The following is a 55,622-nucleotide window of genomic DNA, read 5'->3' as shown; positions in this document are numbered from 1 at the left end:
AGAAAAATTAATATATTTTTAAAAAATTTTTCAAAAAAGACTTGACAAAAATTGCAAACGGTTGCATAATAGGATTGTAAATAAAAATTCCGGGAGGAAATAGGAATGAAAACATGGAAAAAAGTAGTATTGGGCAGTGTCAGCTTGCTGGCTGCAGGAACACTGTTAGCAGCTTGTAGCTCGAACAGTAGCAAGGAGAGTTCTTCTTCTAAAGCTGATAGCAAGACCTTGAAACTTTGGGTACCAACTGGTGCTAAAGATTCTTACTCTGATACAGTTAGCAAGTTTGAGAAAGAATCAGGCTACAAGGTTGATGTAGTCGAAATGGAAGATCCAAACGCTCAGGAAAATCTGACAAAAGATGCTAGTACTGCTGCTGATGTTTTCTCTCTGCCACACGACCAACTTGGTAAATTAGTTGAAGCTGGAGCTATTCAAGAAGTTCCTTCTAAAATGGCAGAAGAAGTCAAGAAAAACGATACTGAACAAGCAGCAATTGGTGCTCAATACAAAGGCAAAACTTATGCTTTCCCATACGGTATCGAATCACAAGTAACCTACTATAACAAATCAAAGCTTTCCGCTGATGATGTTAAGTCTTATGAAACCATCACTTCTAAAGCTAAATTTGGTGGAAACTTGAAAGAGGCTAATGGATACATCACTGCTCCACTCTTCCTTTCTGTTGGCGACACTCTCTTTGGTAAAGATGGTGAGCAAGTAGACGGAACAAACTGGGGTAACGAAGCCGGTGTCAACGTTCTGAAGTTCATCGCAGCTCAAAAGAATAACAGCGGTTTTGTAAACGTAGATGCTTCTAACCTTCTTGCTAAATTTGAAGATGGTTCAGTTGACGCTTTCCAATCAGGTCCATGGGACTACGCAGCTGCTGAAAAAGCTGTCGGCAAAGACAACCTTGGTATCTCTGTTTACCCAACTGTTAACATCGGTGGACAAGACGTTCAACAAAAAGCCTTCCTCGGTGTAAAACTTTACGCAGTTAACCAAACACCTTCAAACGGCGACACTGACCGTATCGCAGCAAGCTACAAACTGGCTCAAGTGCTTACTAGCAAAGAAAGCCAAGAAAACCAATTCAAGTTTGAAGGACGTCACATCATCCCTGCTAACAAAGAAGTGCAAGAGTCTGAAGATGTTAAGAAAGATGCCTTGGCACAAGCTGTTATCACAATGGGATCTTCTGATACCTACACAACAGTTATGCCTAAACTTAGCCAAATGTCTGTCTTCTGGACTGAAAGTGCTGCAATCCTCAGCGATGCTTACAACGGTAAATTTGGTGAAGATCAATACCTCGCAAAATTACAACAGTTTGATAAAGATTTAGCAGCAGCTAAATAATACTCAAGCAAATTTAAATAAGCATTGAAGTGAGGGGGCAGCCTCCTCACTTCTTTCTTTGTAAATATAAGGAGAATACTATGACTCAGTCATCCTATGACAATGCATCCATGGTTCAGATCTTTAAAGAGGGAACATGGGATGTCAAACTCTCTTTTCTGGTAATGGGACTGAGCAACCTTGTAAACAAACAATTTATCAAGGGGCTGCTCTTCCTCTTCTCAGAAATTGCTTTCCTGATTGCTTTTGCAGTCCAAATCATACCAGCTATTGGCGGCATGATTACATTGGGAACTCAAGAGCAAGGAGAAGCTATCAAAAAAGTTAACGGCTTGGAAATCACCGTTCAAGTAGCGGGTGACAACTCTATGCTGATGCTGATTTTTGGACTTGCTTCTCTCATCTTCTGTGCAGTATTCGCCTATATCTACTGGTGTAATCTGAAAAGTGCTCGTCATTTGATGGCTCTCAAGCAGTCAGGCCAGAAGATTCCCAACTTCGTTGAGGACTTTAAGACGTTGGCTGACGGCCGCTTTCACATGGGCCTAATGAGTATTCCTCTTATCGGAGTACTGCTCTTTACCATCTTGCCTCTGATCTATATGATCTGTTTGGCCTTTACTAACTTTGACCATAAGCATCCAGCTCCTAAGTCACTCTTTGACTGGGTTGGCTTCTCCAGCTTTGGTGATGTTTTCTCAGGTCGTATGGCTAGCACCTTCTTCCCACTTTTAGGCTGGACCTTGATTTGGGCGGTTGCTGCAACAGCTACTACTTTCTTCTTCGGTATCGTTTTAGCTCTCTTGCTCAATACCAAAGGTCTCAAGTACAAGAAAGTTTGGCGGACACTCTTCGTTATCACTATTGCTGTACCGCAATTCGTGTCCCTGCTCTTGATGCGTAATTTCCTGAATGACAATGGGCCTTTGAACGGATTATTGCAAAGTCTTCATCTCATTCAGCATCCAATTCCATTCTTGAGTGACCCTGTTTGGGCTAAGTTCTCAATCATCCTTGTCAATATGTGGATTGGTATTCCATTTACCATGCTGGTAGCGACTGGGATTATCATGAACCTACCTAGCGAGCAAATCGAAGCTGCTGAGATTGATGGAGCTAGCAAGCTTCAAATCTTCAAGAGCATCACTTTCCCTCAAATTCTCTTGATTATGGCGCCATCACTCATCCAGCAGTTTATCGGAAACATCAACAACTTCAACGTCATCTACTTCCTGACAGGCGGTGGACCTACTAACTCTTCCTACTATCAGGCAGGCTCAACTGACCTCTTGGTTACCTGGCTCTATAAACTGACTGTTTCTGCCAAGGACTATAATCTAGCATCTGTTATCGGTATCCTGATCTTTGCAATCTCTGCAGCCTTCAGTCTCTTAGCTTATACTAGATCCGCATCATTCAAGGAAGGAACTGCTAAATAATGAAAAATAGAAAAAAACTCAGTTTATTAGGGATTTATGTCTTACTGGCTGTTTTAGCACTCATCTGGCTAACGCCGATTATCTGGATTTTTCTGACCAGCTTCCGTGGTGAAGGTTCTAATGCAGTCCCTTACTTCTTCCCTAAGACTTATACTCTTGACAACTATATCAGACTATTTAATAACAACACTTATCCTTTTGTTCAGTGGTTTATGAATACCCTGATTGTTGCGACAGCGACCTGCATCCTGTCTACTTTGATTACTGTGGGTATGGCTTACTCACTCAGCCGTATCAAATTCAAGCATAAAAACCGTTTCCTCAAGCTGGCTTTGGTTCTTAACATGTTCCCAGGCTTCATGTCTATGATTGCGGTTTACTACATCTTGAAAGCACTCAATTTGACACAAACCCTGACTTCACTGATTCTGGTTTATTCAGCTGGGGCTGCTCTAGGTTTCTATATTGCTAAAGGTTTCTTTGATACTATCCCATATTCTTTGGACGAATCCGCTATGATCGACGGAGCGACTCGCTTCCAAATCTTCCGGACTATTACATTGCCGCTTTCAAAACCGATTATCGTTTATACAGCGCTTATGGCTTTCATGGGACCTTGGGTTGATTTCATCTTTGCCTCTGTCATCCTAGGCGATGTCAAGGAAAAATACACAGTTGCTTTAGGACTTTTCCAAATGCTTAATAAGGACGCCATCAATAAATGGTTCCTACCTTTTACATCTGGAGCGATTATCATCGCTATCCCAATCACTCTTCTCTTCATCTTCATGCAGAAATACTACGTAGAAGGTGTAACAGGCGGAGCAGTCAAATAAAATCTATTATGTATATTGAAAACTTCCGACAATTTAAATCGGAAGTTTTTATCTTTCTTAGAAAATGTGGAACTTAACTCCTCATCCCTTTTTATATGAGATTGCTTATTAGCTTGGACAAAAAAATGAGTCTGGAAATCATTCCAGTCTCATTTTTTATTTCATTAATTATAATCTTCGTCTCTGCGACGGCGCTTGTTGGTTCCCAAAAAGGCAGCTGCACCAAGTGCCATACCAAAAATTGCAAGGCGTTCTGCTTCTGAGCCAGTATTTGGCAGAATAGCAGGAACTGTTGGAGCCTTATCAGCTGTCGTAGCCACGCTAGCAAGCTGAGCTGCAGGATTTACAACAAAATCAGCAATTAATCCTTCACCTGCCGCTTGAACAGCACCTGTAGTTGCTCCTTTGACTTCACGAGTGTTCGCATGAACTTCTGCAGTCTTAGCATCTGAATCTTTCTTAGATTCATCCTCTGCACCTGGACCAGCAGCTCCGCCTTTTACGGCTGTTAGAGTCTGTTTATCTTCACCTGAGCGATAGTTGCTATTCAGAGCATTTCCATATAGGAGTGATGCTTGATTCAAGATATTCAAGAGAGTTTCATAATTCGCTTGAAGACTGTTGTAGGATTCCTCAAGAACAGCTAAAGTTGCAGTCTCTTGATTTAAGATTGCTTGTTTAGCTTCATAATCAAGCTGCGCTTCTGCCAATTCCCGCTCTGCTTCTGCAAGTAACTGAGGAGCATTTTGAAGGTCAATAACTTTCTTTTTAGCCGCTGCTAATGTTTTTTGAGCAGACAGCAAGTCCTCTTGAGCAGTTGTCAAACTAGCTTTCGCAGCTTCTTGAGCTGACTGAAGTTCTGCCAACTTATCCTTAGCTGCCGCTAGAACTGCCTGAGCATTGCTCAAGTTAGTTTGGTATGGAGCCAAACTTGCTGCAATCTTAGCTGTTGCTCTGTCAAGAGCTTCTTGCTTGAGAGCAACATTCTGCTTGGTCAAAGCTAAATTATTTTCAGCAGTCGCTACCTTCTGGCGAGCTGCTTCAACTGCTGCAATTTGAGCTGCCGCAGCCTTTTGAGCATCAGCTAATTGAGCATTAAGGATATTGATAGCTGATTCCTGACCGACTTTTTGAGCCTTAAGTTCAGCTAATTGATTCTTAAGTGCTGTAACATTTGCGTTAGAACCTGCAGAACGACCACCACCAGCACGCAACAACTGCTCCATAGCCGCAACAGTCAATAGAGTACCGTTATTAACACGTTGGTCAAAGTTGCTAATGTGATGGAAACCAACCTCGGATGTACCATGAGGTGTGCCCCATTGGTTTGGATGTTTATCATAAGCTGCTGAGATAGCATTAGCTTTATTGTCCATCATCTGCACATAGTGGCCAATTTTAGCAAATACACCAGCCCCAACTCTCATGTAGATAGCATTAGCATCAATCTGAGTTTCATCAGTAGGCAGTCCATATTGCGCCGCAATCTTTTGATACTCTTCTTTTTCTTTATGCCAGAAATTGACAGCTCCTTGTGGGTCAAAACTAATCGCTACATTTTCATTGCCAATCAGTTTGCCCATGTGCCAGTTATTACGCTCAAAGTAGATAGTCTGAATCTGGCTGGCCACATTCGCATACGGATCAACCAACAACTCTTGTAAGCCAGCGTTACGACGGTAAGCATTAATTGCCTTCACCAACTCCAAAGCTTGAAGGTTATTTTCTAGACTAGCTGGACTGGTTGGATCAGAATTAACTGAGATACCAAATTCATTTTGTCCTCGTTGGTAAACTGCAAGTGCATTGTTGGCAGCATCACGAATTTCTTGATTAGCCGCATTGTTACGAACATTTTCTAAAAATTGAGAATAAGTCGTATTGTGAAGGTCAACAGGAGCTGTTGCTGCTGCTTTCTCAGCAGCTGGAATCTGTCCTTCAAGCGAGCTGATAGCTTGATTGGTTTGGCTCAAAGATGCCTTTGCCTGATTGATTTTATTCTGAATATCAGCCTGCACTTGTGGAGCAGAAGACGCTGCTTGCTCTGCCTTCGTCAGTTCAGACTTTGCATTGTCTAAAGCAGTCTGTGCTTGACTTTGCTGGCTCTTAGCAGTTGCTACAGCTTGCTCTTCTGAGTTAAGTGGTGTTTTAGCTTGTTTCAATTCAGTCTCTGCAACATCTACCAGAGATTGACTCGCCTTAATAGTATTTGCTTGATCTTTAACAGCTTGGTCTGCCTTGACAGCTTTAGCCGCTGCTTCTCGAACAGCAGCATCTTTCGCGCTAACCTCTTGCTCTGCTGTTTTTGCTTCTGTCTCCGCTTTAGCAACATTTTCTTCTGTTGCTTCTGCCTGTATTTCTTTAGCATTCTCAACAGCGGCTTCAGCCACTTTCACGCTAGTTTTTGCATCTTCAGCTTCTGTTTTAGCAGTATCTACTATCGATCTTTGCTCATCGAGTTTAGCTTTAGCAGCTTCAGCATTTTCTTGGGCAACAGCTACATCTGCTGCTGTCACCGGTTTTCCAGTTACTTCAGTCGCTTGTGGAGCTGTTACAGTTGATTCAACCAACTCATCCGCGTGCACTTGATGGGTCAGTCCACCAGAAATAATAGTTGTAGCTGCGATACCAGTCGCTACAACAGACTTGCCTATTTTCTTTTCCATAATCAATCTCCTTTTTATAATCTCACATACTATAATTACCCTGGGTATAGCAGCCCACATAGTAATATACTATCACAAAACGCTAGTATTAACTAGTAGTAAACGTATCCTTTTAATAGTTTTTTTATTACATTTTAGTTACAAAAATGTTTTATTAGAAAAATAAGCTGGTTTTTCCAACAAAAATGAGCATTTCTGTATCGAATAAAGCAAAAACTCCTAGATCCTTTCTAAGAGTTAATTTTGCTTGTCAGTTCGATTGAGCTTGTCGAATTTCTTCTAACATTGCTTCTTCTTCGGCCGTCATTTCATAGTGTTCCAGCAAGTCTGGACGTCTTAGATAGGTCTTTTTCAGACTTTCATAGAGACGCCACTTGCGGATGTTTTCATGATGGCCACTCATAAGGACTTCAGGAACAACCATACCCCGATAGTCATAGGGCCGAGTGTACTGAGGATACTCCAAGAGCCCAGACGAAAAACTATCATCTGTATGACTGGCTTCCTTGCCAATAACCTCTGGAATCAGGCGAACGGTAGCGTCAATCATGGTCATAGCTGCTAATTCTCCCCCAGTAAGAACATAGTCCCCAAGCGAGATTTCGTCTGTCACTAAAGTCTTGATCCGCTCATCATAGCCTTCGTAATGACCACAAATGAAAATGAGCTCTTCTTCTTTAGCTAGCTCCTCAGCATAGGCTTGGTCAAAAGTCCGACCAGCAGGATCCAGCAAAATCACACGCGGTTGCTGCTTTTTAATGGCATCATAGGCATCAAAAATAGGTTGGGCCCGTAGCAGCATACCCTGGCCTCCGCCGTAAGGCTCGTCGTCTACATGCCGCGATTTTTCTGCATTTTCTCGGAAATTGTGGTAGTTGATTTCTAAGAGGCCTTTTTCCCGCGCTTTTCCTACAATAGAGTGCTCCAAGGGCGCAAACATCTCCGGAAAGAGAGTCAAAATATCAATTTTCATCGTCCAGTCCTTCCGGTATCTCTACATCAACCCGACCTTGCTCAATGTCAATCCCCAGCACCACTGGCGGAATGTAAGGCAGAAGCAAGTCGCGCTTGCCTTTGCGTTTGACCACCCAGACATCATTGGCTCCTGGCTGCAGAATTTCCTTAATCGTACCAAGAAGAATGTCATTTTCATAGACTTCAAGGCCGATGATTTCATGATAGTAAAATTCCCCGTCTTCCAAGTCCGTCAAGTCTTCCTCTCGGACCTTCAGAGTAAAATCACGAAATTTCTCAATGTCATTGATGTGGTACATCCCCTTAAACTTGATAATATCAAAGTTCTTAACCTTGCGATGACTAGCAATCTCCACATCCATGACAAACTGATCTTTCTTGTCAAACAGGGCAAGAGTATTGCCTTTTTTAAAACGCTCTTCTGCAAAATCCGTCACTGACAAAACCCGCATCTCACCTTGAAGACCTTGCGTATTGACGATTTTTCCAACATTAAAATAATTCATCTCGACTCCAACATATTATACTCTGCCTAGTATTTTATCATGATATAGGGGAATGTACAAGGGAGATAAGAGGGATTTCCCTTGCCTATATTTATTTGATTAAAATTGCTGTTTAACGTATAATTATACATATAGAGCTTTAACACTATAAACACCCGAGTGTGTTTACGCAAAACTAGAAAGAAGGTGTGATACCTATGGGAAAAAAGTTAAGTAAACTTCTGCTCTCTACTGCTCTTCTAGCCACAACAGCTGCCAGTCTGACTGCTTTGACCCAGGTCAAAAAGGGCCAAGCAATGGAAAATGAAACGAGAGAAACTAGAAATCTCTCAGCCCTTGATGAAAAAATTGCTCAAATTAACAATCCAACCATCAAGGCTTTTCTAGAATACTATGCTAGTCAGAACATGACCTCCGCATCATCTCTTCCAATGATAGATGATCTCGAGTCCAATACTCGCATCATAGTTATTGATACTGATGATGTGGATAAAAGTTTGTCACCAGCCTTCGGAACATCTGTGGATGGATCCGAAGGTCCTGTCGGGGGAACTATTAACGCTGATGGTCAATACATCGAGTTCGATACCAGTGACCATAGCAAATCCGCAACCGTTCAGGAGATTCGAGATGCTATTGCTGAGATTCTAGGGTGATAAATTCCTAAAACAACGCTTACTCATTGGCCGAGTTTCTATCTCGGTCATTTTCTATTCCTAAAAATGTATCATATTACTGTAAATCTTGTTTTTCCTAAAAATCTATGCTAAGGTAAAGGCAGAATAAGAAAAGGAGGGGCTACTATGATGAGAAGCGGCCATCTGATTTACAAGGTAAAAAACTTACAGGAAGCGGTCAAGGAATGGGAAGCAAAGGGTCTTGTCGTCGAATACGGCAGAAGGGAAAAACCAAACAACGCCTTGATATACTTTAGTCAAGGCCCCTATATTGAGCTCCAGGAAAATACAGGTATTCCTGTAATAGCCAAAATCATAGCTAAACTATTTGGCAGACCTAAAAATCTGGAGCGCTTTTTCTACTGGGATGAATGTGAGGAAGGCTGGCAGGGACTGTGTATTGAAAAAGATTCTGGCGACTTGGATGAGGAAGTTAAATTTCTTGCTAAGAGAGGCATCAAGGGCTTGCTTCTCAACAATCTCAAACGGATAGATACAAAAAATCGTGAGCTACGATATCGCTGCTTCTTTCCACATGAAACAAGCTTTACTTTTCTTATGACTTATTTCAGCATTGACCCCAAACCTCAGAACTTCACCCACCCAAATGGCATCAAGGGAATTAAGAAAATTGTATTTAAGATTTCCTCAGCTCAGGCTAAGATACTAAAAGAGCTGGTTCAAGACCAGACTCTTGAGATTCTTGAAGACGAAAACGAAAATGGCATCGTAGAGGTTATTTTCAATCGACAGGATTAGAGGTGTCAGGCGTTCTCCAAAAATCTGCTCAGCAAATTCCTCCACCAAAGCATTAAACTTGGCTGGTTGGCATAGATTCGACGGATCAAACGAATCAGCAATGACAAGATCCTGAGCAAGCCTCAGATGTTCCTTGGTTGTTTTCATCATTTGGACTAATTTTCCTGAAAAATCTCCCGCCAGCAAAAGTGTAGGAATCTTGCACTTACCCAAGGCAGCACGATAATCAATGGCTTCAATTGCCCTGCGCTGCAAAACAGACTCCTCAGGTCGCATCCGGTCGAATAAATCAACAAAATAAGAGCGAGCTAAAGGCCAGCGTTTATAAATTGGCAAGGTTGATAGCTTCATAAACCATGAGTATTTCACCAAAGGAGCCGTAAGTTGAGCCAGAGAGTTCATCATTGGCGACAAATCCGTCGCACAAAAAGTATCGCACAAGAGAGCTCCCTTAAAGATTTGCGGATTTTGAGTCATGAGGTGCATGGTTAAGATACCGCCATAGGAAGTCCCTCCGATAATGGCTTCGCTGATACCTTCTTTTTCCAAAATCGCCAACACATCTGCTGCCTGTATATCTAGAACCTGATCCGCCTGACAAGTAAGCTGGCTTGATTGCCCATTTCCACGTAGGTCAGGCGCAATAACCTGATAGCGATCCTTAAAAAAATCTATCTGAGGCTGAAACATGCCCGAGTCAGCACTCAGACCATGCAAGAGCACGATTATTTCTTTATGACCTCGCCCTTCTATCCGATAGAATATCTTAGCATCGGTTCTTTCGATATGGTCCATCCTATTGCCTCCATTCTACAGCTCATTTATACATTTCTGCCATTCTTTGGCCAATCGAATCTGTTGTTTTCTTTCGCTGATAACTGCTTTCATATCATCTGGACTCTGCAGATTTATTACTTTCACTGCATAATCAGCCGAGACAATGGCATGACCTCGCATGTGGGCTGTTGCAACCGCTTGGGCAAAGACACGCGCGGCATACTTACTAACTGGTGATTTGGCTTGCTGCGACAGCTGCTGAGCTAAGAAACCAGCCTTTCTCAGCTCATAGGCAGAAACTTTATCCTCAAGTCGCGCCTCAAACACTTCCTGAACTTGAGTCAAGATTTGCTGTTTTTTAAGATCGTCACCAATATCTATCAGAGCTATAAATCGAGTGGCACGTTCCATTGCCCATTGAGCAAGCTGCTTCTGAGGAAGCTGAACCAAGATTTGCTCCAGTTTCAATCTTTTTTGACCATAATCAAGAATCTTGATCTTGTAAGGGCTGGGTAGACTCACTTGTCCATTCTCATAACACTCTCGTTCATGGGCGTTCCAAGCGAAATCTTCTGACTTCATATTTCCTCCGTTTCCACGCATCTCGCTTTCCTCGTTGAAAAATCTAAGCTAGATAGTTCTCACATACGCTCGAACTGCATCAATTTCCCAAAATTCAACTGCGCCTAACGGCTTGTTTCATTAAGAGCCTTGTACCCACGCTTAGCTGGGCATCAATTTCTCTAAGCTCACTTGAGATCCGCGTACTCAGCTCGCTAAGAGAAATAGAAAAAAACGAGACGCACTGGTCCCGTTCTTCTTATTTCTCATCAATAACGATGCGAACTTTTTTGTATTCAGTTGGGACAGAGTAAACAATCGTCCTTATAGCGGAAATAGTACGACCTTTACGACCGATTACACGTCCAACATCACTCTGATCAAGATCCAGGTGATATTCTAAAAATTCAGGTGTATCCTCAATCTTGATAGTTAAGGCATCTGGCTGTGAAATCAAAGGTTTCACTATCGCAATAATTAGATTTTCAATCGTGTCCATATGTCAACCTACACTTCTATTATTTAGAGTATTTTGAATCGTGGAATTTCTTCAATACGCCTTCTTTTGAAAGGATGTTGCGTACAGTATCAGAAGGTTGTGCACCATTACCCAACCACTCAAGGATACGGTCTTCTTTCAAAGTCACTTGGTTTTCAGCTACAAGTGGGTTGTAAGTACCAACTGTTTCGATGAAACGTCCGTCACGAGGTGAACGTGAGTCTGCAACATTGATACGGTAGAAAGGTTTTTTCTTAGAACCCATACGAGTCAAACGGATTTTTACTGCCATTATTAAGGTCTCTTTTCTTTATTTTTTTCTTTTGGTGAAATAGCAGAGCTATTAAGCACATGTTCTATTATAGCAGATTAAAAACAGCTGTCAAGTTTTTTTCTTGACAGAGTTAAAAATTTTTTAGATTAGTCTTTCTTGTTTAAAAAGACAATATTTTTTCATTTGCAGTCTCCTTATGGAACCAAGAGTCTGATAATGTCTTCATAAGAATAGGCGGTATAGGTCGGTTGAAAAAGACTTTCATTTTCTAGCTGCTTGGGATTGTACCAGAGAGAGTCCAATCCGGCATTATTAGCGCCAGCAATATCAGCTGTCAAGGAGTCTCCAATCATCAAAGTCTGAGACAGGTCAAAATCTGGTATCTGCTCTGCTATTTTTTCATAAAACAAAGCTTCGGGCTTCTGAGTCCCCATCTTTTCCGAGATGAAAATATGGTTAAAATAAGGAGAAATGTCGGAATGGGCCATACGGCCGGTCTGAATAGCCGTGATGCCATTGGTCGCTCCGTAAATCTCATAATCAGCTGCTGTCAGACTGTCCAAAAGCTCACTAGCACCAGCGTAGGTTTGTCCTTGCTGTGCAATGTGCTGTTGATAGAGGAGAGCTAACTCAGCGCCATCCTTCTCAATGCCAAAATGAGCAAAAAGACGAGAAAAGCGAGTATTGACTAGCTCCGACTTGGTAATTTTCCCCTGCTCCAGTTCCCGCCAAAGCCCCTTGTTCATGGGAATATAATAGTCTTTGTAGGTCTGAATCTCCGTTACGCCTTGCTCCTCCAAAAAATGAGTCAAGGCAATATCTTCAGCCGTATCAAAATCCAGTAACGTATGGTCAAGGTCGAATAGTAGAAATTTGTATGACAAGGTTGAAATCCTTTCTGTAACTGTAGTAGCTTCATTATACCACAAGCCACCAAAAAATCAGCCGCTCAAAAACGAACGGCTGGTTTCTAATCTATTTCACCACTGGTATCCAGAGAGCCATTTGATAGTCTGGTGGCTCTTGTTTCGATCCTGCTACATTACCAAACAGCATTTTCGTTTTTCCCACTTCTTCTACTCTACTTTATTGCGAAGGCACAAATCTCTAAATTTATTATCTAGTGCTGCAATATCAAACAAGACTTCTGATAGTTTCTGGTAATCTTCCTTGATACAACATAGATGAGCTTGGCCGAACAATTTTGCTAAATTTTCTTTTAGTTCAGATTTGACCGTATCGTGGTCTTTTAAGAAGTTGCTCATGTATAGATTTCTGATAGAAGCTAATTTGAAACTAAAGTATTGATGAAGATGTTTTTGTTCTTCATTCAAGCCATTGTCCGCTACCGACTTAGCATATCTTTCGATCACATTCTCCTCGCCACGTTCATATTGTTGCTTCATCAACATAGATGTTTTCTGGTAAATCTCTTTGGAAGTAGGAGATTTGATTTTTTTAAAGTTTCCCCACATGGAGAAAGAACCTCTTTTATAGTCGATATTTTTAGCTTCCCAGGCTTTTGAAAATTCTGAGAAAGTCATTTTCATACAAGCAAAACCTGCTGGATCATGGAAATAGATAAACTCATCATCTAGATCATAAACTGAAACAAAATGGTCCACCCCATACAAATGGATATGATTGGGATTATAAGTGAGATAACCCATGTCCAAAGGCCCAAGAACAACTGGTCCCCTGAGCAAGAACTTATTTAACATTTTTCTGATAGAGAGAAGATCCACATCATTTGAATCCTTTATATAGTATTCATCATATGTAAAACCCAGAATGTTTAAAGAATGGCTGATAGAACTATCTGGCATCCCATTATCAAAGAAGACTAAGGGGTGTTTTTCATCTTCCTTTACAATACTAGCGCCATTTCCCATCACCATAATGGCTTCCAAAAACTCAGGGCGAACATCATAACCATACGAATGTAGCGCCATCGCAAGTGAATATGTATAACAAAGAGAAACGTCCCCAAAATACATCTGCATAGCATCATCCTCCTCTGTAATCAACGCCTAAAAAATGACTTGCAATCACCATTTTATTTCACCACTGGTATCCAGAGTTCCATTTGATAGTCTGGCGAGGACATATTACCCTCGCTGTAGACTTCAAAATCTGGTGCTCCTGAGTGGCGATATCCTGTTTCTGGGAAAAAGACTTCCAAGACATATTTCCAAGCATGGTGGATGCTGGCTGGTATAGCCCCCTTGACTGGTACGATGGCATATTCAGCTTCTGCTATTTCTTTGATTGACAGACCTAGTTCTTCTGCTTTCGCTTTATCCGCCACATCATAAGCTGCCATATAGTTGATGATTTCGCCTTCTTTGACATCCGAGCAGACGCCAAAAGATTGGCCACTGCCCAGACTTTCCAGGCTTTCAAAGCTGTGATTGGCATAGAGCTGCTCCCAGGCAGACGGGCACTGGCTATTGTCAATAGCTTCCAATAGGACGCCTGCCACGGTAAATGCAGGTTTCTTTTGAATCTTGATATCCATGTTCTTTCCTCCTGTAATCTTTAAGGATAATTGAAGTCTAGGAAAGACCCGATAAGGTTTTCCATTTCGAACTTCTGAGGGGGTCGCACCATGGAATTTCTTGAAGGCTGCGCTAAAGGCATCCGCAGACTCATAGCCGTATTTCAGTGCTATATCAATGACTTTCTCAGAGCTTTTCCGCAAGTCTGTCACTGCTTCTGACAGCCTCCGATTGCGCAAATATTCTGCTAAAGTCATATCTGCTAGGATGGAAAAGAGCCTGCTAAAGAGAGCATAAGAATAGCCCGATAACTGTTGAAATCGCTGCAAGTCCACTTCTGCGTCCAACTTGCTTTCTAGATATTCCATGGTTCGATTGAATTGATGCATCATATTCTTTTCACCTCACAAAAAATACTAAGGCCGTTAAAAGCAAAGTGAAATTTGGAAAATTGACGGAGGGGCTCCTGCTCCGAGAAAATTTCATCTTTTTCACACAGCTTTTAGACCATGTTCAATTCTAACTATAGTCTAACAGATATAAGATACTTCCGCCCTAGAATTTTTGTACAAGATTTAGAGGGGATTTTACAACCTATCCCTCAGCTTCTCTACAAATAGATAAGCCGCTGGACAGGTCAGGGTATTTTTGATTGTCAGATGATTAATCTGATGAATCTTCTTGCGGTCTGTGTGGGGAAATTCTCTGCAAGCCTTGGGACGGACATCGTAGATTGAGCAGAGATTGTCTCCACCTAAAAAAGGACAAGGCATGGCCTTGAAAACCTTGTCACCGTCTTCGTCCACCTGCAGAAATTCCTCTTCAAAAGCCGGTAGCTTCATCTTGAAATACTTGGCAATGCGGACAATGTCGGCTTCCTTAAAGTCTGGCCCCAGAGTTTTACAGCAATTGGCGCAGGCTGTACAGTCAATCTCTTCAAAGACCTCATCATGGATTTGCTGGGCAATCTTATCGAGGTTTTTTGGTGGCTTTTTCTTGAGACCGGCTAAAAATTTTCGGTGCTCTTTCTGCTTTTGCAGGGCTAGCTGATGGTACTTTTCAAGGTCGATTTCTTGAGTCATATATTTTTCTTTCTGTATTCAAATTGTTTTTATTATATCATAAAATGGGCCCTCTTAAATGTTGTCAAACCCCAAAAATATGACATATTCCACCTCACAAAAAAATCTGAGAACAAGTCCCAGATTTGCTTTTTATGAACTTAGAGAGCAATCATCACATGCTGAGGCTAAATGCTTTTTCCACCGTCCTTGCTGACGCTCCAAGTTTCTTCGATATAGGGGATAAACTCATACAGAGTATCTTCATCGCCTTCAAAGGACATCATATAGACCTTATCGCCTTGTTTGAAGACCCAAACCGTTAGGTTTTGAGTGGATTTTAAAACAACATTAATCTGAAAGGCCTCATTTCCAGCTACAGTACTCTTTGCACCCCAAAAATCATCGACTTCCTTATTATCCTTCCAGTGGTAGGCAATCCGTTGGGCAATGGTTTCAGCGTTGAATTCTTCACCTTCTCCGATGTTAGCTTTTTCTTTTGTATAAGCGTTCATCGTTACAATGTTATAGCCACTTCCATCCGTATACTGGACACTGTCGCCACCATCTACATCTGTAAACTTAATCCAATTATCAGGAATACTAATATAGCCATAATCATCAGAGCCAACCCGCTGCGTACCAGTAGTCTTTGACGAATCTTTGTCTCTACGACTGCTACTACTTGTATCGCTGTCATCTCTAAGGGAAACCCGACTGGAAGAATCAGATGGTTTCCGACTGCTATAGCTCTTAATAAGGCTACAAGAAGACAGAGAGAGACCAGCTAAGATAGTCAGGGAGAGCAGAAAGTACTTCTTTTTCATGGTCATTCCTTCCTAAATCTAATAAATTTTACTAATACTAGTTTACCATATTTTTAGTACGAAAGGAAAGAGATACATTGTCACGTCCGATTAATGTTCCGTTTATAGGACTATGCTTTTTTAGCAGCCTTATTCCACTGGTACCATCCGACCAAACTGTTGATTAAATAGATCAAATATTTCCCTTGAATTTGAAGACTTTCACCCCACCAGAGGTAGATAGAAAAAATATTGGTCGCTGCCCAGAAAATCCACTGTTCGCGATAAACAGCCGTCATCAGGATTTGCCCTACTCCATTTGTCGCATCCGTGATTGAATCACGATAAGGACGATTGGCACCAACAGACTGATAAATCAAGCCAAAGACCAACCACCAAAGCACACTAAGCGATAGATACTTTGTCCATCCTTTAGCATCTAGCTTACGAGCAACAAACTCTTGCTTTTCTTTTTTGAACTGACCTTGGTAAATCCACACCAAGAGTCCAATTGGCTGCATGATTGTAAAGTAAAGAGTCGTCAGGACCTCGCCATAGAAGCCTTTCTGCAAAGCCAAAATTAAGTAAATCACAGAATTAATCAAACCAAAGAGGTAATTGCTAGCCCGTCCTTCAGAAACAAAAATTACACAGATAATTCCAGTCAGACTGCAAATCATCCCTGTCCAATCCACGATACGATGTTCATATATCAGCTCCAGCCAGAGCGGAAAACTCCCTAGAATCAAGAGATAAACCCATTGACCTAAGCTACGATGAGCAAACAAATCGTCCCAGATATGCTTCAAGGTACCAGAAAAGCCGAGCTTCTTCATACTAGTTACCATTCGTTTATAGCCACCAGACATTTCAGAAAGCGTCAGCTTCATGTTTGCGATTTTCTTTTGGATATAAGTATTCATTCTTTCTCCTTTTGTTTTTTAAGAGCCGTGTCAAATTGACTTACGGATGCAACGCTCTATTATTTTTGAACACGCACAAGATTTCTCTTATGTAATATTCACATTTTATCATATCCCTATTTCAGAAAATGTCAAGTAAAATCCAAAAAAGATTTCTTAACGTTCGGATTTCAAGAAAAGACCTACAGATTTTTGTAAGTCTTTTTGCTTGGATTTGGTAGTGGTCGAACTTTTTGATTAGATACAATCTTTTTTGTGAAACATAATTAGCTTCTACACTGAAAAAACAAGAGACTTAATAAATAGGCCTCTTGTTTTTTTAAACTATTATTCGCTGACTGCTCCTTTGCTATCAAGACTCCAAGTATCTTTCATGTTTGTAATGAAATCATCAAGAGTTTCTTCGTCGCCTTCAAAGGATAGTATATAGACTTTGTCATCTTTTTGGAAAACCAATGTATTAGCAAGTTGTCCTGATTTCAGAATGATGTTTATTTGAAAGGCTTCTATTCCTGAGACAGTACTTTTAGAGCCCCACATCTTCTCAATATTATCTTTTTGACTCCAATTATAGGCTACATGTTGAGCAATTGTTTCTGCATTGAAAGTCTCACCATCTGCTACTTCAGCTTCTGCCTTAGAAACAGCATTCATGGTAATGATATTATAAGCAGAACCGTCGGTATATTGGATAAGCCCCTCAACCTCTGCATCAAAAAATTTAATCCATTTACTTGGGATATCGATATAACCAAACTCTGGAGAACCAACACGTTTTGTTTCTTGATTGGTTTTGTTCTTGCTTCTTTTAGAAGAAGAATTTGAAGAATTCTTTTTCACTTGTGCACTGGAACTGGTTGAAGAACTAGATTGATCAGGCTTTTGTCCAGACTTGGCACACGATACAAGAGTAAGTGAAGTTAATACTAGAACTGCTCCAAGCAGATACGATTGTTTCATGTTTTTCTCCTTTTGGGATATATTACCTAGAGATATAAGGTTTTATTCCTCATCCATACTCAGGACACTGAGGAAGGCTTCTTGTGGGACTTCGACAGAGCCGATAGCTTTCATCCGTTTTTTACCGGCTTTTTGTTTTTCTAGGAGTTTGCGCTTCCGGGAAACGTCACCACCATAACACTTGGCCAAAACATTTTTACGCAAGGCCTTGATGTCTGTACGAGCCACGATTTTCTGTCCGATGGCTGCCTGAATGGGTACTTCAAACTGCTGACGAGGAATGATTTTCTTGAGCTTGTCTACAATCAGCTTACCACGCTCATAGGCAAATTCCTTGTGAACGATAAAGCTAAGAGCATCAACCTTGTCGCCATTAAGGAGAATATCCATCTTCACCAGCTTGGACGAGCGATACTCAGAGATTTCATAGTCAAAGCTAGCATAGCCACGAGTAGAGGACTTGAGCTTGTCAAAGAAGTCAAAGACGATTTCAGCAAGTGGGATCTGATAGATGACATTGACCCGATTATCATCGATGTAATCCATGGTCACAAAGTCACCGCGCTTACGCTGAGCCAACTCCATCACCGCTCCGACAAATTCCTGGGGCACCATAATCTGCGCCTTGACATAAGGCTCCTCAATGGAATCAATCTTGGTCGGATCCGGAAACTCGCTCGGATTGGACACATCAATTGAAGCACCATCCGTCATATTGACCTTATAGATAACGGATGGTGCCGTCATAATCAGATCAATATTAAACTCCCGCTCTAAACGCTCCTGAATGACATCCATGTGCAGCAAGCCTAAGAAACCACAGCGGAATCCAAATCCTAATGCTTGAGATGTTTCTGGCTCAAACTGCAGACTGGCATCGTTTAACTGGAGCTTTTCAAGCGCCTCACGCAGGTCATTGTATTTATTGGACTCGATAGGATAGAGACCAGCAAAAACCATCGGGTTCATCTGCTTGTAGCCGTGCAGAGGTTCTGCGGCTGGATTATCCGCCAAGGTCACTGTATCTCCGACCCGAGTATCCTGCACCGTCTTGATAGAGGCTGCGATATAGCCAACATCCCCTGTCGCTAGGAAATCGCGGCCAATGGCCTTGGGAGTAAAAATGCCAACCTCTGTTACATCAAAGGTCTTGCCATTGCTCATGAGCTGAATGGTATCTCCCGGCTTGACCACGCCGTCCATCACCCGCACCTGCAGGATTACCCCACGATAGGCATCGTAGACTGAGTCAAAAATCAAGGCCTTGAGCGGTGCTTCTACATTTCCAGTCGGAGCTGGAACTTTTTCCACAATCTGCTCTAAAATTTCCTCAATTCCGATGCCAGCCTTGGCAGAAGCCAATACGGCTTCGCTAGCATCCAGTCCAATCACATCTTCAATCTCTGCCCGCACCCGCTCTGGATCCGCAGCTGGCAGGTCAATCTTATTGATAACAGGCAGGATTTCCAAGTCATTGTCCAGCGCTAGATAGACATTCGCCAAGGTCTGAGCTTCAATTCCCTGAGCCGCATCCACGACCAGAATCGCCCCTTCACAGGCCGCCAGCGACCGCGATACCTCATAAGTAAAGTCTACGTGTCCTGGCGTGTCAATCAAGTGGAAGATATAGGTTTCGCCGTCCTTAGCAGTATAATTGAGCTCGATAGCATTGAGCTTAATGGTGATACCGCGCTCACGTTCCAAGTCCATGCTGTCTAAGAGTTGGGCCTGCATTTCCCGGCTGGAAACCGTCTCCGTCGCCTCCAAAATCCGGTCGGCCAAGGTTGATTTCCCGTGGTCGATGTGGGCAATGATGGAGAAATTGCGGATTTTCTCCTGACGTTTTTTCAAATCTTCTAAATTCATTTTTCTCATCCTTTTAGGGTATTCTATTTATTATAACACAAGACCAGTGATTTTTCCTATAGACTCGGACTTTCTCTGTAAATTATGCTATACTTATCACAGAATAATTTTGGAGACACTTTATGATTAAAATTCTTGCACTTGATATGGACGGCACCTTGCTCAACAGCAAAAAAGAAATTCCCCAGGCTAACATTGAAGCTCTGCACCAAGCTATTGAAAAAAGAGTCAAATTGGTTCTTTGCACAGGTCGTCCCTTGGTTGGCGTCAAGCCCTATTATGACAAGCTGGGCCTTACACAAGAAAACGAATATGTCATCGTGGACAATGGCTGCGCTACACACCAGACCAGCGACTGGAGTCTGGTAGACTGGCAAGAGCTGAGCGGTCAGGATATTCGTTATCTCTACAACCTGTCTGAAAATAGCCCTGTCCAGCTGACTCTCTTTGATGAAGAGCATTATTTCGTCGTCGGAGAAAAAGCCAGTTCCTATGTTGTGAATGACGCTAGCTTAGTCTTCACCACTCCAACCGAGATTAGTCTGGAAGAGGCTTGCAGCGGTCAACATAGAATGTTTCAAGCTATGTTTTTAGGCAGCCAAGAGCAAGTAGATGCTTTTGAAGCTGACTTTGGCCAAGAAATCTGCCAGCGTTTCAGTGGTGTTCGCTCTCAGCCGGTCATTTACGAGGCCATGCCGTCTGGTGTAACCAAAGCCTTTGCCCTAGAGCGATTAGCTAAACAATTAGACATCAATCCTCAGGAAATCATGGCAATCGGTGATGCCAACAATGACATCGAGATGCTGGAATATGCAGGTCTCGGTGTAGCTATGGGCAATGCTTCTGACTATGTCAAAAGCCTAGCCAATGCCGTCACAGACAGCTGCGAGGAAAATGGGGTCGCTACAGCTATCGAGAAGTATATTTTGAATTCGTAAAAGTATAAATCCCCAGAAGTGAAACTTCTGAGGATTTTGTTTTCAGTCTAAGAATTAGCCTGCTTTGAGGCTGATTTTTTTCTTTATTTAATAACAGCAAAACCAGCCGTCCAGTTGATTTTCTCACGTACGGCAAGTGTTATTTGCAAGAAACCCATTGCCTCTAATTCACGGGCACGTTTGAGGCCACCCGCATCAATCGTATCTAAGCCACCTTCTTGGATATATCCAGCAAGAATTTTCTTTGCTTCTTGGTCATCCGATGCCAATTGAACAGTTGTTTTTTCTTTACCAGCGACTTGTTTCGAAGCAATTGTCGCCGCAAAATTTGTGTTAAAAGCTTTGACCACACGAGCTTCAGGAATTAACTTAGCAATTTCTTCTGCTGCTGAACTCCAAGCCGGTGTAAGCAATTCATCCATATTCTCAAAGTTTACAGGGTTAGAAATATCTACTAAGATTTTTCCAGCGAGCGATGCTTTATTAGCTTCAAGAATGCTTGCAATTGCGGCGTATGGAACAGCCAATACAACAATATCACCCGCACGTTTTGTAAGACCTTCTTTACCTACAAAATCAACTTCATGTCCACCTGAAGTGAATACACTTGCGATTGCTTGTCCCATATTTCCTTGTCCAAAAATTGTAATGTTTGCCATATTATATTCCTCCTTTTAAGTTACAAACTTTTGTTGTAATATTCTTTGTTACATCTAAAGTTATAATACATGGAATTGTAATGTCAATGATTACAACTTGGAAATTTTAAAAAATTTCGAGTTCCTAAAAGTCACTGATATTTTATCACAAAAAACATATAAAAAAGGAAGAACACTATATCTTCCTTTTTGTTGTTCTATAACCTTAATACTATGCCGTCTTGGCACTTGGAAATCAGGCAATATCTATTCCTTTCTCCTTAAGATTTTCCAAGCATTCTTGCAGATAGGCTGCGTCATGCTCAGGATAAATGGGATGTTCGAGCTCCTCAGCTGGCAACTGCTGGTAAGGTGGACAAGTCTTGCCACGGTAGTCCTTATCCAGCCAAAGGGTGTCCGGCTGATAGCCCCGTCGTTGCATCTCCTCCATAATCAGCAGGTGATAAGAATAGAGGCAATAAGGACTGTGCTCAAAAACATAGTTGACCGTCGCATGCGGCTTGCCCCAACCTCGTCCACGTAAGGCTGCACACTCTCGGTGCTGGCCTAAAAGCTGCTGGCGCGGAAGTTTTTCAATCAAATCTTGGTGCCAAAGTCTCACGGTATTCTCCTTCTAGAATAATCTTATAAAGTCATCAACGAATATGAACAATCAACTCTTGGGCAGCTTTCCTGCTTTCTCTAGCATTTTCTTGACAAAATACGGCATCTTAACATTCTCACGCCCCTTTTTCTCAATTAGCTTCTTGACGAAATCTGGCATTTTCAGCTCTGCATCCTCTGCAAGAATCTGGCTGCTCTCCTCCGATGGCTGTAATTCATCGAAGGTTTCTTCTTCTGGAAAACATTCTTTGAAGGGTTCATGCTCATGGCGGCGGATACTTTGAATCAGGGCATCAATTAGACGGTCATCTGCATTGGGCATAGGCGGTCTATGATAGGCAACACCCAAATCTTCGCAAAGTTCCTTGCACTCCACGTCATTGTCAAAAAGAACCTCTATATGCTCACTGATAAAGCTAATCGGCACAAAAATATAATGCTGCGGATGTGTTTCTTGCCGGCGCATGTAGTCCAGTACATCAGGTTTGATCCAAGGGAGCCCAATGTCACTCTCACTCTGCCAAACATTGAGATAATCCTCCTCTGTCAAACCCAACCTGTCAGCAATCAAACGGGCATTGTCATAAATCTGATCAATGTAAGGATCTCCGAAATCCAAGGCCAGAATAGGCACACTGTGGGCTGAAAAGAAAATCTTGAAGGTCTCTTCTCCAACCTCTTCTCTAAGAATCTTTCTCAGTTCCTCTGCCCAATAACCAAGAATAGCTTCTTCCTGATACCATTCCTTAATGATATTAAAGCGGATGGAGTCACTCTGGATAAACTTCTCATAACCCATGACAGAATAGTAAGAAAAATGAGGCTCTAGGATTAAACAGATACATTCCTCAATACCATCCTCTTCCATCTGCTCGATCACGTCTGGGATAAAAGGACGTGAGAATTTATTGGCAAAATAAACCGCATACTCACCAGACAAACCCTGACGGACCTTTTCCACCTCTTCTAGACTAATACGCTGCAGAGGCGTTCCACCGATGAGGACATAGTTATCATAGAGGGTCTGAATCTCATGGTCTTGCGGCCTGACACCGCGGCGAATATTGGTGAAAAATTCAGCCACTCCCTCAAAGCTAATCTCCTCTGGCGAGCCAAAAGTCATCATTAGAATTGCTTTCTTCATCATCTTTCCTCTTCTGTCACTCCGAGAAAGCCAAGAAGACTTTCCAATGACTTGTTTGTAATCACTTTCATTTTAACATCTTAAAAAAGACTTGAATAGACCAAAAAATCTATTCCTTGAAAAGAATAGGGAAATTTAATAATTCAGATATTTTAATGTTGGAGACATACTTTAATAGTTTGTTGAATTCTCCAGTTATAAATCAATATTGAGCAGGCACCCCAGCTCCTGATAGAGAATCTCTGTAGGCTGATATTCTTTGCTTTGCTGGGCAAGGGTTTTCAACTGAGACCAGTCCGCGCGATTCGTCAATTCTTTAAAAAGCCGCAGCACTTCTGCATCATTCTTTCTGCGAGAAACCAACCCCACCTGAGCCAGCTCAGCACGAACGGCATTGTCAAACTGGTCATAATCCTGCGGCAAAATGAGACTGGGAATCTCGTACTCAATACAGGCCATCATGATACCCGTCCCTGCGTGGTGAATGGCAAAATCTATCTTGTCCAAAATATCTGTATAGGGCAGATAATCAAAGAGCAGCAGGTTTTCAGCAAGTCTCTTCGGAGCATTTCCCAAGCCACTAGCTTCACCTAAGGTGACATAAAAGAGATAATCTGGGTAGAGTTGGCTTAGCTTTTTCGCCCGCTCCACCATACGCTCCTTCTCCCATTTCAAATGCGTACCGCAAGTCACTAAAACCCGCTTCTTTTCGGTCTCAAAATAAGACTCATGAGCTGCAGGCAGGCGATCAAAGGACAGGCATTTGTAACCAACCCAGCGAAGCTGCTTAGGAAAATCATCTCGAAACTCCAGCTCTTTCATGCCCAAAGCCAAGATAGAGTATGGCGAATAAATAGCTTCTGTACCATCTTCCCGATAGAGTTTAAAATCTTGATAGTCTCCCAAACTCTTCCGGACTAAAGCAAAGGCCATTTTCTTTCCACAACGAATAGCTTGCCTGCCTAAGGCATCTCTGAATTTGTACAAGACACCCTGATGAGGTTTCCATCCTCCCAAATAGGTCGGAGTTGTCGTCCGGCACTCAATAGCAACCGGACTCGGAATCGTTGTTATCCAGGGAATGCCAAAGCGATCAGAAATCAGGCTCGCTGGCGAAGCAACAAAGTCCGCTATGACCAAATCCGGTTTGCCGCCCTCTTTCCAAATTCGATTTAATTCGTCTATAACTTCTGGAATTAGTCTAGAATTGGCCCGAAACTGCTGATAGGTAATCAGGGGATTGCTTTGTTGCGGGGTGTTGGCGATGTCCTCCATCACTGTCGGTCTTTCTGGAAAGAGAGCCAGACAGTCAAAACCGATTTCCTCTACTAACTCTTTCTTTTGGCAGCCAGTGATAACCCGAATCTGAAAACGTGGATCCGCTAGCAGAGGCTTGACTAAGGTCAAAGTAGGCAGCAAATGCCCACTAAATGGCACACTAATCACATCAATCTTTATCACTTTTTCTAATCCAGTCATAAACTAATCCTTTCACATCTTCCCTGTATTCATAATCAAAATGGTTGCTATCCACCATCACATCAGCTGGATGGCCATCTAAAAATCTGCTGTAAATATCCTTCCTGCCCTTGATGACCAGCAAGTCAATATCCTTGCGATTTAGGATCCTCCGTGAAACAGGCCCCAGCGCAATCACTCTCAGTCTGTACGGCAGATTTTCCTCACCCAAGCCCTCTAGCCACTGGGTCAGCATATTGAGTCCCGAGCTTTTGCAGATAATGACAGCCTCCTCAGCATCCAGTAAAGGAGACAAGTGATGCTGTAAAGCCTCCTGAAAGCGAAGATTGCAGAGAGTATGCCAATAGTAACGGATATTGGAAATGGATGCTGTCAACAAGGTAACTTGGGTTTGTCGCTCATGCTCAAATACCTGGTTAAACGGAAAATTGCTAGCCACCACTGAGAAATCCGGTGGACAAATCTGCTCAAGAAACTCAAGCTGTCCTGCAGTTAGACTAGCGCTCTCCAAATGACTGCTGCCACTTAGAAAAAGCAAGACTTTGCTGGATTTCAACATGGTTTGGTCTGGCGACAGTGCCTCCAACTTATCCAAGTACTGCTTCATCTTACTCATAGCGGATTTTCCCATCCGTCACTCGAATCTTCCTTCCCCGCCAGTTAATCAAGGGCGGACTAAGTAAGACATAGAGGAAAAGCCAAGGCAAGACTAGATCATTCAGCACCTCGTAGAACACTTCATCAGGATACGGCCGAGCAGTTAGGATAAGACGACGATAAGCCAGCATCCAAACCGCCTTGACCAAGAGTAAAAGCAAAGCCAGCAGCACAAAAGGCCAGCCAAGAAAGAAAGCAATGAGCAAGGCAGGAAGGGGCAGAAAACTAGGCAGAGTAATTAAAATAATAACCTTCCAGTCCAAGTGCTCCTTCAGATAGATAGAGCTAAAAAGCAGCCAACGCTTCATCTGCAGCAAATATTGCTTGGCATCCTTGATGGTAGTCCGGACATTGCAGGTCACCCGCGTCTGGATAATCTCCACTCCCTTGCTGCGCAGAAAATCAGCTACAGCCAAATCATCACATAGATAGTCTTTAATGGCACTGAAGAGCTTCTGCTCCCTAGCCAGTTCAAGTGGCAGAATGTAAAACATTCCATTAATCGAGTAGTTAGCTTTGACTTCTGCCATGGTAAAGTAGGTAATGAAAGAATTTCCATTGACAAAAGCTGCCACTAGCTTAGACCAGAAATTACTTCGCTCCTGATTATAGGGAATGCCGGTCAAAATAATATTCTCACCCAAATAATCTGTCAATTCTCCCATTTTTGAAAAATCAATGACACTGTCGTCGTCGAGAACAATCAGATATGGCCGGGTCAGCTCATCTATAATCTGCTCAATCTTATAACTCTTAGGATTAATCCCCTGTGGGACATCCTCCATGAGAAAAACGCGAATGCGCTGAGCATAAGAAGGATTTTGACAAATCTTGTCAGCCACTCGCTGCGCCTCTGGGTCAGACTGATCAATTAGCCAGTAAAACTCAACTGCTTCAGTCTGTTGGAGATTGGCTAGCAAGTCATTTTCCAAACGAGGGTCACCAGATAGGATGGGCTGGACCACCGTATAAAGCTCCTCTTGAAAGTCTGATGAAGAGCTCTGCCCTTTTTTCAAATAAGTCAAAGACAAGAGCCAACGCAAGACAAAGAGAAGCAGGTAAGCAGCAGTCAGCAGGAAAAAAATAAGTTTCATGATTAAAGCCCCTTTCGTAGATAAGCGCCAATCAAACGGATAATCCATCTTTGTGGAAGTAACTTCATGAGCCAAGCCAGTAGTCGATATCTCTTGCCCACTATAGCATAGGAACGGCCTTGCTGGAGCAGTCCGGTGATGCGTCGTGCTGCTATCTCCGGGCTCATTTGCAACTGACTTCCACCTAAAGCATTCTGTAACTCTGGAGGAAAGATGGCAGTCCGAACCGGTCCCAGTATATAAAGACAAACTCTCATTTCAGAGCCTTTGAGGCGCAGCTCTTCTTGCAAGGCTAGACAGTAAGTCTGCAAAGCGGCCTTACTGGCGCTGTAAGCTGCCAGATAAGGATGGGGACAAAGTGCCGCTAGTGATGAAAGCTGGACAAGCCTTACCTTGCAATTACGCTCCGCAACTTGCTTGATCAGACGAATCGGTGCTTGGTAATTGACCTGCCAGAGGGCAGCTTCATCAGCTTCTGAAAGAGATAGCGCTGGACCAAAATTCGCCACACCGCAGCAATTAATCAGTAGATCTGCCTCTAGCTGCTGAGCAAAATCGTCCACAGCAGCCGCATCCAGCAAATCCAAAACTCTGCAGGAAAGCTTAGCTCTAACTCCAGACAAGTCCTCTTGCAACTGAGTGAGCTTAGCTTCATCTCTGCCAACCAAGACCAGCTGGTCTGTCCTTTGAGCCAGTTCTCTAGCCAACTGACGACCTATACCTCCCGAAGCCCCCAAAATCACAGCTTTGCTGATTGTTTTTTCCATTTGCATAGATATAGTTTACCAGATTTTGACAAGATATAAAACTAATTGCTAGATTTTGCCTTTGTCTACAAGAGATGAAAAACATTTCTCACTCTCTCCTGAATATGCTAAAATAGACTTAAATGAAATGAAAAAGGAGCATTTATGAAATATCCTAAACTTTTAGATCGTTTCCTGACGTATGTCAAGGTCAACACGCGCTCAGACGAGACATCTACTACTACACCCAGCACCCTGAGTCAGGTGGACTTTGCCAAAAATGTCCTCATCCCTGAGATGAAGCGGGTTGGCTTGGAAAATGTCTACTACCTGCCCAACGGATTTGCAATTGGGACTCTGCCAGCCAACGACCCTAGCTTTACCCGCAAGATTGGCTTTATTTCCCACATGGATACGGCGGATTTCAACGCGGAAAACATCCAGCCGCAGGTCATCGAGAATTATGATGGCGGTGTGATTCCGCTTGGCCAGTCTGGCTTTAACTTAGATCCTGCGGACTTCGCCAGTCTCCATAAATACAAGGGCCAAACCTTAATTACGACTGATGGAACCACTCTTTTGGGAGCAGACGATAAGTCAGGTATTGCTGAAATCATGACGGCTATCGAATACCTGTCTGCCCATCCAGAAATCAAGCACGGAGAAATCCGAGTTGGCTTCGGTCCAGATGAAGAAATCGGTATCGGTGCTGATAAGTTTGACGCAGAAGACTTTGATGTAGACTTTGCCTACACAGTAGATGGCGGCCCTCTAGGAGAACTCCAGTACGAAACCTTTAGCGCCGCTGGAGCAGAACTGACCTTCCAAGGCCGCAATGTCCATCCGGGAACTGCTAAAGATCAGATGGTCAATGCTCTGCAATTGGCTATTGACTTTCACAACCAACTGCCAGAAGCCGACCGACCAGAGAAGACTGAGGGCTACCAAGGCTTCTACCACCTGATGAACCTGACCGGGACTGTCGAAGAAGCTCAAGCAAGCTACATTGTCCGTGACTTTGAGACAGAGGCTTTTGAAAATCGCAAAGCTGCTATGCAGGCTATTGCTGACAAGATGAACCAAGAGCTAGGCAGCGAGCGCGTTATCCTGACTCTCAAGGACCAGTATTACAACATGAAGCAGGTCATTGAAAAGGACATGACACCTATCCATATCGCCAAAGCAGTCATGGAAAGTCTGGACATCCAGCCTATTATCGAGCCTATCCGTGGCGGAACTGATGGCTCTAAAATTTCCTTTATGGGCATCCCGACTCCCAACCTCTTTGCCGGCGGCGAAAACATGCACGGCCGCTTCGAATATGTCAGCCTAGAAACCATGGAACGCGCTGTTGATACCATCATCGGCATTGTTTCCTATCAAGAGTAAAAAAAGAAACCACAGAAGTTCACGAGGAATTTCTGTGGTTTTTTGTGATTTGTAGAGAATAATATATTCGGATAATTTAAACACTTTACTCCTAAACATTGACTTTCTTCAAATGTATAATTGAATAATCTCATTTTAATATTCCTCTCCAAGCAACGGTCAAATCATTCCAATAATAAGCATACCTTGCCAATCCTTATTATTTTCTCTGTTTATTTTAACACAATATCAATCAAATAAGTATAGGCTTGTGAAAATCAAAAACGAATGATGGTATTAGACTTGGCTTGGTCTTCATCATTCGTTTTATTCTTGTTTTACATCAAAATGTAAGCTTAGCTAATCTGAACAGTTTTCAGCTGGCCGTCAGCTCCTGTAAAGCTGATGCTTCTGGTTGCTGGATTATAGCTGAAAGCCTCTGGGCTGACACCGTAGAGCTGAGAAAGCTCCTCCAATTTCTGGTTGAATGCTTCCTCTGTCATGCCAAAACTCGCTGCTAAGCTTGATTGCACAGCTGGATTTGCAGTTGTCGAAGCTTCTGCCGGCTTATCAGATTGGTTTTGAGCTGCTTCTCTAGTGGCAGATTCGGAAGGTAGATTGCCAGTTTGCGCAGTTTCTGGAGCACTGCTGCTTGCTGGCTGACCAGAAGTAGGCTGTTCAGCCTGTGCTTTCAGGAAGCCTTTTTGCACCGCATGGGCATCTGCTGCTTGACGTTCAGCTTCTGACAAGTCCTTCTTGTAGATATAATGCTCGTGATCCAGATGGGCTACCCGATAGCCTTGCTCATCCGCTCCGACCATATCCTGAAGATTAAAATGATAGCCATCATCGTCCCTATGCTGAGAATCAGAGTCGCTTGCCCCCTCAGGATGGACGAGTGACTGCTGGAAGGCCAAGATTTCCTTGAGCAGCTCTTTCTTGTCAGTAGCTCTCTGTCCAAGCTTATCAAAAAGCTGGTCTAGCTGCTGGTATTGCTGCTCACTTCCTTGATTCTTTTCCAAATACTGATGAATAGACATGAGCAGATTATAAAGCTGTTGATAAACTTCTTGATTTTCCGCATTAGTTGGCTCTTCCTTTTGTCCGGCAATGGTCCGGCTCATCTGATCCAAAAGCTTCTGACTGGCTGCCAGCAGAGCTTGCTTATCTGAGCTGCTGCTCTTTAACTCCTTACCTAATTCCAAGATTCTAGCTGCATAGTCTGCCCGGCTGTTTTGGTCCTTTACTTCTCCAAGCAGTTCCTGAGCTTTTCCAAGGAAGACAAGGGCTTGAGCACTCTTCTCACTCTCATTCGAGGTGCCAAAATCATCATAAATACCCTTCAAAAAGTCATAAATCATGGCCTTATAGGTTGGCTGATCGGGCTCTCCCTGATCCAACTCTGTCTTTTCAGAGGACGGAGAAGGCTGACCGCTAGCAAGGGCCGATGCAATCTCTTTCTTAGTCTGATAGAGGGCGGGGAAAAGCTGCTGGAGATTGGTCGCTTCTATAAAAGCTTGAGACTTATAGAGAGTCAAGGTCAGCCCAGCTGCTTTTCTGCGCAGCTCAGGGCTCAAGCGCCCATCCTCTAATGCTTGGTAGAAATAGCGAATATAATCAACCGCTGTGACGCCTGTCCGATCATGATAATCTTCTAAAGCTGATAGTAATTGTCCTAGCTCTGCCATTTCAGCTTGATTCTGGCCGGCATAAGCATTTTGCAGACGCTGCAGCAAGTCAGCTTTCTTCAGCCCATAGCTATCTGTGTCAAGTCGGTTCATTCTCTCCAAAAGCCCTTGATAGGTCTTGTCTAGCTCGGTCTCTTGGATTGGCTTGACCGTCTGATCCACATGGATAAACTGCTTATCAAAGTTATCCAGACTGCTCAGATAGCCAGCTGTTGAGTTGCTAGGCAGCTTCTTCATGGTTTCCACAAACTGCCCCAAAGCCAGCTCAATCCGCCGCTGCATAAGAGGATCATCGGCATAGAGACGCTGACTGTCCGCTTTTAGGCTTTCTACTTTTTGCAAAACAGCAGCCTCATCATAATCGCCCTGCTCATACTTAGATTGAATCTGAGGCAGACGATTTTTCAAGGCTTCTGCTGCGCCCTTGGACTGGATCTTGATATAGTGGTTATGGTCGCCATGAGGAATCACAAATTGACCATCCTCTACCTGCAGACTGTAAGGCGAAAGACCTGAGCGCAAGGCTGTTGTGTAGAGCTCATTCATGAAGTCCAGCTCTGCATTGCCCGTTACTAAAGGAATGCGAACATGCTCCTTGCGGACAGCATAGGGGTGGATATGAGTCGGATCATAGGCTTGGTCAGGGTTATTAAAGACAAAGAAGCCATTTGAGATGCGAACCGCTTCCTTGGGAACGCCATAGGTTTGGCAGATATAAGCAATCTTTTCCTCATCGCTGGCATCGCGTGAATAGCGTTCAGCGTCATTGACTGCTGCTGACGGTTTTACTGGTTGCTGCTTGGCCAAGACCTTCTCAGCTGCTTGAATCTGTTCAGCAGTCAAGTCTTTCTTGTAAAAATAATGAGCATGGTCTCCATGCGATACCATATAGCCTTGGTCGTCCTTGCCAATAACAGCCTCCGCATGAAAACCATGGTCGTGCTCAGGCTTTGACGGTAGCTGAGGCTTCAAAGCTTGCAGTGGATTGCCTAGCGGCTCGTAAGTATAGCCAATAGGAATCAAGCGGGCAATCTTCGCTTCCAAGTCTGACAGCTTGTCATAAGGAATGAAATGATGGTGGTCTCCGTGGGGTATAACGACCCCTTTGTCTGTCCGACGGCTGATTTTCAGCGGGTCAAACACCACGCCGTCCCCTTCATGATAACGCTGAGACTGAGGCAGGGCATAGAGTTGCTGCAGCAGACTTGGCAAGGATGGCTGAGATGATTGAGACGGCTGAAGCGGATTAGACGGATTCGGCTGAGTAACCACTAAGCCCGGACTTGACTGCTCAATCTTTGAATGATTTGGTAGCTGTGGAGACGGATTTGAGACTGATCCACCCTGATTGCCAGCACTATTTTGATTCCATGTGTTAGAAGATACTATCGGCCTACCGTAGTTAGGCGGATTCACCCGTCCGCCGGCCTGCCTGCTATTCCAGTAGCTCTGAGCCGCAGCCAATTCTGCTGGTGACAGGTCGCTCTTAGGAATGTAGTGAAAATGCCCGCCATGTGGCACGATAAAAGCATCGCCAGTATCTTCGATGATATCAGACGGACTAAACGTATAACCATCATCCGTCCTATATCCCCCTTGGCCTTGGTAAGAAACTCCTGCAAGGTCTGCTGCCGTCTTTCCCGCAGCGAGGGACTTGCTGGGCTGGCTGAAATCGCGAGTCTTGCTTGATTTTGTTGCGGAAGATTTGCCACTATCGCCTTCTTCCTTGGTCTTATGCAGCTTCTTCTGCCGAGCAATCTCATCTACCGAGCGGACATTGCTGGTATGTTTTGCATCCTTGAGGTAGAGATAATACTTCCCCTCCACCTTAATGATATAACCATCCTTGACCTCATTAACAATATCTGCTTGCTGCAGCGTGTAGTTAGGATCTCGGATAATCAACTCTTCGCTGATAATGGCATCAAAAGGCACCTTTCCATCAAAGTAATGATAATGGTCTCCATGGGAAGTGACATAGCCCTGATCTGTGATTTTCACGACGATTTGCTCTGCTTCAATACCTTCCTCATCATTGATTTGGTCAGATGTCAAATTTTTATCCGTCTTGTCACCCGAAGTCTTGTCCTCAATATAGGCTACTTTGTTATCTTTGGTCTGAGTTCGAGGTTGAGCTTGCCATTGGATAAGCCCATAAGTTCCGACGCCGAGAGCTAATACAGCTGCTGAAACAAGGAAATATTTCTTTTTCATGGTTGTCTTTTATCCTTTCAAATCTTTAGCTAAAACAGCTAGATTCTTTTCTAAATTTTCCAAATAAGATAGTTGGTTGGCTGGGTCTGCTTCCAGAGGATTCAGCTCCTTGATTTGTACACCGGTCGCCTTGACCAAGGTTTGAGGCACTTTGGAAGAAGCATTGCTTTCCACAAAAATGGTCTTCACCTTGTGCTCCTTGACAAAGTCTTCTATCTCTGTCAGCTGGCGCGGACTAGGCTCCTGCTCTGGTGAAATACCAGCAATGCCCAACTGGGTCAGCCCGAAGCGCTTGGCTAGATAAGAAAAGGCTGTATGCTGGGTGACAAAAGTCTTGTTGGGCACTTTATCAAAAATATCCTGATAGCGTTCTGTCAGCTCCTTGGCCTCTTCTTGAAATTTTCGGGCATTGGCCTGATAAGTATCCCGATGGTCACTATCCAGCTCCGACAGCCTGTCAGCGATAATCTGGGCCTCCTCCGCAGCCTTCTGAGGATCCAACCAGGTATGAGGGTCATAGAGCGTCTTCTCATCCACTCCCTCTCCTGCTTGGACATCTTCCAAGCCAGCGACTCGATCCAGCTCCATTCCCTGGGAAGCCTCAAGGACTTGAACCTTGGAATTCTTGAGACTAGGATTCAGCTCGCCAGCCCAAGACTCCAAGGTCCGTGAATGATAAACAAAGACATCTGCATCATAGATGGCTGCCACATCATTGGCTGAAGGCTCAAAATCATGAATGCCGCTGCTAGACTGAATCATGCGCACATCATTCAGATCGCCCGATATAGCCTTGACCATAGAGTAGATAGGATAAAAGCTGGTTACAATCCTCAATCCTTGCGAGGGACTGGATTCCTTTTGAGACTGACAAGCCCAGAGACACAAGGCCAGGGCCAGCAGGCTAAGGCAAGCTGAGAATTTTAAAGCGCGTTTCATAATATCTCCTTAACTTATTATTAACCGGTTTATTAACTGGTTAATATCATACACTTTGTCAACTTCTTTGTCAAGTTTTTTAAGAAAATAAAGAAAAAAGGAAGTAGGATTCATTCCCACTTCCACTTTGCTTTTAATTTAATATATTTTAAAGGTTATTTATTATGACTATTCAAGGACAGAATAAGCTTGGACAGATGCTTCTCTCAAGCTTAACTGTATGAGATTACTTTTCCGATTTGGATACCGTCAAACGACAATCTGGAACACAAAAATCTTGCTCTATATCGCCTCTGTAGTGAAACTACGGCTTTCCAGCACCTTCAGCATGGCATCAGCTGTGTCCAAGGCTGTGAAGAGTGGTACTCCATGCTCAATAGCTGAGCTGCGGATAATTTGGCCATGCTTATCTGCTGTCCGCTTGGTTCCGACTGTGTTGATAATAGCCTGAACCTTACCCTTGCGGATATAGGCTGGAATGTCTTTGTCATCATCACTGCCGATTTTTTCCACCAGACGGACGTGTAGACCATGATTTTCAAAATAAGAGGCTGTTCCCTCGGTTGCCCAGATACCATAGCCAATATTGGCAAAACGTTGAGCCAGCTGCAAGGCTTCTTTCTTGCTATCGCCTGCAATAGTAAAGACGATATTTCCAAAGTTTGGCAGATGGAGATAGGAAGCCTCAAAAGCCTTGTAGAGAGCTTTCTCGAGTGTGCGGTCGCTGCCCATGACTTCGCCGGTAGACTTCATTTCAGGTCCCAAAAGACTGTCAACCTTCGCCAGCTTGGTAAAGGAGAAGACTGGCGCCTTGATATGAACCATGGAACTTTCTGGATGAAGACCGTCTTCATAGCCCAGCTCCGCCAAGCTTTCCCCAAGAATCAAACGAGTCGCTACTTGCGCCATCGGAATATCAGTCACCTTGGACAAGAAAGGAACAGTCCGGCTGGCCCGTGGATTGACCTCAATGACATAGACCTGCTCATCTTTGATGACGAACTGAATATTCATCATACCGATACAGTTGAGTCCCAGAGCCAAACGCTTGGTATAGTCTGCAATGGTATCCTTAACTTTCTGCGATAGGGTTTGTGGCGGATAGGCCGCCATGGAATCTCCTGAGTGAACTCCTGCCCGCTCGATATGCTCCATAATCCCAGAAATCAAGACATGACGACCATCAGAAATGGCATCCACTTCGCACTCATCCCCGACAATGTAAGAATCGACCAAAACCGGATGGTCTGGACTTGCCTTAACCGCTGTCCGCATATAAGAGCGTAGATCCGCTTCGTTTTCTACGATTTCCATGGCACGGCCACCCAAGACATAGGAAGGCCGAACCAGAACAGGGAAGCCAATCTTACGAGCGGCCTCTACTGCCTCCTCTTCATTAGTAGCCGTCTGACCCAGCGGTTGCGGAATATCCAGTTCTTTCAGAGCTTGCTCAAAGAGATCCCGATCCTCAGCCCGATCCAAGTCCGCTACTTGGGTACCTAAAATCTTAACACCAGCCTTGGACAGTGGCTCTGCGAGATTAATGGCTGTCTGCCCACCAAACTGAACGATAACCCCTTTAGGCTGCTCCAGCTCAATGACATTCATGACATCTTCAAAGGTCAGCGGCTCAAAGTAGAGCTTGTCAGAGACAGAAAAGTCAGTCGATACAGTCTCCGGATTGCTGTTCATGATAATTGCTTCATAACCAGCTGCCTGAATGGCCTTTACAGAATGAACAGTCGCATAGTCAAACTCCACTCCCTGCCCAATTCGGATAGGACCAGAACCCAGCACCAGAACAGATTCCTTGCTGGATTTGACAGATTCATTTTCAAAGCCATAGGTAGAGTAGAAATAAGGCGTCGCGGACTCGAACTCAGCAGCACAGGTATCGACCATCTTGTAAACCGGCACAATCTTCTGCTCCTGCCGGATGCGACGCACCTGCTCAGCTGTCATACCCCACAAGGCAGCAATCTTAGTATCCGCAAAGCCATTTTGCTTGGCTTTCTTAAGCACATAGCTATCTCCGATATGACTGGCCAGTTCCTGCTCGATTTCGTAAATATGGAGCAGCTTATCCAGGAAAAAGACATCAATCTTGGTCAGTTCAGCAATTTCATCAGGACTGTAACCACGGCGAATAGCCTCTGAGATATAGAAAATCCGGTCGTCTTGCGCCTTGACAATCTTCCTCATCAGCTCGTCATCGCTTACTTGCCTGAGAGCAGGCAGCTCGTTGTGGTCCACACCAACTTCCAAAGAACGGCAGGCCTTGAGCAGACTCTCCTCAATATTGCGGCCGATAGCCATGACTTCGCCTGTCGCCTTCATCTGGGTTCCCAGACGGCGCTCACCCTGCTCAAATTTATCAAATGGAAAGCGTGGAATTTTAGCTACCACATAGTCCAGAGCTGGCTCAAACATAGCATAGGTAGAACCTGTCACCGGATTGATGATTTCATCCAATGTAAGTCCGACTGCAATCTTCGCCGCCAGCTTGGCAATCGGATAACCAGTCGCCTTAGAGGCTAAGGCTGACGAGCGGGAAACCCGTGGATTGACTTCAATGACATAGTACTTAAAGCTATGCGGATCCAGAGCCAGCTGCACATTACAGCCGCCCTCAATCTTCAGCGCTCGGATAATCTTGAGACTGGCGTCCCGCAGCATCTGGTATTCATAGTCTGAGATGGTCTGACTAGGTGCAAAAACGATAGAATCACCTGTGTGGATGCCGACTGGATCAAAGTTTTCCATATTACATACGACCAGCGCATTGTCGGCACCATCTCGCATAACTTCGTATTCGATTTCCTTAAAGCCCGCTATAGAACGCTCGATCAGACACTGGGTAACCGGAGAGAGTTTGAGGCCGTTTTCTGCGATTTCCTGCAGCTCTTCCTCATTGCTACAGATACCGCCGCCAGTTCCTCCCAGTGTAAACGCAGGACGGACAATGACTGGATAGCCGATGCCAGCCGCGAATTCAAGCGCTTCATCCACAGTATTGACAATTTCTGACTCAGGGATGGGCTGGCCAAGTTCTTCCATCAGCTGCTTGAAGAGATCCCGGTCTTCCGCTTGGTCAATGGCCGATAACTTGGTCCCTAAGAGTTCCACTCCCAGCTCTTCTAAAAGCCCTGACTTGGATAATTCCATGGCCATATTGAGTCCAGTCTGGCCGCCCAGAGTAGGCAAAAGAGCATCTGGCCGCTCCTTACGCAAAATCCGCGCAACAAACTCCAGCGTGATAGGCTCGATATAAACCCGATCCGCAATTTCCTTGTCCGTCATGATGGTCGCTGGGTTAGAATTAACCAAGACAACACTGTAGCCCTCTTCTTTCAAGGACAGGCAAGCCTGGGTTCCTGCATAGTCAAACTCCGCAGCCTGACCGATAACGATAGGACCAGAACCGATGACCATAATTTTCTGAATATCTTTACGTTTTGGCATAGTGCACCTCTCAATCTTGCTTCCTAGTAAGCCTGATGGGCATCCATCATTTCCATAAACTCATCAAAGAGATAGTCTGCATCATGCGGTCCCGGCGCAGCATCTGGGTGGAACTGCACAGAAAAGGCAGGATAATCCCGATGGCGCACACCTTCGACAGACTTATCATTGATTTCTTCATGGGTCACAATCAGGCATTCCGGCAAATCCTCACGACTGACTGCATAGCCATGATTTTGACTGGTAAAGTCAACTCGGCCTGTCGCAATCTCACGTACCGCATGGTTGAAGCCACGGTGGCCGAACTTCATCTTATGCGTCTTGGCACCGTTAGCCATGGAGAAGAGCTGATGCCCCATACAGATTCCGAAAATTGGAATTTTGCCCTGAACACCACGAATCATGTCCAGAGCCTCCGGCACATCTTCCGGATTTCCCGGTCCATTGGACAGCATGACGCCGTCAGGATTGAGCTGGAGAATTTGCTCAGCACTGGTATCATAAGGTACTACTGTCACACTGCAGTTACGCTTGGCTAACTCCCGCAGGATAGAATGTTTCAGACCAAAGTCAACCAATACCACACTGCGACCCGTTCCCGGAGCTGGATAGGACTGCTTGGTAGACACCTGCTTGATGTTATCAGTTGGCAGAACTGTCGCCTGCAGCTGGTCTTGCAAATGCTCAATACTATCATCCGCATTGGCAATGGTTGCCCGCATGGTTCCATGCTGGCGGATAATCTTGGTTAGTGCCCTTGTATCAATTCCCGAAATGCCTGGTATCTTCTTGATTTTGAGGAACTCATCCAAAGACAATTGCTGGCGCCAATTGCTTGCACGACGTGCATACTCATAGACCACCACTCCCTTGCAGGTCGGCAGAATGGATTCATAGTCGTCCCGATTAACACCATAATTTCCAACCAAGGGATAGGTAAAGGTCAGAATCTGGCCGTTATAAGACTGGTCCGTAATCGATTCCTGATAACCTGTCATGCCTGTGTTAAAGACGATTTCGCCTGTCACAAAAAGATCCGCTCCAAAAGCTTCCCCTTCGAAAATCATGCCATTTTCTAATATTAAAAGTCTCTTTGCCATTGTTCCCTCCTGTCCAAGATGCAGACGCCCCCACGACCATCCACATAAGATATATAATAATAGGGAGTGGGATTGCTTCACACAGCTTCACCCACTCCCGGCCTACTGTCCGAGATTATTGACGGCCTTTCAGAACTGCTTCGATAATAGCCATTCTAACAAAGACGCCGTTGGTCATTTGTTCAACGATACGCGATTTTGGTGCTTCGACCAAATGATCCGCAATTTCTACATCACGGTTAACTGGAGCCGGATGCATCAGAATCGCCGTATCTTTCATACGGTCATAACGCTCTTGAGTCAGACCATGCAGTCTGTGGTAATTTTCTTTAGAAAAGATGGACTCGTAGTCATGGCGCTCATGCTGCACGCGCAGGAACATCATGACATCCACTTCTTCAATCACCTCATCAATAGTGACAAACTTACCATAGTCTGCAAACTCTTGGCTACGCCATTCTTCCGGACCTGCAAAGTAGAGCTCTGCACCCAAGCGCTTGAGAATCTGCATATTTGACTTAGCCACGCGCGAATGGTCCAAGTCACCAGCAATCGCAACCTTGAGGCCTTCAAAGCGACCAAACTCTTGATAAATGGTCATCAGATCCAGCAAGCTTTGGCTAGGATGCTGACCAGAACCGTCTCCTCCGTTAACAATAGAAGTCGTAATGGTTGGGCTTTCCACTAGCTCTTTGTAATAATCCACTTCCGGGTGGCGAATGACACAAACATCAACGCCAAGGGCAGACATGGTCAGGATAGTGTCATACAAGGTTTCTCCTTTATTGACCGAGCTGGTCTTGACATCAAAGTCCAGAAGATCGCAGCCTAACTTCAACTCCGCTACCTCAAATGCCTTGTGGGTCCGCGTAGAAGGCTCAAAGAAGAGGTTAGACACGATATGCTGCTCATCATAATGGACTTTAGCGCCATTTTTAAATTCGATTCCGCGTTTAATCAAGGCCATAACTTCTTCATTTGACAGAGTTTCCATAGAAACAAGGTTCTTAAGAGCGATTTGATTGGATGACATGATGTAATTCTCCTTTATGAAAGAATGAGGGCTTCCAGAGCGCTGCAAGTAAAGTCGCTCTGAGAGCAAGCTATTTTGAACGAAAGTTAATGATTTAGCACCTAGCTCAATCCTTGGGCTCAGGCAGGACAAGATAGAGTACAATTCCCAGAATAGTTGACAAGGCAACTCCTGAGATTTGCAGACCCGAGAGCTGCAAGGTCAGACCACCGATACCAGATACCAAGATGACACTGGCAATCAAGAGATTCTTTTTATTGTCAAAGTTGGTCTGTGCTTCAATCAGAATCTTGAGACCGCTCGAAGCAATTACCCCAAAGAGGGCGATGGAAATACCACCCAGCACAGGACTTGGAATGGATTGGAGCAATGCAGATACCTTGCCAACAAAACTCATGACAATAGCCAGCACTGCTGCGCCAGCAATGACATAGACACTGTAGATTTTATTGAGCGCCATAACTCCGATATTCTCTCCGTAGCTAGTCACCGGCGGTGCTCCGAAAAGCCCTGCAATAATCTGAGCCAGACCATCTCCGGTCAAGGTCTTGTCTAGACCTGGATCCTTGAAGAAGTCCTTACCTGTCAAGCTATTTAGTACCATGACATGCCCGAAGTGTTCTGTCATGGTTACAAAGGCGATAGGCGCCATGGTTAAAATCGCGCTAGGATAAAATTTCACATCGTAGTCCAAGAAAGGCAGACTCATAGGCGGAAGGTGGAACCAAGAAGCTTGCCCTACCTTGGCAAAAGACACAATTTCCTGCCCAGTCACGGCCCCTAGAATCAAGCTAAAGATGTAGCCGACTATCAGGCCTAGTAAGACTGGGATGATTCCCACAATCTTCTTACCATAGATATTAAAGAGGATGACTGCCAAGAGAGTGACCATTCCGATAATGAAGTAGGTCAAATCATAAACCTTTTCGCCATTAGCTACAGTCTTATTCATCACATCGCTAACAGCTGTCCCAGCCAAGCTCAGACCGATGACCATGATGATAGGCCCTACCACTACTGGCGGCAGCACCTTGTCAATCCAAGCATTACCAGCAAACTTGACAATCAGTGCTACGATGAAATAAACCAAACCACCGGTAATGGCTCCCTGAGCAACCGCTCCGATACCATCTGTCTTCATCAGCATCTGCATAGCTGCGATATAAGCAAAGCTGGATCCCATGTAAGCCGGAATCTTGTACTTGGTAACAGTCAGATGGGCCAGTGTCCCCAGACCGCTGGAAAAGAGGGCCACCGCTGGGTCAATCCCCACCAGAATCGGTACCAAGACTGTCGCCCCAAACATGGCGAACAAGTGCTGAAAGGATAGTCCTAAAAGCAAACCTGGCTTTGGCATATCATGCACATCATACTTAACATCTTGACTCATTTAGCTTATTACTCCCCCATAATCAACACGCGATCTTGACCGTCAGTTTCGGTCATCTCAACGATAATCTCCTCAGTTTGGCTAGTCGGAATGTTCTTGCCGACATAGTCTGCCCGAATGGGCAGTTCGCGGTGACCACGGTCTACCAAGACAGCCAGACCAACCCGAGAAGGCCGTCCATGACTGACCAGATTGTCAATAGCCGCTCGAATGGTCCGTCCAGTGTAGAGGACATCGTCGATTAGGATTACTTGACGGTCGGTAATATCTACTGGAATCACTGTCGTATCTTCCTCAACCTTGATATCATCTCGGAAAGGCTTGGTATCTACTTCTGCGACCGGAATATCAATATTCTCCAACTGAGCCAACCGCTTCTGAATGCGGTGTGCCAAGTGAACCCCGCGGGTCTTAATGCCAGCCAAGACTACTTGGTTCAAGTCCTTGTTGCGCTCGATGATTTCATAGGTAATCCGCGTAATCGCGCGATTCATGGTGATGTCATCGACAACTTCTTTTGTTTTCATTCTTTCCTCCTCAAACAACAGAAAAAGTCTCCTTATTACAAGGAGACTTCAGAAAAATCTAGTCAGGCAAGCTAAAACAAGACGCACTTGCTTACACTCCACCCATCTTTTTACTTGCTCCTTGTCTATCTCTCTGGATAGAATTAAAGGATTATTTAATTTTTTATACTATATCACAAATTCAAAACTATTTCAAGAAAAAAATTGTATTTTTTCTGTTTGACTGGATAAGGGTTAGTAATTAGCTTCTTTCTCTTCTTTTTCCTTATCTTTTGAATCCTTTTGATTTTCTTTATCTTCTGCTTGAGATGGCTCGTCTTTTAATTCAGGATTTTCAGTAGTTGGCACTTCTTCTGATGAAGGCTTAGAAGAGTTTTCTAGATTCTCAGCTTGACTGTTTAACTCTGCTTCAGGAGATCCAGCTGGATGCTCGCTATCATTAGAATCTCCTTGGCCGCTTGCTTGAGCTGAGGCTGGCTTATCGGATGATGGTTTCCCTTGGACATCTGCCTTATTAGGCTCACTTTCCTTAGGCGATTCCTTATTTTCTTCTTTTGGATCAGCTGGCTTATTATTGTCAATGCTGCCACCCTGAACATCTGGGAAATGCTGCGCCAAGGCTTTCGGAATTTTATTTTCATTCAATTCAAGCTCTGCTTTAGGGATGTGATTGTCGCTGACATTAATATAAGTCACCGTCTTATTTGGTTCCTGCAGCTCCAAGGTTGTGATTTTATTCTTGTTGACAGCCAGATTGTCTAAAGCCCTAAACTGATTAATTCCTTCCAAGTTTTTCAGCTCATTCTCACCCAAGTTTAAGTTCTTCAAGGAAGACTGAGCAGCTGGAATGTCCAAAGATGTAATCTTGTTTTGACTTGCGGACAAAGTTACTAAATTCTTAGCAGCTTCAACTCCTGCCAGCGAAGTCAGACGATTGCCATTTAGGCTTAGAGTTGTCAGATTTGGATTATCCTTCAGGAAGTTCAAGCTCTCAACATTGGAATTATCAGCTGTTAATTCTTCAAGTTTGGAAGCTTTGAGGGTATTGAGATTTAAGTTTGGATTATTGGATAAGAAAAGTCTTGTTAAATCTTCTTTTTGGCTCAGAGCAGAAACATCTTGTAGTTGATTATGCTCTAAACTTACCGCTTTTAATTTTGAAAGCTTGGTCAAAGCAGAAATATCAGAGATATTATTGTAGTCAAGGTTCAATGACTCCAGATTTTTCAACTCCGCCAGCGGTGAAATATCGGTAAGGTCATTTCCCGCTGCTGCGACTGTCTTGAGGTTTGGGTAATCCTTTAAGAAAGTTAAATCGGTGATGCCATTCTGGGAAATATCTAAACCTTCCAAGGTCGGAATCTCTTTTAAGAAATCATAGTTGGTAACGCCTGTCTTTGTCATCCATAGCTGTTTCAAATGCTTAAATTGCAGCACTGGTCTGATGTCCTTTATCGGAGTAAAGCCAATTCCCAGAACTTCAATATTCGGCATCAGTTCCAAGCCTTTTCTTTCAAGCGGATCTTTGCGCTGGCCTATATTTAGATATTTCACAGTTGCCAGCCAGGCTTTCATCTTTTCCTTATCCTTCTCATCTGATGGGAATGGGGTATCTGCCGTAGCATGTAAAATATCTTCAATGATCTCATCATCAAATCCTAGAGTTTTCAAGGTTGCCATACCAACTGCGTCATGAGCGTGTGGATTTCCATGAGGATCAAAAGGCTTGGTCGTATCAATCTCACTGACCAAGGTCGAATGGCTATGATCACCATGCGGATAGATAAATATCTTTCCTTTATCTGTATCGCTCACTTGAATCAGGCTTTCATCGATTCCTAATTGCTGAGCCAAATAGGCCTTTTTCTTGGCAACTTCTTCTTCCTTGTCTGATGGACTTGAAGTAGGTTCAGGTGCAGGAGCTGGTGCTGGTGAAGGCTGTGCTTGCCCTTGACGGCCATAGTAGGCATCTTCAGCAGCTTTTTTATGTTCTGCTGGAATCAATGACTCCCAAGGTGAAGCAATCAGCTGCTCATAGGGGATGAAATGAGTATGACCATTATGATCTGCCAGCAATCCAGAAGCTAACTTGCCAGTTACTCCGGTACCTTTAAATAAGAATCCATCACTTGTAGGATAATCAATCCCAGCAAACTGGCGTTTAGTTGTCCCTTGCTGCTGGGGAACAGACGGTCTAAGCGTTGGCTGATAAATATGTCCCGTAGGATTGCTAGAAGGTGTTGGACGATAGGTCGGTGCTTGTGCAAGATTCCCCACAGACTGTTTCAAAATATAATGGAAATGATCCCCGTGACGCACAACATAGCCGTATTGGTCTTCTGACACAATGTCTCTAGGATTAAAGACATAGCCATCATCAGCAGTGCTCATTTGATTTGCCAACTGAGGGGAGCCTGCAGGCACTTGCCCATCTTTTGGTATCAGATAGGCCCATTTACTATTCTTTAGATCAGAATAAAAAATAAAGTGCGTATGGCCATCATGCTCTAAAATCAAACCTTCACTAGTTCTAGCTTTAATTTGAGACTCGCTTTTGAAGAGAAAACCATCATCCGTCGGTTTATCAACACCAGGAACTTGTCCTTTTTTGGTCGCCTTACTTTTCTTCTTCACTTCTTGCTTGGTCTTCACCTTCTCTTGACTGCGTTCCTGTTGAGATGTCTGAGATTGACAAGCAGCCAAGCAAAGATTACAAGCTAAAATGATCCCAGCTAATCCTAACAGTTTCTGATTGTGTTTCATTCTTTCCTCCTTTTTGTTTAACCGGTTAATCATTAACTAGTTAACTATATCATACAAATCTGATATTGGCAAGAAAAAATCGAAGCAAAATAAAAAAACAGATAAAATCTGTTTTTCATCTACAAGTACCTGTCTCTAAGAAGTCTTCTTCTTTGAGAAAGAGATGGATTTTATCCGGTAAAAGATAAAACCAAAGATCAGGTAGGCTGCAAAGATAATCAGACACATCTGGATGACATAGGGCCAGCCTTTCTTAAAGACATTGAGGAAAAAGTAAGGAAATGGATTGTCCTTGGATCTTGGAATATCAATTTTCAAGAAAAAGCCATTAAAGAGAGCAAAGGCCATGTAGACCAAAGGCACACTCGTCCAAGAAATCGGATCAAACCAGCGGTACTGGCGCGACTTGTCAAAGATTACTGTATCCAGGAGAAAAGCCAAGGGGACTATATAATGGCAAAGAAAATTCTCTAGACGGTAAAAATCTGTCGCAATTGGGGCCAACAAGAGGTGATAAACGACACAAGTAATCATGATGGACATGGTCACCCCACCCTTGATTCGCAAGATTTTCGGCGTTTTCCAAGCATCGCCATGTCTCATCATCAGATAGACCAGATAGCCCGTAAAGAGCAGGACCAAGAGATTGGACAAAACTGTATAGTACATGAGCATGCCCACGCCATACTTAGTGATTTCCAGATACACACCCAAAAAGGCTAGGATAAAAAGAATAATTCGATAAATTAAGATAAAACGACGATTCATAGAGACCTCAAATTTTCTTAACAAACTCTGACTTGAGCTTCATCGCACCGAAGCCGTCAATCTTACAGTCAATATTATGATCGCCTTCCACAATGCGGATATTTTTCACGCGCGTTCCCTGCTTGAGATCCTTGGGTGCTCCTTTGACTTTCAAATCCTTAATCAAGGTAACTGTATCGCCATCAGCCAGCTTATTGCCATTAGCATCAATCGCTACTGGGCCTTCTTCTGCTTCTTGAACCTCAGCAGGATTCCACTCATAGGCGCATTCTGGACAAACCAAGAGCGTTCCATCTTCGTAGACATACTCTGAATTACATTTGGGGCAGTTTGGTAAGTTGTTCATTTTTTCTCCATTTCTAGTCAAGGCTACTAAATTCCCATACCAGCCTTCTATATATGATTAAGCTCTTCCTTCATTTTTCAAATCCAGCAGAACCCTAATCGATGTGAAGGTCAACTAAATCCTAAAAATCTAGTTTTCTCCTATTTCCACACCTTTCTAGTATAAGCTATTTTAAGCATTTTGACAAATCTCTTTGAGGATTTTTACAGGTCTTGACCTTTATACAAAAACAGTGTACTATACTAGTGTATATACAGATAAAAAGGAGTTACTATGAAACCAAGATCTAAAAATCAGTTTATGACACTGACCGCTTTTTTGACTGCACTAGCTATTGTTATCCCACTAGTTATGCCGATTAAAATTGTCATACCGCCCGCTTCCTTCACCTTAGCCAGCCATGTCGCTATTTTTTTGGCTATCTTTATTTCACCTCTCATGACGGTGATTGTTGTGATTGGCTCCACTATTGGATTTTTTATGTCTGGGCTTCCTTTTATCATCACGCTTAGAGCTCTGTCCCACTTGCTCTTCGGCAGCATCGGTGCTCTTTATCTGCAAAAGCACCCGGACACACTGGACAGCCAGAAGAAAACTTGGATATTTAATTTCCTACTAGCCTTGATTCATGCCTTTGGCGAAGTGGTCGTCTGCATCCTCTTTTACACAACGTCTGCCTATCCTACTAATGCTTTCTATATCTTATTTGGTCTGGTTGGACTTGGTACGATCATCCATAGTATGGTCGACTTTGTCATTGCTAAGTTCATCTATCAAGCGCTGAAAAGGATTCGCTAGAGCTTGAAGATTCCTGACTTTTGGTTTACAATGAAGCTATGACCAAGCAAAGACGAGAAGAACTATTAAACCTTTTGAAAACATCATCTGCTGCCCTCAACGGTCAGTCACTGGCGGAACATTTCCATGTGACCAGGCAGATTATCGTGCAAGATATTGCCCTCTTGCGGGCTGATGGTGCCCCCATCCTCTCAACCAATCGTGGCTATCTTTATAAAGACCGCCAAGAAAGCGCAGCTTTTCATCAGCTATTCAAGGTTCAGCATGGTGCTGAGGATATGGAGGCTGAGCTGCTGGCTATCGTGGACAATGGCGGCCGCATACAGACTATTTTGATTGAGCATCCAGTTTACGGCGAAATTCAGACTTACCTGAAGCTGACCTGCCGCCGAGATGTCCAGCATTTTCTCCAACAGGTCGCATCCTGTGCCTTTCGCCCCTTATCTGAACTGACAGATGGAGTCCACTATCACCTAGTACAAGCTGACTCCCAGCAGGATTTGGACTATGTAGAATCTGCCTTGAGAGACCTAGGATTTTTACAGGAATAAATAGCAAGAAAAAAAGACTGATTAGGCCCCAACCTAGTCAGTCTTTTTAGTACATACTCTTGCGCCAACCGGCTTCGATACGCTCATGATAGTAATATTCTGACAGTTCCTCATCTTCCATCATACGCAGGAGTTCTAACATATCGTAGGCCAAGTCCAGCTGTGGCAGGGTTTCCTTGTCTACCCAAGAGATCTCGCCCTCTTCTGTCGAATGAATCTGACCAGAATATTCAGTCGCTTTGTAACAAAAGACAATGTAGCGAATCCCCTCATCCGTATGCCAGTTCTTAACCCCAACCAATTTCGGATGAGAAATATTTAACCCTGTTTCCTCTAAAATCTCACGCACAACCGCATCGTGCAAAGATTCGTCCTTTTCAATATGACCACCCGGAAAAGCATATCCAGACCAAGGATAGCGCTCAGGAGAGCGATACTGCATTAGGACTTTACCTCGTGCCTTATCTTCGACAAGGCAGATGTTTGTTAGGATTGTTTTTTGGGAACGTGACATAAATTTTCTCACTTTCTAAGTTATTAAAACATATCTTCGTTGTATTTTACTTCTAACTTCATGATAAAGGGATTGATCAATTCATGATGTTCATAGGTACTATGGACCACAAAACCTCTGACAATGATGATTTCTTTATCTTGTATATGATAGTCTATATTGATGGGAATGGCTGGATCCGAGATAATTGACAAAGCAAAGAATGCCGAAAACCAAAGATAAAGCGCCACCAATCCACTGAATAATTGAAAAATAAGGTGATACCAGTGAAAATCTCTTGTACTAAAAAAGACTATCCAAGGATGGATAAAGAAGGTCAAACAAAGAATAAAAAACCAACTATTCCACAAAACTGGAGTAAAGGATAGACCAAAAGCTAACAAAATCAAATGAAGAATAACAAAGGTTAGCAAGGCCAGATAGAGTGTTATAAATGAAAATAACTTAGATAGATTTTCTTTGGTCATGTTTTTCCCTCTTTTTTTCATTATATTTTAAAATCAACATCGTTAACGCTGGAATGAAGAAAAAGATTAGATAGGTAGCAATTGGAAACCAAACATAGCGAGGATTCAAGTTCCACAATGGTGGCAGAAATCCCTCTCCGTCTTCTAATGCTATTCCTATAAAATAATGTAAAAGAAAAAGTAGACCATTAAGATAAAGAAAAACTTCTGAAAAACCTTTCAACGTGTTGAAGCCTTCTTCTCTTAGACTTCCAAACCAGGAATAATATGGAAGAGCAATCAAGAAAAACAAATTTATATACAAAGGGCTAACATATTTAAACTCTCGAAGCGGACCCGGAATTGACTTATTTCCAAATGTTAAAAATCCCACTCCAATCGCAACTATTATAAAGAATATATAACCTAAAAGAGCTTCTAATATCCAATGTTTTTCCAACCAAATACTAAATTTATTTCCCTGAGCTTTTACTTTTCTTTTGTTTTTAGTTTTCTTTTTGGTTTTACTTTTCATTCACCAACTCCACAATCTTCTGGAAAGTCTTGCCGTTTCGGATGGTTAGTTGCTTGTAAAAACTAGATTTGAGCAGTTTCTTATGGTAGTTGGATTTGAGATAGTCCGCTTGGTCAGCATTGCTATAAAAGAAAGCTGTCTGCCCGAAATGCAGCTGCTCCTTGTCATTCGCCCAACTGCCTGCTAACTCTTGAACGCTCTCCCTGTCTACCTCTGGCAGATAAAAGAGAACATCTCGCCGAAAGGCTGTTTCATCCTGCCACCAAGTAGGCAGATTGGCTGTTTCTTTTTGAAGCATGGCAGAGCTGACAAGGACAAAAGGCAGAGGGAAATCGTAAGACTGACTGAAATAAGCTGACAAGATCTCCCGAATCCTTTCCTCCTGCTCCTCGCTATCAAAGAAAAGATTGCCGCTATTAATGTAGGAAACCGGATTTTCAAAACCCAACCCAGCCAAATCTTTCTTCAAATCAGCCATAACGACCTTGTTTTTCCCGCCGACATTAATGCCACGGAGTAAAAGTGCATAACGCATGTGTGCTCCTTAAAAATATTTCTATTATTTCCAAACTAACTATTAGAGTTTTTCGAGTAGATCATCCGTTTTTCTTTCACGGCTTTTCCTAGGTCAATGACCTTTTCCTCGTCGTCAAAAACAAAACCCGTTTTTTCATAAAAGGCGATGGCACGTTTGTTATCTTCTAAAACCCATAACATAATCTCTTGATAACCATCCAAGACAGCAAAAGCAGCCTTCATTAACTGCTGTCCTATACCCTTGCCATAATAATCTTTTAAGACATACAAGGCGAAAATTTCACCAGCTATCCTAGCTGGATCTCGAAAATCACCGTAGCTAACAAAGCCGACCACTTTAGCACCATCCAAAGCGATCAAGGTATTTTCAGGATACTTTTGACTATAAAATCGGCACTTATCCAAAGTCATCTGCTCTTGAAATTCCGCAGGCAAAATCTCATCATAAGCTTCTCGCCATGTCTGCCAATGAACTCTGGATTTCCCTTCTATCTCCTCAGCTGTTTCCATTTTTTTGATAGTGATGACCATTTGCTTTCTCCTTTATATCCCTCAATCCATCGCCTTTATTTCCAGAATCATATCGCGAATCTGTGCGGCCAGTTCGAAGTCGAGGAGTCCGGCAGCTTCTTGCATCTGGCCTTCCAGTTTCTTGATCATGTCCTTGCGCTCCTGCTTGTTGAGGCTTTCGATTTCGACTGTTTCTTCCTTGTCTGGCAGGGCAGCCTTGGTCACACTGATTAGGTCGCGGATTTCTTTCTTGATGGTCTGCGGTACAATGCCATGCTCTTCATTATAAGTCATCTGGATTGCCCGACGGCGGGCCGTTTCATCAATAGCTCGCTGCATGGACTGTGTTATAGTGTCCGCATACATAATTACATGCCCTTCGCTGTTGCGGGCTGCCCTTCCGATGGTCTGGATAAGCCCACGTTCGTTGCGGAGGAAACCTTCCTTGTCTGCATCAAGGATCGCTACCAGACTAACCTCGGGAACGTCGATTCCCTCGCGCAGCAGGTTAATCCCAACCAGAACGTCAAAGACACCCAAGCGCAGGTCTCGAATAATCTCAGTCCGCTCCAAGGTCTTGATGTCCGAGTGCATGTACTTGACCTTGACACCCATTTCCTTGAAGTAGTCCGTCAAATCTTCTGCCATCTTCTTGGTCAGGGTTGTGATAAAGGTCCGCTCATTCTTCTCCGCACGCGCAGTAATTTCGCCCAAAAGATCATCAATTTGCCCCATGGTTGGACGGACTTCCACCTCTGGATCCAGAAGCCCTGTCGGCCGGATAATCTGCTCAATAACAGTATCCGTTTGTTCATTTTCATAGTCGCCTGGCGTAGCCGATACATAGACAATCTGGTGAACATGGCTTTCAAATTCTTCTCGGCGCAGCGGGCGGTTATCCAAGGCAGACGGCAGACGGAAGCCATAATTAACCAGCATCTCCTTACGAGAGCGGTCACCATTGTACATACCGCGAATCTGTCCCATGGTCATGTGACTCTCGTCAATCATAATCAAGAAGTCATCAGGGAAAAAGTCCAGAAGGGTATAAGGAGGCTCTCCTTCGCTTCGACCATCCATGTGGCGAGAATAGTTCTCAACTCCATTCGTATAGCCCATCTCGCGCAGCATTTCGATATCATACTCTGTGCGCTGCTTCAAGCGCTGAGCTTCCAGAAGCTTGCCTTCCTTCTCAAAGATAGCAAGCTGCTCCTCAAGCTCGGCCTGAATCTTAGCAATAGCTACTTCCATGTGGTCTTCATTGGTCACGAAGTGAGTAGCCGGGAATATGGCCAAATGGTCCACCTCACCCAAGACTCGACCTGTCAAAGCTTCAACCTCACGAATCCGGTCAATCTCATCTCCGAAAAACTCCACCCGAAAGGCATGCTCATCCCGAGAAGCTGGGAAAATCTCCACCACATCGCCTCGAACGCGGAATTTCCCCCGCTGAAAATCAATGTCATTGCGCTCAAACTGGATATCTACCAAATCATTGAGCAACTTGTCACGGGAAATCTCTAGTCCAGGACGCAGGCTTACCACGCTGTCGGAGTATTCCTTAGGCGAACCTAGACCATAGATACAAGAGACCGAAGCCACGACAATCACGTCATTGCGCTCCAAGAGAGCAGATGTCGCTGAGTGACGGAGCTTGTCAATCTCGTCATTGACCGAGCTATCCTTTTCAATATATGTATCGCTGGAAGGCACATAGGCCTCAGGCTGGTAGTAATCATAGTAGGAAACGAAGTATTCCACCGCGTTATTGGGGAAGAACTCCTTGAACTCACCATAAAGCTGGCCGGCCAGCGTTTTATTATGGGCGATAACCAGAGTCGGCTTGTTGACCTGAGCGATAACCTGACTCATGGTATAGGTCTTACCAGTACCAGTCGCTCCCATGAGAATCTGGGCTTTCTCGCCCCCTTCAATATTATCCACCAGCTGCTCAATAGCTTGGGGCTGGTCACCTGAAGGCTCGTACTTGGAAACCAATTCAAATTTATTATCTGTAATTCTGTTAATCATCTTTTATTCCTCAAATTGTGCTTCTATCATTTTACCATATTTGCCCTATTTTCTCTGGATTTGGGTGTAGGTAGAATGGCCACGCTTCTACCATCGTCTGTCCCTTGTCACACATCTCTTTAAAAGACATAAAAAATGCCCAGCTCAACTGGGCGAAATGGTTATTTCTTAAAAATCAGCTCCTGAGGCAGGCGATTTTCTTTCTTTAATGACCAGTAAAGATAGGCAATGCAGCCAATCAGGACGATACTGGCAAAAATAGATCCTTCAGCACCAAAGGCTCCACCAGACAGCAAATCCACAGAAGATTGCGAGCTATAGTTCAAGATAGAGGTAGATGCTCCTTGGCCACTGACCTGAATACCATAGATATTTCCTTGCACAAAATTCCAAGCGCCGTGCATACCAGCCAGTACCCACATATTGTCATACTTGAGCATAAGGAAACAAGCAAAGATACCGTCTAGTATGATATTGACAATAGAAAGAACGGACACACCAGGGTTAAAGAGGTGCAGTGCCCCGAATAGAGCACTAGAAATCAAGATACCAATGAAGATATTTGACTTAGCACTAACTGCTGGAAAGAGCCAACCACGCGTCACTAGCTCTTCTGTCCCACCTTGGAGAATCCAGAAAGGAATGATAGCTAGGACAAAAATCAAAGACTGTAAGTTCACCTGACCTAATTTCAGACTGCCTGTCCCCGTTACCAAGAGCAAGACAACAACCAGTGAAAACTGAACGGCTCCAATAAGGAAGCCTTTAAGGAGATTTTTGAACCAGTCTTGTTTATAAAATCCCAAACTAGAAAAAGGACGCTTCTCACGATACCGAACCCAGAGGAAAACTGCTAGGGCGATAAAGAAGAAACCAGCTAGCTGAAAAAAGACCGTATAGTGACTAATGGCTGCCATTGCTTCTGTCCGATTAATCGTCGGATCTGCAAAGCCAAACAAGAGTCCAACAATGATACCAATTGGCAACATTCCGACAAAACTTAAAATTCCTCCTCCATAAACAAAACCAATAGCAATCAAGATAGCCAACCAAACCGGCGGAATATAACGCGATTGCTTGATAGCATCCAACATACGAGATTTAAACATATAATTATTCCTTTCCTTGTTTTAATTTATTATAGCATATTATTTTAGGGTGAGCAAAAGAGAACCGTTCGGACAGTTATTGTGTCTTTCCCACTATCTCTGTCAAGCTACCGTCTTTTTTCATCTTTAGAAGCAAATAGAGGACAGCCAGCAAGAGAATGAGCGAGCTGAAAATAGAAGCTTCAGCGCCGAAAGCTCCACCAGTCAGCCATCTCGAGTCCGTCTTAGGGATAAAGTTCAATGCTGCCGCGTCCACACCAGTACCACTAACGGTGAAACCATAGATATTGCCTTGGCTAAAGTTCCAAGCAGTATGAAGTCCTATAATCCGCCAGACATTGTCCGTCCAGAGCAGATAGAGACTTGCAAAGAGCCCAAATAAAGCAATGTTAACAATGGGGAGAATACCAATATCTGGATTGCCTAGGTGCAAGAGGGCAAAGAGCAGGCTTGAAGTCAGCAAACCGATGGGGAGGTTGGTCTTTTTGACAGCAACTGGCAGCAGCCAAGCGCGTGTCACTAACTCTTCTGCCCCGCCCTGAATCATCCAAAGCGGAAGCAAAATCAAGATATAGAGGAAAGGCCCCATCGTCAGCTGTCCCCATTCGAAAGAGCCAGCTCCGCTCAACAGCATAAGCAGAGCGACTAGACTAAAGAGGAGAGAACCTACTGCCAGTCCTTTGACTAGCTCCACCAAGCTTCCTTTTTTAACAAAGCCCAGAGTCGAGAGCGGTCGTCCTTCAGCCCAGCGCACCCAAAGAAAGAGAGCCAGTATCATAAATACAAAGCCAAATAAGAGAAAAGGCAGAGCAAAATTGAAGAAGATTTCAAAGAATCCGCCTTGCCCCAAGAAACCTAGCATAAGACTAAGCACAGCAGAAATTGACTCCAAAGCCCAATAAGCTAACTGCTGTCCTCCTTGCACAAAAATAACAGCAAGTAAAAGAGACAAAATATAAGGAGGGACAAAGCGAGCTTGATTGACTCCGTCCAAGATACGTGATTTTTTCATAAGAACCTCATTCTAATCTTGCTTTCATTCATTTCCAGTATAGCAGACTTTACTTTAAGTACAAAGAAAAGTTGCGGTTCTTCTTACAAAAAATACAGAGTTCATATGTCAGAAAACCTAACATAAAAACAGGAGAAATTTGCCTAATCAGTGATTTTTTGCTATAATGCTAGAATGCTAAAAAGGAGGAAGAAAATGAAGAAAAAATTCTTAGCAGTTTTGCTAACATTATTTCCATTTTTTGCGTTAGGGGCAACAGCCCAGGCAGATACGGTCAAAATCGTATCCGATACTGCTTACGCACCATTTGAATTTAAAGATTCTGATCAGACTTACAAGGGGATTGACGTTGATATCATCAACAAGGTCGCAGAAATCAAGGGTTGGGACATCGATATGAGCTTCCCGGGCTTTGATGCAGCTGTCAATGCAGTCCAAGCTGGCCAGGCGGATGCCATCATGGCTGGTATGACCAAGACAAGCGAGCGCGAAAAAGTCTTTACCATGTCTGATACTTACTACGACACGAAGGTCGTTATCGCAACGACCAAGGCAAACACCATCAGCAAATATGAACAGCTGAAAGGAAAGAAAGTCGGTGTCAAAACTGGAACAGCTGCCCAACGCTTCCTTGAGAAAAACAAGGATAAGTACGGCTTCACTCTCAAAACCTTTGACACGGGTGACTTGATGTATAATAGCCTTTCTGCTGGTGATGTCGATGCAGTGATGGACGATCAGCCGGTCATTGAGTATGCCATCAATCAAGGCCAAAACCTGAAAATTTCTATGAAGGGTGAGGCTGTTGGAAGCTTTGCTTTCGGTGTCAAAAAAGGCAGCAAGCACGAGCACTTAGTTACTGAGTTTAACGAAGCTTTGGCGCAGATGAAGGAAGACGGCAGTCTGGATGAAATCATCAATAAATGGACGGCTTCTAAAGGCAGCTCTGACTCCGCCGTCCCAGAGACTTCTACTCCTGCCGGTCAAAAAGCTACTTCGACAAAAGACAAATATATCATTGCCAGCGACTCATCTTTTGCTCCTTTTGTCTTCCAAGATGACAGCAACCAATACACTGGGATTGACATGGAGCTGATTAAGGCTATTGCCAAAGACCAAGGCTTTACTGTGGAAGTAACCAACCCTGGCTTTGATGCAGCTATTAATAGCGTTCAGACCGGTCAGGCTGACGGAATTATCGCCGGTATGTCTGTCACAGATGCCCGCAAGAAAACTTTTGACTATTCCGATCCTTACTACACAGCCAACTCTATCTTGGCAGTCAAGGACAGCAGCAATATCAAGTCCTACGAGGAACTCAAGGGCAAGACAGTCGGTGTCAAAACTGGTACCGCTTCTCAGACTTTCCTTGAGGAAAACAAGAGCAAGTACGGCTACTCTATCAAAACTTTCTCTGATGCAGCTTCAATGTATGACAGCCTCAATACTGGCTCTGTCGCAGCTGTGATGGATGATGAGCCCGTTGTCAAATACGCCATCAAACAAGGCAAGAAACTTAAAACACCTATCGAAGGTACACCAAGCGGTCAAGTCGCTTTCGCAGTCAAAAAAGGCAGCAATCCTGAGCTGATTGAGATGTTTAACAATGGACTGGCCAACCTGAAAGAAAGCGGCAAATACCAAGAGATTTTAGACAAGTATCTGGCTAGCGAGGAAAAGGAATCCACTGTAGATGAGTCCACTATTTGGGGCTTGCTGCAAAACAACTACCAAGAACTTCTTAAAGGTCTGGGAGTGACAATTGCTTTGGCTCTGATTTCATTTGCGATTGCTATGGTCATCGGGATTATCTTTGGTATGTTCAGCGTCAGCCCTTATAAACCGCTACGCTGGATTGCAGAAATCTTTGTCGATGTCATTCGTGGTATTCCACTGATGATTGTGGCAGCCTTTATCTTCTGGGGTATTCCTAACCTAATCGAATCTATGACTGGTCAACAAAGCCCAATCAATGCTTTCGTCGCAGGAACTATCGCCCTCTCTCTCAATGCCGGCGCCTATATCGCTGAAATTGTCCGTGGAGGTATCCAGGCAGTTCCAGTTGGACAGATGGAAGCCAGCCGCAGCTTGGGGATTTCCTACTCCAAGACCATGCGCAAGATTATCCTGCCACAGGCAACCAAGATTATGCTACCAAACTTTGTTAATCAGTTTGTCATTGCGCTCAAGGATACAACGATTGTCTCAGCTATTGGACTGGCCGAGCTCTTCAAAACGGGTAAGGACATCATCGCTCGCAACTATCAGAGTTTCCGGATGTATGCTATCCTAGCCGTGCTCTATCTCATCATTATCACGCTCTTGACCCGCTTGGCAAAACGCTTAGAAAAGAGGATTAAGTAATGGCAAAATTAAAAATCGATGTGAACGATCTTCATAAATACTACGGGGAAAACGAAGTCCTAAAGGGGATTACTGCTAAATTCTACGAGGGAGATGTGGTCTGTATCATCGGCCCTTCTGGATCTGGTAAGTCAACCTTCCTGCGCAGTCTCAACCTGCTAGAGGAAGTGACCAGCGGAACCATCACGGTTGATGGCTTTGATCTGACAGACAAGAAGACTGACGTGGATCTGGTCCGAGAAAATATCGGTATGGTCTTCCAGCACTTCAACCTCTTCCCGCACATGACTGTTCTGGAAAATATCACCTTTGCTCCTGTTGAGCACAAGCGCTTGACCCAATCCGAAGCAGATAAGCTGGGCATGGAGCTCTTGGAAAAGGTCGGCTTAGCTGATAAGGCAGATGCTAGTCCAGACAGCCTGTCCGGCGGTCAAAAGCAGCGGGTGGCAATTGCTCGCGGTCTGGCCATGAATCCAGACATCATGCTCTTTGACGAACCTACTTCTGCCCTTGACCCTGAAATGGTCGGCGATGTTCTCAACGTTATGAAGGATCTGGCCCAGCAAGGTATGACCATGCTGATTGTGACCCATGAGATGGGCTTTGCCCGTCAGGTAGCCAACCGCGTTATCTTTACCGCTGACGGTGAATTCCTAGAAGACGGCAAGCCTGACCAAATCTTTGACAATCCACAGCATCCACGTCTCAAAGACTTCTTGGACAAGGTGTTAAATGTATAAAACCAAACGAAGAGCCGGCTTATATTGAACCGCACCCCAAAAGTTAGACAGAAAAAATCTAACTTTTGGGGTGTTTTTAAATGAAATTAACTTATGAGGATAAAGTTCGAAT

51 protein-coding genes are annotated in these 55,622 nt (G+C 43.8%); 11 read left to right on the top strand and 40 right to left on the bottom strand.

Going from position 1 to position 55,622, the window contains the following annotated elements:
* The first annotated feature begins 105 nt into the window (after positions 1 to 105).
* The 3 genes from HMPREF1150_RS07535 (at position 106) to HMPREF1150_RS07545 (ending at position 3,637) form a co-directional block, all read left to right on the top strand.
* On the top strand, positions 106 to 1,362 hold the full coding sequence (locus HMPREF1150_RS07535; RefSeq protein ID WP_009659491.1) for an extracellular solute-binding protein: 1,257 nt from the start codon (positions 106 to 108) through the stop codon (positions 1,360 to 1,362).
* An 80-nt stretch (positions 1,363 to 1,442) separates the two neighbouring features.
* Positions 1,443 to 2,801, top strand: a complete 1,359-nt coding sequence (locus HMPREF1150_RS07540) for a carbohydrate ABC transporter permease (protein WP_002915026.1) — start codon at positions 1,443 to 1,445, stop codon at positions 2,799 to 2,801.
* Entirely contained in the window at positions 2,801 to 3,637 is an 837-nt protein-coding gene (locus HMPREF1150_RS07545) for a sugar ABC transporter permease (protein WP_002897450.1), read from the top strand. The genes HMPREF1150_RS07540 and HMPREF1150_RS07545 overlap by 1 nt, the downstream gene beginning before the upstream one ends.
* A 164-nt stretch (positions 3,638 to 3,801) precedes the next feature.
* Here HMPREF1150_RS07545 and HMPREF1150_RS07550 read toward each other — a convergent pair whose 3' ends face one another.
* The 3 genes from HMPREF1150_RS07550 to rimM form a co-directional block, all read right to left on the bottom strand.
* A complete protein-coding gene (locus HMPREF1150_RS07550; protein ID WP_032905408.1) occupies positions 3,802 to 6,363 on the bottom strand; it encodes a CAP domain-containing protein in 2,562 nt (853 codons plus the stop codon).
* A gap of 190 nt (positions 6,364 to 6,553) precedes the next feature.
* Entirely contained in the window at positions 6,554 to 7,276 is a 723-nt protein-coding gene (gene trmD / locus HMPREF1150_RS07555; protein WP_009659498.1) for a tRNA (guanosine(37)-N1)-methyltransferase TrmD, read from the bottom strand.
* The gene (gene rimM / locus HMPREF1150_RS07560; RefSeq protein WP_002895323.1) at positions 7,266 to 7,784 is read right to left on the bottom strand and encodes a ribosome maturation factor RimM; all 519 of its coding nucleotides are present in this window, start codon (positions 7,782 to 7,784) and stop codon (positions 7,266 to 7,268) included. Before rimM ends, trmD begins: the two co-directional genes overlap by 11 nt.
* 197 nt (positions 7,785 to 7,981) lie before the next feature.
* Here rimM and HMPREF1150_RS07565 point away from each other — a divergent pair, with 197 nt between their 5' ends.
* Positions 7,982 to 8,440 (top strand): hypothetical protein, encoded by a 459-nt coding sequence (locus HMPREF1150_RS07565; protein ID WP_009659483.1) that lies wholly within the window; start codon positions 7,982 to 7,984, stop codon positions 8,438 to 8,440.
* Positions 8,441 to 8,587: 147 nt separating this feature from the next.
* On the top strand, positions 8,588 to 9,220 hold the full coding sequence (locus HMPREF1150_RS0111155; protein WP_232212192.1) for a VOC family protein: 633 nt from the start codon (positions 8,588 to 8,590) through the stop codon (positions 9,218 to 9,220).
* Here the strand turns inward: HMPREF1150_RS0111155 and HMPREF1150_RS07570 are convergent.
* The 12 genes from HMPREF1150_RS07570 to lepA form a co-directional block, all read right to left on the bottom strand.
* Complete coding sequence (locus HMPREF1150_RS07570; protein ID WP_009659481.1) at positions 9,128 to 10,015, bottom strand: alpha/beta fold hydrolase; 888 nt, start codon at positions 10,013 to 10,015, stop codon at positions 9,128 to 9,130. The genes HMPREF1150_RS0111155 and HMPREF1150_RS07570 overlap by 93 nt on opposite strands.
* Positions 10,016 to 10,030: 15 nt before the next feature.
* The gene (locus HMPREF1150_RS07575) at positions 10,031 to 10,579 is read right to left on the bottom strand and encodes a putative immunity protein (RefSeq protein WP_032905410.1); all 549 of its coding nucleotides are present in this window, start codon (positions 10,577 to 10,579) and stop codon (positions 10,031 to 10,033) included.
* 238 nt (positions 10,580 to 10,817) lie between these two features.
* Positions 10,818 to 11,057 carry an RNA-binding protein KphA gene (kphA, locus tag HMPREF1150_RS07580; RefSeq protein WP_002895313.1) on the bottom strand — a complete coding sequence of 80 codons (240 nt, stop codon included), beginning with the start codon at positions 11,055 to 11,057 and terminating at the stop codon, positions 10,818 to 10,820.
* A 19-nt stretch (positions 11,058 to 11,076) separates the two neighbouring features.
* Entirely contained in the window at positions 11,077 to 11,349 is a 273-nt protein-coding gene (rpsP, locus tag HMPREF1150_RS07585) for a 30S ribosomal protein S16 (RefSeq protein ID WP_002895310.1), read from the bottom strand.
* 176 nt (positions 11,350 to 11,525) lie between these two features.
* Positions 11,526 to 12,215, bottom strand: a complete 690-nt coding sequence (locus HMPREF1150_RS07590) for a YjjG family noncanonical pyrimidine nucleotidase (protein ID WP_032905407.1) — start codon at positions 12,213 to 12,215, stop codon at positions 11,526 to 11,528.
* Between the two features lie 192 nt (positions 12,216 to 12,407).
* The gene (locus tag HMPREF1150_RS07595) at positions 12,408 to 13,334 is read right to left on the bottom strand and encodes a hypothetical protein (protein ID WP_009659516.1); all 927 of its coding nucleotides are present in this window, start codon (positions 13,332 to 13,334) and stop codon (positions 12,408 to 12,410) included.
* 53 nt (positions 13,335 to 13,387) lie between these two features.
* Positions 13,388 to 14,221: an AraC family transcriptional regulator gene (locus tag HMPREF1150_RS07600; RefSeq protein ID WP_032905406.1), complete on the bottom strand. Its 834-nt coding sequence runs from the start codon at positions 14,219 to 14,221 to the stop codon at positions 13,388 to 13,390.
* A 195-nt stretch (positions 14,222 to 14,416) separates the two neighbouring features.
* Positions 14,417 to 14,911: a YkgJ family cysteine cluster protein gene (locus HMPREF1150_RS07605; RefSeq protein WP_002900210.1), complete on the bottom strand. Its 495-nt coding sequence runs from the start codon at positions 14,909 to 14,911 to the stop codon at positions 14,417 to 14,419.
* Positions 14,912 to 15,078: 167 nt separating this feature from the next.
* Positions 15,079 to 15,723 carry a hypothetical protein gene (locus tag HMPREF1150_RS07610; protein WP_083842636.1) on the bottom strand — a complete coding sequence of 215 codons (645 nt, stop codon included), beginning with the start codon at positions 15,721 to 15,723 and terminating at the stop codon, positions 15,079 to 15,081.
* Positions 15,724 to 15,827: 104 nt separating this feature from the next.
* Positions 15,828 to 16,619 (bottom strand): nicotinamide riboside transporter PnuC, encoded by a 792-nt coding sequence (pnuC, locus tag HMPREF1150_RS07615; RefSeq protein ID WP_009659489.1) that lies wholly within the window; start codon positions 16,617 to 16,619, stop codon positions 15,828 to 15,830.
* Positions 16,620 to 16,946: 327 nt separating this feature from the next.
* The gene (locus HMPREF1150_RS07620; protein WP_009659505.1) at positions 16,947 to 17,579 is read right to left on the bottom strand and encodes a hypothetical protein; all 633 of its coding nucleotides are present in this window, start codon (positions 17,577 to 17,579) and stop codon (positions 16,947 to 16,949) included.
* A 42-nt stretch (positions 17,580 to 17,621) separates the two neighbouring features.
* A complete protein-coding gene (gene lepA / locus HMPREF1150_RS07625; RefSeq protein ID WP_009659515.1) occupies positions 17,622 to 19,445 on the bottom strand; it encodes a translation elongation factor 4 in 1,824 nt (607 codons plus the stop codon).
* A gap of 122 nt (positions 19,446 to 19,567) precedes the next feature.
* On the opposite strand from lepA, the gene HMPREF1150_RS07630 reads away from it, so the two are divergent.
* The gene (locus tag HMPREF1150_RS07630; protein ID WP_009659487.1) at positions 19,568 to 20,383 is read left to right on the top strand and encodes a Cof-type HAD-IIB family hydrolase; all 816 of its coding nucleotides are present in this window, start codon (positions 19,568 to 19,570) and stop codon (positions 20,381 to 20,383) included.
* An 83-nt stretch (positions 20,384 to 20,466) separates the two neighbouring features.
* On the opposite strand, the gene HMPREF1150_RS07635 is transcribed toward HMPREF1150_RS07630, so the two are convergent.
* From HMPREF1150_RS07635 to HMPREF1150_RS07665, 7 genes are all read right to left on the bottom strand, one after another.
* Positions 20,467 to 21,042: an NADPH-dependent F420 reductase gene (locus tag HMPREF1150_RS07635; RefSeq protein WP_009659490.1), complete on the bottom strand. Its 576-nt coding sequence runs from the start codon at positions 21,040 to 21,042 to the stop codon at positions 20,467 to 20,469.
* A gap of 235 nt (positions 21,043 to 21,277) precedes the next feature.
* Complete coding sequence (locus tag HMPREF1150_RS07640; RefSeq protein ID WP_009659510.1) at positions 21,278 to 21,643, bottom strand: TIGR02328 family protein; 366 nt, start codon at positions 21,641 to 21,643, stop codon at positions 21,278 to 21,280.
* 51 nt (positions 21,644 to 21,694) lie between these two features.
* Positions 21,695 to 22,789, bottom strand: a complete 1,095-nt coding sequence (hemH, locus tag HMPREF1150_RS07645; protein ID WP_009659509.1) for a ferrochelatase — start codon at positions 22,787 to 22,789, stop codon at positions 21,695 to 21,697.
* A 195-nt stretch (positions 22,790 to 22,984) separates the two neighbouring features.
* Complete coding sequence (locus tag HMPREF1150_RS07650; protein WP_009659484.1) at positions 22,985 to 24,268, bottom strand: glycosyltransferase; 1,284 nt, start codon at positions 24,266 to 24,268, stop codon at positions 22,985 to 22,987.
* A complete protein-coding gene (locus HMPREF1150_RS07655) occupies positions 24,237 to 24,884 on the bottom strand; it encodes a hypothetical protein (protein ID WP_009659492.1) in 648 nt (215 codons plus the stop codon). The genes HMPREF1150_RS07650 and HMPREF1150_RS07655 overlap by 32 nt, the downstream gene beginning before the upstream one ends.
* A complete protein-coding gene (locus tag HMPREF1150_RS07660; RefSeq protein ID WP_009659485.1) occupies positions 24,877 to 26,019 on the bottom strand; it encodes a glycosyltransferase in 1,143 nt (380 codons plus the stop codon). The genes HMPREF1150_RS07655 and HMPREF1150_RS07660 overlap by 8 nt, the downstream gene beginning before the upstream one ends.
* A gap of 2 nt (positions 26,020 to 26,021) precedes the next feature.
* Positions 26,022 to 26,792 carry an SDR family oxidoreductase gene (locus HMPREF1150_RS07665; protein WP_009659496.1) on the bottom strand — a complete coding sequence of 257 codons (771 nt, stop codon included), beginning with the start codon at positions 26,790 to 26,792 and terminating at the stop codon, positions 26,022 to 26,024.
* Between the two features lie 138 nt (positions 26,793 to 26,930).
* Here HMPREF1150_RS07665 and pepT point away from each other — a divergent pair, with 138 nt between their 5' ends.
* The gene (gene pepT, locus HMPREF1150_RS07670) at positions 26,931 to 28,154 is read left to right on the top strand and encodes a peptidase T (protein WP_009659518.1); all 1,224 of its coding nucleotides are present in this window, start codon (positions 26,931 to 26,933) and stop codon (positions 28,152 to 28,154) included.
* A 335-nt stretch (positions 28,155 to 28,489) separates the two neighbouring features.
* Here pepT and HMPREF1150_RS07675 read toward each other — a convergent pair whose 3' ends face one another.
* From HMPREF1150_RS07675 to HMPREF1150_RS07720, 10 genes are all read right to left on the bottom strand, one after another.
* Positions 28,490 to 32,035, bottom strand: coding sequence for a pneumococcal-type histidine triad protein (locus HMPREF1150_RS07675; RefSeq protein WP_009659488.1), 3,546 nt, complete (start codon positions 32,033 to 32,035; stop codon positions 28,490 to 28,492).
* A 9-nt stretch (positions 32,036 to 32,044) separates the two neighbouring features.
* Positions 32,045 to 32,974, bottom strand: coding sequence for a metal ABC transporter solute-binding protein, Zn/Mn family (locus HMPREF1150_RS07680; RefSeq protein WP_009659507.1), 930 nt, complete (start codon positions 32,972 to 32,974; stop codon positions 32,045 to 32,047).
* Positions 32,975 to 33,256: 282 nt separating this feature from the next.
* The gene (gene carB, locus HMPREF1150_RS07685; RefSeq protein ID WP_009659517.1) at positions 33,257 to 36,436 is read right to left on the bottom strand and encodes a carbamoyl-phosphate synthase large subunit; all 3,180 of its coding nucleotides are present in this window, start codon (positions 36,434 to 36,436) and stop codon (positions 33,257 to 33,259) included.
* 23 nt (positions 36,437 to 36,459) lie between these two features.
* Entirely contained in the window at positions 36,460 to 37,536 is a 1,077-nt protein-coding gene (locus HMPREF1150_RS07690) for a carbamoyl phosphate synthase small subunit (RefSeq protein WP_009659482.1), read from the bottom strand.
* A 115-nt stretch (positions 37,537 to 37,651) separates the two neighbouring features.
* Positions 37,652 to 38,569 (bottom strand): aspartate carbamoyltransferase catalytic subunit, encoded by a 918-nt coding sequence (locus tag HMPREF1150_RS07695; RefSeq protein WP_002895276.1) that lies wholly within the window; start codon positions 38,567 to 38,569, stop codon positions 37,652 to 37,654.
* Positions 38,570 to 38,675: 106 nt separating this feature from the next.
* Positions 38,676 to 39,959, bottom strand: a complete 1,284-nt coding sequence (locus tag HMPREF1150_RS07700) for a uracil-xanthine permease family protein (RefSeq protein ID WP_002906386.1) — start codon at positions 39,957 to 39,959, stop codon at positions 38,676 to 38,678.
* An 8-nt stretch (positions 39,960 to 39,967) separates the two neighbouring features.
* The gene (gene pyrR / locus HMPREF1150_RS07705; protein ID WP_002904664.1) at positions 39,968 to 40,486 is read right to left on the bottom strand and encodes a bifunctional pyr operon transcriptional regulator/uracil phosphoribosyltransferase PyrR; all 519 of its coding nucleotides are present in this window, start codon (positions 40,484 to 40,486) and stop codon (positions 39,968 to 39,970) included.
* Between the two features lie 234 nt (positions 40,487 to 40,720).
* On the bottom strand, positions 40,721 to 43,249 hold the full coding sequence (locus tag HMPREF1150_RS07710) for a pneumococcal-type histidine triad protein (protein WP_009659497.1): 2,529 nt from the start codon (positions 43,247 to 43,249) through the stop codon (positions 40,721 to 40,723).
* Between the two features lie 135 nt (positions 43,250 to 43,384).
* Complete coding sequence (locus tag HMPREF1150_RS07715) at positions 43,385 to 44,017, bottom strand: Pr6Pr family membrane protein (protein ID WP_009659514.1); 633 nt, start codon at positions 44,015 to 44,017, stop codon at positions 43,385 to 43,387.
* 7 nt (positions 44,018 to 44,024) lie between these two features.
* Positions 44,025 to 44,363 (bottom strand): zinc ribbon domain-containing protein YjdM, encoded by a 339-nt coding sequence (locus HMPREF1150_RS07720; RefSeq protein WP_002897401.1) that lies wholly within the window; start codon positions 44,361 to 44,363, stop codon positions 44,025 to 44,027.
* Between the two features lie 273 nt (positions 44,364 to 44,636).
* Between HMPREF1150_RS07720 and HMPREF1150_RS07725 the strand changes: the two genes are divergently transcribed.
* Positions 44,637 to 45,161: an ECF transporter S component gene (locus HMPREF1150_RS07725; RefSeq protein WP_009659512.1), complete on the top strand. Its 525-nt coding sequence runs from the start codon at positions 44,637 to 44,639 to the stop codon at positions 45,159 to 45,161.
* Between the two features lie 20 nt (positions 45,162 to 45,181).
* Positions 45,182 to 45,712: a transcription repressor NadR gene (locus HMPREF1150_RS07730; protein WP_009659513.1), complete on the top strand. Its 531-nt coding sequence runs from the start codon at positions 45,182 to 45,184 to the stop codon at positions 45,710 to 45,712.
* A gap of 46 nt (positions 45,713 to 45,758) precedes the next feature.
* On the opposite strand, the gene HMPREF1150_RS07735 is transcribed toward HMPREF1150_RS07730, so the two are convergent.
* The 8 genes from HMPREF1150_RS07735 to HMPREF1150_RS07765 form a co-directional block, all read right to left on the bottom strand.
* Positions 45,759 to 46,226, bottom strand: coding sequence for an 8-oxo-dGTP diphosphatase (locus tag HMPREF1150_RS07735; RefSeq protein WP_032905405.1), 468 nt, complete (start codon positions 46,224 to 46,226; stop codon positions 45,759 to 45,761).
* A gap of 23 nt (positions 46,227 to 46,249) precedes the next feature.
* Positions 46,250 to 46,693: a hypothetical protein gene (locus tag HMPREF1150_RS07740; RefSeq protein WP_009659500.1), complete on the bottom strand. Its 444-nt coding sequence runs from the start codon at positions 46,691 to 46,693 to the stop codon at positions 46,250 to 46,252.
* The gene (locus HMPREF1150_RS0111150; RefSeq protein WP_032905404.1) at positions 46,671 to 47,207 is read right to left on the bottom strand and encodes a hypothetical protein; all 537 of its coding nucleotides are present in this window, start codon (positions 47,205 to 47,207) and stop codon (positions 46,671 to 46,673) included. The genes HMPREF1150_RS07740 and HMPREF1150_RS0111150 overlap by 23 nt, the downstream gene beginning before the upstream one ends.
* A complete protein-coding gene (locus HMPREF1150_RS07745; RefSeq protein WP_009659504.1) occupies positions 47,197 to 47,742 on the bottom strand; it encodes a DUF1697 domain-containing protein in 546 nt (181 codons plus the stop codon). Before HMPREF1150_RS07745 ends, HMPREF1150_RS0111150 begins: the two co-directional genes overlap by 11 nt.
* A gap of 35 nt (positions 47,743 to 47,777) precedes the next feature.
* Positions 47,778 to 48,275, bottom strand: coding sequence for a GNAT family N-acetyltransferase (locus HMPREF1150_RS07750; protein WP_009659502.1), 498 nt, complete (start codon positions 48,273 to 48,275; stop codon positions 47,778 to 47,780).
* A gap of 21 nt (positions 48,276 to 48,296) precedes the next feature.
* Positions 48,297 to 50,285, bottom strand: a complete 1,989-nt coding sequence (gene uvrB, locus HMPREF1150_RS07755; RefSeq protein ID WP_009659508.1) for an excinuclease ABC subunit UvrB — start codon at positions 50,283 to 50,285, stop codon at positions 48,297 to 48,299.
* 161 nt (positions 50,286 to 50,446) lie between these two features.
* Positions 50,447 to 51,394 (bottom strand): CPBP family intramembrane glutamic endopeptidase, encoded by a 948-nt coding sequence (locus HMPREF1150_RS07760; RefSeq protein ID WP_009659499.1) that lies wholly within the window; start codon positions 51,392 to 51,394, stop codon positions 50,447 to 50,449.
* 76 nt (positions 51,395 to 51,470) lie between these two features.
* A complete protein-coding gene (locus HMPREF1150_RS07765) occupies positions 51,471 to 52,406 on the bottom strand; it encodes a CPBP family intramembrane glutamic endopeptidase (protein ID WP_009659511.1) in 936 nt (311 codons plus the stop codon).
* 195 nt (positions 52,407 to 52,601) lie between these two features.
* Here HMPREF1150_RS07765 and HMPREF1150_RS07770 point away from each other — a divergent pair, with 195 nt between their 5' ends.
* Positions 52,602 to 54,770 carry an ABC transporter substrate-binding protein/permease gene (locus HMPREF1150_RS07770; protein WP_009659495.1) on the top strand — a complete coding sequence of 723 codons (2,169 nt, stop codon included), beginning with the start codon at positions 52,602 to 52,604 and terminating at the stop codon, positions 54,768 to 54,770.
* The gene (locus HMPREF1150_RS07775; protein WP_002904679.1) at positions 54,770 to 55,510 is read left to right on the top strand and encodes an amino acid ABC transporter ATP-binding protein; all 741 of its coding nucleotides are present in this window, start codon (positions 54,770 to 54,772) and stop codon (positions 55,508 to 55,510) included. The genes HMPREF1150_RS07770 and HMPREF1150_RS07775 overlap by 1 nt, the downstream gene beginning before the upstream one ends.
* Positions 55,511 to 55,622: the final 112 nt, after the last annotated feature.

The organism is Streptococcus sp. AS14 (assembly GCF_000286495.1).
GTDB lineage: Bacteria > Bacillota > Bacilli > Lactobacillales > Streptococcaceae > Streptococcus > Streptococcus sanguinis_P.
This window is presented reverse-complemented; position numbering and strand designations above follow the sequence as displayed.

Bases quoted from the DNA above. Each gene is read 5' to 3' on its own strand.
- pnuC (WP_009659489.1), bottom strand. From the start codon at position 16,619: ATGAATACTTATATCCAAAAGAAAATCGCAAACATGAAGCTGACGCTT.
- HMPREF1150_RS0111155 (WP_232212192.1), top strand. From the start codon at position 8,588: ATGATGAGAAGCGGCCATCTGATTTACAAGGTAAAAAACTTACAGGAA.
- HMPREF1150_RS07655 (WP_009659492.1), bottom strand. From the start codon at position 24,884: ATGAGTAAGATGAAGCAGTACTTGGATAAGTTGGAGGCACTGTCGCCA.
- HMPREF1150_RS07665 (WP_009659496.1), bottom strand. From the start codon at position 26,792: ATGCAAATGGAAAAAACAATCAGCAAAGCTGTGATTTTGGGGGCTTCG.
- pepT (WP_009659518.1), top strand. From the start codon at position 26,931: ATGAAATATCCTAAACTTTTAGATCGTTTCCTGACGTATGTCAAGGTC.
- HMPREF1150_RS07630 (WP_009659487.1), top strand. From the start codon at position 19,568: ATGATTAAAATTCTTGCACTTGATATGGACGGCACCTTGCTCAACAGC.
- HMPREF1150_RS07675 (WP_009659488.1), bottom strand. From the start codon at position 32,035: ATGAAAAAGAAATATTTCCTTGTTTCAGCAGCTGTATTAGCTCTCGGC.
- HMPREF1150_RS07545 (WP_002897450.1), top strand. From the start codon at position 2,801: ATGAAAAATAGAAAAAAACTCAGTTTATTAGGGATTTATGTCTTACTG.
- HMPREF1150_RS07775 (WP_002904679.1), top strand. From the start codon at position 54,770: ATGGCAAAATTAAAAATCGATGTGAACGATCTTCATAAATACTACGGG.
- HMPREF1150_RS07735 (WP_032905405.1), bottom strand. From the start codon at position 46,226: ATGTCACGTTCCCAAAAAACAATCCTAACAAACATCTGCCTTGTCGAA.
- HMPREF1150_RS07610 (WP_083842636.1), bottom strand. From the start codon at position 15,723: ATGACCATGAAAAAGAAGTACTTTCTGCTCTCCCTGACTATCTTAGCT.
- kphA (WP_002895313.1), bottom strand. From the start codon at position 11,057: ATGGACACGATTGAAAATCTAATTATTGCGATAGTGAAACCTTTGATT.
- trmD (WP_009659498.1), bottom strand. From the start codon at position 7,276: ATGAAAATTGATATTTTGACTCTCTTTCCGGAGATGTTTGCGCCCTTG.
- HMPREF1150_RS07595 (WP_009659516.1), bottom strand. From the start codon at position 13,334: ATGCAGATGTATTTTGGGGACGTTTCTCTTTGTTATACATATTCACTT.
- HMPREF1150_RS07750 (WP_009659502.1), bottom strand. From the start codon at position 48,275: ATGGTCATCACTATCAAAAAAATGGAAACAGCTGAGGAGATAGAAGGG.
- HMPREF1150_RS07540 (WP_002915026.1), top strand. From the start codon at position 1,443: ATGACTCAGTCATCCTATGACAATGCATCCATGGTTCAGATCTTTAAA.
- pyrR (WP_002904664.1), bottom strand. From the start codon at position 40,486: ATGAAAACAAAAGAAGTTGTCGATGACATCACCATGAATCGCGCGATT.
- HMPREF1150_RS07600 (WP_032905406.1), bottom strand. From the start codon at position 14,221: ATGATGCATCAATTCAATCGAACCATGGAATATCTAGAAAGCAAGTTG.
- HMPREF1150_RS07650 (WP_009659484.1), bottom strand. From the start codon at position 24,268: ATGACTGGATTAGAAAAAGTGATAAAGATTGATGTGATTAGTGTGCCA.
- HMPREF1150_RS07700 (WP_002906386.1), bottom strand. From the start codon at position 39,959: ATGAGTCAAGATGTTAAGTATGATGTGCATGATATGCCAAAGCCAGGT.
- HMPREF1150_RS07620 (WP_009659505.1), bottom strand. From the start codon at position 17,579: ATGAAACAATCGTATCTGCTTGGAGCAGTTCTAGTATTAACTTCACTT.
- HMPREF1150_RS07695 (WP_002895276.1), bottom strand. From the start codon at position 38,569: ATGTCATCCAATCAAATCGCTCTTAAGAACCTTGTTTCTATGGAAACT.
- HMPREF1150_RS07745 (WP_009659504.1), bottom strand. From the start codon at position 47,742: ATGCGTTATGCACTTTTACTCCGTGGCATTAATGTCGGCGGGAAAAAC.
- HMPREF1150_RS07760 (WP_009659499.1), bottom strand. From the start codon at position 51,394: ATGTTTAAATCTCGTATGTTGGATGCTATCAAGCAATCGCGTTATATT.
- HMPREF1150_RS07635 (WP_009659490.1), bottom strand. From the start codon at position 21,042: ATGGCAAACATTACAATTTTTGGACAAGGAAATATGGGACAAGCAATC.
- carB (WP_009659517.1), bottom strand. From the start codon at position 36,436: ATGCCAAAACGTAAAGATATTCAGAAAATTATGGTCATCGGTTCTGGT.
- HMPREF1150_RS07565 (WP_009659483.1), top strand. From the start codon at position 7,982: ATGGGAAAAAAGTTAAGTAAACTTCTGCTCTCTACTGCTCTTCTAGCC.
- uvrB (WP_009659508.1), bottom strand. From the start codon at position 50,285: ATGATTAACAGAATTACAGATAATAAATTTGAATTGGTTTCCAAGTAC.
- HMPREF1150_RS07720 (WP_002897401.1), bottom strand. From the start codon at position 44,363: ATGAACAACTTACCAAACTGCCCCAAATGTAATTCAGAGTATGTCTAC.
- HMPREF1150_RS07605 (WP_002900210.1), bottom strand. From the start codon at position 14,911: ATGACTCAAGAAATCGACCTTGAAAAGTACCATCAGCTAGCCCTGCAA.
- rpsP (WP_002895310.1), bottom strand. From the start codon at position 11,349: ATGGCAGTAAAAATCCGTTTGACTCGTATGGGTTCTAAGAAAAAACCT.
- HMPREF1150_RS07690 (WP_009659482.1), bottom strand. From the start codon at position 37,536: ATGGCAAAGAGACTTTTAATATTAGAAAATGGCATGATTTTCGAAGGG.
- HMPREF1150_RS07710 (WP_009659497.1), bottom strand. From the start codon at position 43,249: ATGAAACACAATCAGAAACTGTTAGGATTAGCTGGGATCATTTTAGCT.
- HMPREF1150_RS07660 (WP_009659485.1), bottom strand. From the start codon at position 26,019: ATGAAACTTATTTTTTTCCTGCTGACTGCTGCTTACCTGCTTCTCTTT.
- hemH (WP_009659509.1), bottom strand. From the start codon at position 22,789: ATGAAGAAAGCAATTCTAATGATGACTTTTGGCTCGCCAGAGGAGATT.
- HMPREF1150_RS07770 (WP_009659495.1), top strand. From the start codon at position 52,602: ATGAAGAAAAAATTCTTAGCAGTTTTGCTAACATTATTTCCATTTTTT.
- HMPREF1150_RS07575 (WP_032905410.1), bottom strand. From the start codon at position 10,579: ATGAAGTCAGAAGATTTCGCTTGGAACGCCCATGAACGAGAGTGTTAT.
- HMPREF1150_RS07535 (WP_009659491.1), top strand. From the start codon at position 106: ATGAAAACATGGAAAAAAGTAGTATTGGGCAGTGTCAGCTTGCTGGCT.
- lepA (WP_009659515.1), bottom strand. From the start codon at position 19,445: ATGAATTTAGAAGATTTGAAAAAACGTCAGGAGAAAATCCGCAATTTC.
- HMPREF1150_RS07550 (WP_032905408.1), bottom strand. From the start codon at position 6,363: ATGTGGGCTGCTATACCCAGGGTAATTATAGTATGTGAGATTATAAAA.
- HMPREF1150_RS07740 (WP_009659500.1), bottom strand. From the start codon at position 46,693: ATGACCAAAGAAAATCTATCTAAGTTATTTTCATTTATAACACTCTAT.
- HMPREF1150_RS07765 (WP_009659511.1), bottom strand. From the start codon at position 52,406: ATGAAAAAATCACGTATCTTGGACGGAGTCAATCAAGCTCGCTTTGTC.
- HMPREF1150_RS07725 (WP_009659512.1), top strand. From the start codon at position 44,637: ATGAAACCAAGATCTAAAAATCAGTTTATGACACTGACCGCTTTTTTG.
- rimM (WP_002895323.1), bottom strand. From the start codon at position 7,784: ATGAATTATTTTAATGTTGGAAAAATCGTCAATACGCAAGGTCTTCAA.
- HMPREF1150_RS07680 (WP_009659507.1), bottom strand. From the start codon at position 32,974: ATGAAACGCGCTTTAAAATTCTCAGCTTGCCTTAGCCTGCTGGCCCTG.
- HMPREF1150_RS07570 (WP_009659481.1), bottom strand. From the start codon at position 10,015: ATGGACCATATCGAAAGAACCGATGCTAAGATATTCTATCGGATAGAA.
- HMPREF1150_RS07715 (WP_009659514.1), bottom strand. From the start codon at position 44,017: ATGAATCGTCGTTTTATCTTAATTTATCGAATTATTCTTTTTATCCTA.
- HMPREF1150_RS0111150 (WP_032905404.1), bottom strand. From the start codon at position 47,207: ATGAAAAGTAAAACCAAAAAGAAAACTAAAAACAAAAGAAAAGTAAAA.